General features: G+C 66.5%; 51 protein-coding genes and 1 tRNA gene (2 of these 52 running past the window's edge). 24 read left to right on the top strand and 28 right to left on the bottom strand.

Annotated elements, in window-relative coordinates:
* Positions 1-794: the 5' portion of an extracellular solute-binding protein gene (locus QX048_RS17910; RefSeq protein WP_316200570.1), read on the bottom strand. It extends 241 nt beyond the left edge of the window; the window shows 794 of its 1,035 coding nt (coding positions 1-794); it begins with the start codon at positions 792-794; the stop codon falls past the left edge of the window.
* Between the two features lie 198 nt (positions 795-992).
* Between QX048_RS17910 and QX048_RS17905 the strand changes: the two genes are divergently transcribed.
* A complete protein-coding gene (locus QX048_RS17905; RefSeq protein WP_316200569.1) occupies positions 993-1,730 on the top strand; it encodes a GntR family transcriptional regulator in 738 nt (245 codons plus the stop codon).
* Positions 1,731-1,744: 14 nt separating this feature from the next.
* Here QX048_RS17905 and QX048_RS17900 read toward each other — a convergent pair whose 3' ends face one another.
* Complete coding sequence (locus tag QX048_RS17900) at positions 1,745-3,841, bottom strand: adenylate/guanylate cyclase domain-containing protein (RefSeq protein WP_316200568.1); 2,097 nt, start codon at positions 3,839-3,841, stop codon at positions 1,745-1,747.
* 288 nt (positions 3,842-4,129) lie between these two features.
* Between QX048_RS17900 and QX048_RS17895 the strand changes: the two genes are divergently transcribed.
* From QX048_RS17895 to QX048_RS17880, 4 genes are read left to right on the top strand one after another with little or no spacing between them, the layout of a single operon-like run.
* Positions 4,130-4,435 (top strand): DUF2282 domain-containing protein, encoded by a 306-nt coding sequence (locus tag QX048_RS17895; protein WP_315715966.1) that lies wholly within the window; start codon positions 4,130-4,132, stop codon positions 4,433-4,435.
* A 39-nt stretch (positions 4,436-4,474) separates the two neighbouring features.
* Positions 4,475-5,395, top strand: coding sequence for a DUF692 domain-containing protein (locus tag QX048_RS17890; protein ID WP_315715965.1), 921 nt, complete (start codon positions 4,475-4,477; stop codon positions 5,393-5,395).
* Entirely contained in the window at positions 5,382-6,164 is a 783-nt protein-coding gene (locus QX048_RS17885; RefSeq protein WP_315715964.1) for a DNA-binding domain-containing protein, read from the top strand. The genes QX048_RS17890 and QX048_RS17885 overlap by 14 nt, the downstream gene beginning before the upstream one ends.
* Positions 6,164-6,694, top strand: coding sequence for a DoxX family protein (locus tag QX048_RS17880; RefSeq protein WP_410052171.1), 531 nt, complete (start codon positions 6,164-6,166; stop codon positions 6,692-6,694). The genes QX048_RS17885 and QX048_RS17880 overlap by 1 nt, the downstream gene beginning before the upstream one ends.
* Here the strand turns inward: QX048_RS17880 and QX048_RS17875 are convergent.
* From QX048_RS17875 to QX048_RS17865, 3 genes are all read right to left on the bottom strand, one after another.
* Positions 6,634-8,226, bottom strand: coding sequence for a hypothetical protein (locus QX048_RS17875; RefSeq protein ID WP_316200567.1), 1,593 nt, complete (start codon positions 8,224-8,226; stop codon positions 6,634-6,636). The genes QX048_RS17880 and QX048_RS17875 overlap by 61 nt on opposite strands.
* Positions 8,227-8,431: 205 nt before the next feature.
* Positions 8,432-9,940, bottom strand: a complete 1,509-nt coding sequence (locus QX048_RS17870) for a bifunctional class I SAM-dependent methyltransferase/glycosyltransferase family 2 protein (RefSeq protein ID WP_316200566.1) — start codon at positions 9,938-9,940, stop codon at positions 8,432-8,434.
* A gap of 396 nt (positions 9,941-10,336) precedes the next feature.
* Complete coding sequence (locus QX048_RS17865) at positions 10,337-10,834, bottom strand: YchJ family protein (protein WP_316200565.1); 498 nt, start codon at positions 10,832-10,834, stop codon at positions 10,337-10,339.
* A gap of 502 nt (positions 10,835-11,336) precedes the next feature.
* On the opposite strand from QX048_RS17865, the gene QX048_RS17860 reads away from it, so the two are divergent.
* Entirely contained in the window at positions 11,337-12,371 is a 1,035-nt protein-coding gene (locus QX048_RS17860) for a hypothetical protein (RefSeq protein WP_316173346.1), read from the top strand.
* Between the two features lie 41 nt (positions 12,372-12,412).
* Here QX048_RS17860 and QX048_RS17855 read toward each other — a convergent pair whose 3' ends face one another.
* Complete coding sequence (locus QX048_RS17855; RefSeq protein WP_315825789.1) at positions 12,413-12,748, bottom strand: MmcQ/YjbR family DNA-binding protein; 336 nt, start codon at positions 12,746-12,748, stop codon at positions 12,413-12,415.
* Between the two features lie 189 nt (positions 12,749-12,937).
* On the opposite strand from QX048_RS17855, the gene QX048_RS17850 reads away from it, so the two are divergent.
* Entirely contained in the window at positions 12,938-13,546 is a 609-nt protein-coding gene (locus QX048_RS17850) for a hypothetical protein (protein WP_316173650.1), read from the top strand.
* A 178-nt stretch (positions 13,547-13,724) separates the two neighbouring features.
* Here QX048_RS17850 and QX048_RS17845 read toward each other — a convergent pair whose 3' ends face one another.
* From QX048_RS17845 to QX048_RS17825, 5 genes are all read right to left on the bottom strand, one after another.
* Complete coding sequence (locus tag QX048_RS17845; RefSeq protein ID WP_316200564.1) at positions 13,725-14,627, bottom strand: HNH endonuclease; 903 nt, start codon at positions 14,625-14,627, stop codon at positions 13,725-13,727.
* 165 nt (positions 14,628-14,792) lie between these two features.
* The gene (locus QX048_RS17840) at positions 14,793-15,551 is read right to left on the bottom strand and encodes a DUF2786 domain-containing protein (protein WP_315715956.1); all 759 of its coding nucleotides are present in this window, start codon (positions 15,549-15,551) and stop codon (positions 14,793-14,795) included.
* A gap of 49 nt (positions 15,552-15,600) precedes the next feature.
* Positions 15,601-15,690 (bottom strand) — tRNA-Ser (locus QX048_RS17835).
* Between the two features lie 233 nt (positions 15,691-15,923).
* On the bottom strand, positions 15,924-16,583 hold the full coding sequence (locus tag QX048_RS17830) for an outer membrane protein (protein ID WP_409998630.1): 660 nt from the start codon (positions 16,581-16,583) through the stop codon (positions 15,924-15,926).
* A 474-nt stretch (positions 16,584-17,057) separates the two neighbouring features.
* Positions 17,058-18,197 (bottom strand): ROK family protein, encoded by a 1,140-nt coding sequence (locus QX048_RS17825; protein WP_315750655.1) that lies wholly within the window; start codon positions 18,195-18,197, stop codon positions 17,058-17,060.
* A 359-nt stretch (positions 18,198-18,556) separates the two neighbouring features.
* On the opposite strand from QX048_RS17825, the gene rplU reads away from it, so the two are divergent.
* The 3 genes from rplU (at position 18,557) to QX048_RS17810 (ending at position 20,078) form a co-directional block, all read left to right on the top strand.
* Positions 18,557-18,940, top strand: coding sequence for a 50S ribosomal protein L21 (rplU, locus tag QX048_RS17820; RefSeq protein WP_315715953.1), 384 nt, complete (start codon positions 18,557-18,559; stop codon positions 18,938-18,940).
* A gap of 138 nt (positions 18,941-19,078) precedes the next feature.
* The gene (gene rpmA, locus QX048_RS17815; RefSeq protein ID WP_315750651.1) at positions 19,079-19,348 is read left to right on the top strand and encodes a 50S ribosomal protein L27; all 270 of its coding nucleotides are present in this window, start codon (positions 19,079-19,081) and stop codon (positions 19,346-19,348) included.
* Between the two features lie 139 nt (positions 19,349-19,487).
* Positions 19,488-20,078, top strand: coding sequence for a GNAT family N-acetyltransferase (locus QX048_RS17810; protein ID WP_316173383.1), 591 nt, complete (start codon positions 19,488-19,490; stop codon positions 20,076-20,078).
* Between the two features lie 78 nt (positions 20,079-20,156).
* Here QX048_RS17810 and QX048_RS17805 read toward each other — a convergent pair whose 3' ends face one another.
* Complete coding sequence (locus QX048_RS17805; protein WP_316200563.1) at positions 20,157-21,074, bottom strand: DMT family transporter; 918 nt, start codon at positions 21,072-21,074, stop codon at positions 20,157-20,159.
* 200 nt (positions 21,075-21,274) lie between these two features.
* On the opposite strand from QX048_RS17805, the gene obgE reads away from it, so the two are divergent.
* From obgE to QX048_RS17750, 11 genes are all read left to right on the top strand, one after another.
* Positions 21,275-22,345, top strand: a complete 1,071-nt coding sequence (gene obgE, locus QX048_RS17800) for a GTPase ObgE (protein WP_316200562.1) — start codon at positions 21,275-21,277, stop codon at positions 22,343-22,345.
* A 144-nt stretch (positions 22,346-22,489) separates the two neighbouring features.
* On the top strand, positions 22,490-23,626 hold the full coding sequence (gene proB, locus QX048_RS17795; RefSeq protein ID WP_315750649.1) for a glutamate 5-kinase: 1,137 nt from the start codon (positions 22,490-22,492) through the stop codon (positions 23,624-23,626).
* A gap of 74 nt (positions 23,627-23,700) precedes the next feature.
* Positions 23,701-24,990 (top strand): glutamate-5-semialdehyde dehydrogenase, encoded by a 1,290-nt coding sequence (locus QX048_RS17790; RefSeq protein ID WP_316200561.1) that lies wholly within the window; start codon positions 23,701-23,703, stop codon positions 24,988-24,990.
* A gap of 66 nt (positions 24,991-25,056) precedes the next feature.
* The gene (locus QX048_RS17785; protein WP_315716185.1) at positions 25,057-25,680 is read left to right on the top strand and encodes a nicotinate-nucleotide adenylyltransferase; all 624 of its coding nucleotides are present in this window, start codon (positions 25,057-25,059) and stop codon (positions 25,678-25,680) included.
* Between the two features lie 311 nt (positions 25,681-25,991).
* Positions 25,992-26,348: a ribosome silencing factor gene (gene rsfS, locus QX048_RS17780; RefSeq protein WP_315715946.1), complete on the top strand. Its 357-nt coding sequence runs from the start codon at positions 25,992-25,994 to the stop codon at positions 26,346-26,348.
* 57 nt (positions 26,349-26,405) lie between these two features.
* A complete protein-coding gene (rlmH, locus tag QX048_RS17775; protein WP_315715945.1) occupies positions 26,406-26,888 on the top strand; it encodes a 23S rRNA (pseudouridine(1915)-N(3))-methyltransferase RlmH in 483 nt (160 codons plus the stop codon).
* Between the two features lie 33 nt (positions 26,889-26,921).
* Complete coding sequence (locus tag QX048_RS17770; protein ID WP_315715944.1) at positions 26,922-28,292, top strand: murein hydrolase activator EnvC family protein; 1,371 nt, start codon at positions 26,922-26,924, stop codon at positions 28,290-28,292.
* Positions 28,289-29,641, top strand: coding sequence for a S41 family peptidase (locus QX048_RS17765; protein ID WP_315715943.1), 1,353 nt, complete (start codon positions 28,289-28,291; stop codon positions 29,639-29,641). Before QX048_RS17770 ends, QX048_RS17765 begins: the two co-directional genes overlap by 4 nt.
* Before the next feature lie 182 nt (positions 29,642-29,823).
* Positions 29,824-31,041 carry a divergent polysaccharide deacetylase family protein gene (locus QX048_RS17760; RefSeq protein WP_316200560.1) on the top strand — a complete coding sequence of 406 codons (1,218 nt, stop codon included), beginning with the start codon at positions 29,824-29,826 and terminating at the stop codon, positions 31,039-31,041.
* Positions 31,042-31,130: 89 nt separating this feature from the next.
* Positions 31,131-31,637 (top strand): RNA pyrophosphohydrolase, encoded by a 507-nt coding sequence (locus tag QX048_RS17755; protein ID WP_315715941.1) that lies wholly within the window; start codon positions 31,131-31,133, stop codon positions 31,635-31,637.
* Positions 31,638-31,778: 141 nt separating this feature from the next.
* Positions 31,779-32,285 carry an RNA pyrophosphohydrolase gene (locus QX048_RS17750; protein ID WP_315715940.1) on the top strand — a complete coding sequence of 169 codons (507 nt, stop codon included), beginning with the start codon at positions 31,779-31,781 and terminating at the stop codon, positions 32,283-32,285.
* Between the two features lie 86 nt (positions 32,286-32,371).
* On the opposite strand, the gene QX048_RS17745 is transcribed toward QX048_RS17750, so the two are convergent.
* The 6 genes from QX048_RS17745 to QX048_RS17720 form a co-directional block, all read right to left on the bottom strand.
* Entirely contained in the window at positions 32,372-34,060 is a 1,689-nt protein-coding gene (locus QX048_RS17745; protein WP_316200559.1) for an adenylate/guanylate cyclase domain-containing protein, read from the bottom strand.
* A gap of 166 nt (positions 34,061-34,226) precedes the next feature.
* Positions 34,227-34,634 (bottom strand): F0F1 ATP synthase subunit epsilon, encoded by a 408-nt coding sequence (locus tag QX048_RS17740; protein ID WP_315715938.1) that lies wholly within the window; start codon positions 34,632-34,634, stop codon positions 34,227-34,229.
* Between the two features lie 97 nt (positions 34,635-34,731).
* The gene (gene atpD / locus QX048_RS17735; RefSeq protein WP_315715937.1) at positions 34,732-36,174 is read right to left on the bottom strand and encodes a F0F1 ATP synthase subunit beta; all 1,443 of its coding nucleotides are present in this window, start codon (positions 36,172-36,174) and stop codon (positions 34,732-34,734) included.
* 95 nt (positions 36,175-36,269) lie between these two features.
* A complete protein-coding gene (locus QX048_RS17730; protein ID WP_315715936.1) occupies positions 36,270-37,148 on the bottom strand; it encodes a F0F1 ATP synthase subunit gamma in 879 nt (292 codons plus the stop codon).
* A 155-nt stretch (positions 37,149-37,303) separates the two neighbouring features.
* A complete protein-coding gene (gene atpA, locus QX048_RS17725; protein WP_315715935.1) occupies positions 37,304-38,836 on the bottom strand; it encodes a F0F1 ATP synthase subunit alpha in 1,533 nt (510 codons plus the stop codon).
* Entirely contained in the window at positions 38,836-39,396 is a 561-nt protein-coding gene (locus QX048_RS17720) for a F0F1 ATP synthase subunit delta (RefSeq protein WP_315715934.1), read from the bottom strand. Before QX048_RS17720 ends, atpA begins: the two co-directional genes overlap by 1 nt.
* 649 nt (positions 39,397-40,045) lie before the next feature.
* Between QX048_RS17720 and QX048_RS17715 the strand changes: the two genes are divergently transcribed.
* Positions 40,046-40,594, top strand: coding sequence for a septal ring lytic transglycosylase RlpA family protein (locus QX048_RS17715; RefSeq protein WP_315715933.1), 549 nt, complete (start codon positions 40,046-40,048; stop codon positions 40,592-40,594).
* A 112-nt stretch (positions 40,595-40,706) separates the two neighbouring features.
* Here QX048_RS17715 and QX048_RS17710 read toward each other — a convergent pair whose 3' ends face one another.
* Complete coding sequence (locus QX048_RS17710; protein ID WP_316200558.1) at positions 40,707-42,917, bottom strand: primosomal protein N'; 2,211 nt, start codon at positions 42,915-42,917, stop codon at positions 40,707-40,709.
* 430 nt (positions 42,918-43,347) lie between these two features.
* Here QX048_RS17710 and QX048_RS17705 point away from each other — a divergent pair, with 430 nt between their 5' ends.
* Positions 43,348-44,250, top strand: coding sequence for a tyrosine recombinase XerC (locus QX048_RS17705; protein ID WP_316200626.1), 903 nt, complete (start codon positions 43,348-43,350; stop codon positions 44,248-44,250).
* Positions 44,251-44,331: 81 nt separating this feature from the next.
* Positions 44,332-44,922 (top strand): DUF4337 domain-containing protein, encoded by a 591-nt coding sequence (locus QX048_RS17700; protein WP_315715931.1) that lies wholly within the window; start codon positions 44,332-44,334, stop codon positions 44,920-44,922.
* Between the two features lie 201 nt (positions 44,923-45,123).
* Here the strand turns inward: QX048_RS17700 and QX048_RS17695 are convergent, their stop codons facing one another.
* The 9 genes from QX048_RS17695 to zapE all read right to left on the bottom strand — a co-directional run.
* Entirely contained in the window at positions 45,124-45,654 is a 531-nt protein-coding gene (locus QX048_RS17695) for a hypothetical protein (protein WP_316200557.1), read from the bottom strand.
* A gap of 129 nt (positions 45,655-45,783) precedes the next feature.
* Entirely contained in the window at positions 45,784-47,187 is a 1,404-nt protein-coding gene (gene lpdA, locus QX048_RS17690) for a dihydrolipoyl dehydrogenase (protein ID WP_316200556.1), read from the bottom strand.
* A 45-nt stretch (positions 47,188-47,232) separates the two neighbouring features.
* Positions 47,233-47,979 carry an SDR family oxidoreductase gene (locus QX048_RS17685; protein ID WP_315715928.1) on the bottom strand — a complete coding sequence of 249 codons (747 nt, stop codon included), beginning with the start codon at positions 47,977-47,979 and terminating at the stop codon, positions 47,233-47,235.
* 68 nt (positions 47,980-48,047) lie between these two features.
* Complete coding sequence (gene odhB, locus QX048_RS17680) at positions 48,048-49,283, bottom strand: 2-oxoglutarate dehydrogenase complex dihydrolipoyllysine-residue succinyltransferase (RefSeq protein ID WP_316167764.1); 1,236 nt, start codon at positions 49,281-49,283, stop codon at positions 48,048-48,050.
* Between the two features lie 137 nt (positions 49,284-49,420).
* On the bottom strand, positions 49,421-52,378 hold the full coding sequence (locus tag QX048_RS17675; RefSeq protein WP_316200555.1) for a 2-oxoglutarate dehydrogenase E1 component: 2,958 nt from the start codon (positions 52,376-52,378) through the stop codon (positions 49,421-49,423).
* A 139-nt stretch (positions 52,379-52,517) separates the two neighbouring features.
* The gene (sucD, locus tag QX048_RS17670) at positions 52,518-53,402 is read right to left on the bottom strand and encodes a succinate--CoA ligase subunit alpha (protein WP_316200554.1); all 885 of its coding nucleotides are present in this window, start codon (positions 53,400-53,402) and stop codon (positions 52,518-52,520) included.
* 55 nt (positions 53,403-53,457) lie between these two features.
* Complete coding sequence (sucC, locus tag QX048_RS17665) at positions 53,458-54,654, bottom strand: ADP-forming succinate--CoA ligase subunit beta (protein ID WP_315715925.1); 1,197 nt, start codon at positions 54,652-54,654, stop codon at positions 53,458-53,460.
* Positions 54,655-54,781: 127 nt separating this feature from the next.
* Positions 54,782-55,750, bottom strand: coding sequence for a malate dehydrogenase (gene mdh, locus QX048_RS17660; protein ID WP_009031546.1), 969 nt, complete (start codon positions 55,748-55,750; stop codon positions 54,782-54,784).
* Between the two features lie 226 nt (positions 55,751-55,976).
* Positions 55,977-56,846, bottom strand: the 3' portion of a protein-coding gene (gene zapE / locus QX048_RS17655; RefSeq protein WP_315715924.1) for a cell division protein ZapE. The gene runs 312 nt beyond the window's last position; only the last 870 of its 1,182 coding nucleotides appear in the window; the start codon falls outside the window, past its right edge; its stop codon occupies positions 55,977-55,979.

Here is a 56,846-nt window from a genome sequence, read left to right as displayed (position 1 = left end):
GACGGCATCGAGAAGCCGCCATCCCTCGGGATTGCGAGATCGACCGGCGAGCCGTCCGCTTTCCGGATCAGCGTGTAGGCCGAGAACTGGCCGCCGATCATCCAGGCCTCGCCCTGCTCCAGCAGATTGATGGCCTGCGGTGCGTTGGTATAGACGTTCAGCAGATTGGCCTTCAGGCTCTTGATCTTCTTGAAGCCGGCGTCGATTTCGTACTGCGCCTCCTTGTAGGGCTTGCCGGTCTCGAGATGCGCGGCGGCGAGCAGCGTCCAGAACCCTTCGGTGTTGGACAGCGACGGCACGACGATCTTGGAGTCGTATTTCGCGTCCCACAGCTCGGCCCAACTGACGGGCGGCGTCTTGATGCGCCTGGTGGAATAGGCGATGCCCACCCACGGCTTCTGGTAATTGGCCCACATGCCGTCCTGGTGCACGGCGTCGTCGACCAGCTTGCCGAGATTGGGAATCGCCGACGCCGACATCTTGGTGATCAGCCCTTCGGCCGCGGCCGGCAGCATCACCGGGTCGTCCATGATCACCACCGAGATCTTCGGGCTCGCCTTGTCGGCCTGCATCTTCTGCAGATTGGTCAGCGAGTTGGTGCCCTCATAGAGCACCTTGCAGTCGAGCTTCTTCTCCAGCACCGGAAACAGGTCGGAGTTGAAATATTTGGCGGCGCCGGCCGGGCCGCCGATCACGATCTCTTTCGGGGCGGCGCGCACCAGGGCTGGCGCGGCGAGCGTGGCGGCGAAGGCCGCACTGGTCTTCAGAAGGCTGCGGCGGGAGAAGGGGTGCATGACGAGGATCCCGTGTGAGCTGTCGCGTGGCGTGTCACCCGCGATCAGCAAGCGCCGTGCCAAATGTGCACATTCTTGATTCATCAATGAGATCAGCGTTCCGGGCTATGTCTCGATCCGCAGCGCGCCCGGCCGCGGACAGAATGTGCACATTTTTTGGAGGTGACGTGCCGCGGCTTTGGGCCTAGCTAAAACCTCATGGCGATGCGAGCGCAGCGAATCGGGAAGGCCAATCCCGCCGAGGACGAGGCGGTGTACCAGGCCATCCTGCGCGCGCTGCTGGAGGGCAAGCTCAAGGCCGGCACCAAGCTCGCCGAGACGCCGCTCGCCGCGATCTTCGGCGTCTCGCGCGAGCGCATCCGGAAAGTTCTGCACCGGCTCGGCGCCGAGCGGCGGCTGGAGATGATCCCGAACCGCGGCGCCCGGGTGCCGCGGCCGACGCTCGATGATATCAGACGGGTCTACGAGGCGCATCGCGTGCTCGAGGCCGGTGTGCTCAGCCAGCTGGTGCTGCGGATCGACGACGTGCTGCTCGCACGGCTCGATGCGCATCTGGCCGAGGAGCGCGCCGCCGCGCAGCGCGGCGATCGCGCGACGTCGGTGCGGCTCTCGGGCGCGTTCCACGTCCATCTCGTCGACTCCATCGGCAATCCCGAATTGTCGCGCATGCTCGGCGACCTGCTCAGCCGCTCCTCGGTGATGGTGTCGGTGTACGAGCCGGCGGCACACTCGATCTGCGCCGTCGACGAGCACGGCGCGATCGTCGCCGCGCTGCGCGACCGCGACCTGATGCGCGCGATCGCGGTGTCGCGCGAGCACTTCCTGCATGTCGAGGGCCGGCTGCGGCTCGACGACGATGCCTCGACGCCGTCTCAGGATCTCGCCGCCGTGTTTGCCGGACGGCGGCCGCTGCGCGGCAAGCTGCGGTCGGCTTAGCCGGACCGGCCACGTTACTTGGTCGTCAGCGCCGTCACCGGATGCCAATGATGATCCGCCCGCGTGCCTGCCAGGGGCCTGCAGCGCGCGATCATGACCTCGGCGGCGCGATCGCTGGGCTTGAGCGCGAGGACTGCTTCAAACGCCGCGATGGCTACCTCGAAGTGCTGCGCGCGATAGTCCTGAAGTCCGCGCGCGTAGTGTGCGATCCAGCGCACGTCCTGCGCGGCGACATTCTCCGCGAGCCCGACCAGCTCATGGACGCGCAGGCCCTCTTCGCGGCCATAGACGGCGATGCGGTCGATCTCGCGGGTGAGAAACGCATCGCCCGCCAGCCGCGCGGTGCCCTCGCCGATCAGGATATCGGTGCCGTAGATCTTGTTGGCGCCCTCCAGCCGGCTCGCGACGTTCACGGCATCGCCGATCACCGTATAGTTGAGACGCAGCTCGGAGCCGATGTTGCCGACCAGCATGGGGCCGGAGTTGATGCCGATGCGGATGGCGAGCGGCCGGCCGTCATCGTCGCACAGGCCGCTGGCCTCCACCGCGTCTCGGCACGCCAGCGCGGCGCGGCAGCAGAGACCCGCATGATCCGGCTGCGCGGCCGGCGCGCCCCAGAACGCCATCACCGCATCGCCGATGAACTTGTCGATGGTGCCGCCGTGATCGACGATGACGGTCGAGATCAGGTCGAGATAGCGCGACAGCAGCGGCACGACGCGGTCGCCCATGCGCTCCGACAGCCCGGTGAAGCCGGCGATGTCGATGAACATCACGCTGAGCTCCTGGACATGGCCGCCCGGCCTGGCATCGACGCCCTGCCGCAGCAATTGCCGGACGAGATCGGCGGGAATGAATTTTCCGAATGACGACAGGCCGCCGGCCATCTCGGCGATGGCGCCGGACAGGCTCGCGATCTCGCGCAGCCGCGAGGGATGACGTCGCACCTGCTCGAGCGCGAAGGCCTCGACGTGACGCAATTCGGCCACCACACGCCCGAGCGGGGCTGCGATGACGGCACGCGCCAGCGCGGCGGAGGCCAGCGCCGCGAGCACGGCGCCGATGCCGAGACCGATGATCACGCGCCGCAGCGCCGCGTCGACCGGACCGAGAAACTCCGCTTCCGGAATCACCGTGACCAGCGACCAGCCGGGAAACGGCAGCGCCGTGCGCGCGACCTCGAAGGCGCCGTCGCCCGATAGCACGCGCCCGCGCCAGGCCTCGTCGCCTTCGCGCGAGGACCGCATCGCCTGCTGCGCGATCGGCAGCAGCGGCTGGCGGCCCTGCCCGGCATTGACCTCGTCGGCGGTCTCGTCGGGCGCCGCGACCACGCCGCCATCAAGCGCCAGGATGAAGGCGCTGCCGGTGCGGCCGACCTGAAGCTGGGCGAGAAAGCGCGAGATGCGCGCGTGCTCGATGATGATGGCGAGCACGCCCTGCCGCTCCTGATAGACATCGATCGGGCCCGCCAGCGCGATCGCCGGGCGGTCTCCGCTCGGATGATGATCGACGCTGAACCAGCGCGGTTCGTCCGCAGCGAGGCTCTCCTTGAACCAGGGCTGGTCGGCGACCTTGAAACGGGTCGGCTCGAAGCGGCGTGTCGCGAACTCGATGTCGCCGGGCACGACGTCGTATTCATCGACGCGGCGCTGGCCGGGATGATCGGTCAGCGAGATCTCCATCATCTCCAGGCGCCGGTCGCCGAGCTTGTGGGCGGCGAAGAACGAGCCGTCCGGCCAGCCGAACGCCGCCGATGAGATCGTCGCCTGCGACTGCAGCTGCGACAGGAACACGAATTCGCGCTTGTCCGCCTCGCGGGTGTCGAGCACGTTCTGCAGGAACAGCGTGCGGATGGCGGTGTGCGCGGCGCGCGCCTCGCTGACGATCGCGCTCACCTCCTTGCGCACGGCGCCCGCGATCTGCGCGTTGATGGTGCTCGCGAGCTGACGGCTGATCGCCTCCGAGGTGCGCCACCACAACAGACTCGAGGCAAGGGCCGTCAGCAGGATCGCGGTCAGCACCAGGGCCGACACGGCGAAGCGGATGCTGACGGTCAGCCGCTCGTCGGCGGCGCCTCGGCGCGGCACTCGGCTCTTTGCGCTCGCCATCATCGCAGGTGGATCTCCGATCGGACCGATCGGCGCGCGGGGCGGCACGCGAGCGGGAGCCGCCAGACTGCGCTCCGATGGCGTGAACCGCCAATGCCGGCCGGCTAAGTCGATGATGCCTGCAAAGCATTGGCACTTCGAGTCGGCTTGCGCTCGACTAGGGCAGCTCCCAAGCACGCAATACCGCTCACAGGGTCGTGAGCGGAGTCGCCACGTAACATTGTCGTGGCTGCGGGCGAAGGAGAGATGCGCGTCGCCAAGCGAGCGACGCAGAACACGAGAGGAATTGTCATGTCCGCCAAGAGAACCGTCACCACGCTGGCGCTCGCCGGCGCCGTCAGCACCGCGCTCGCAAGCCTCGCAATGGCCGGGCCACTGACCAAGGCCGAAGCGGAAGCCGCAATGGCCGCCAAGAAGGAGAAATGCTTCGGCGTTGCCCTGAAGGGCCAGAACGATTGCGCCGCCGGTCCCGGCACGACCTGCCAGGGCACCTCCACGATCGACTTCCAGGGCAACGCGTGGAAATTCGTCCAGGGCGGCACCTGCACCAGCATCGACGTCCCCGGCGGCCGCAAGGGCTCGCTCAAGCCGATCTGATCGCTCTCGTTCACCCCAAGCGGAAAGCGGAGACGCAGCATGCGCACCGATGCCCCCCCTGCACCGGGCCCCACCATGCCGCTTCGCTTTCCGCCACCTCTCGGCGGCGTGGCCGGGACCAGCTTCAAGCCGTCGCACCTGGCCGCCATCCTGGCGGAAGCGCCGCAGTGCGGTTTCTTCGAGGTGCACGCCGAGAACTACATGGGCGCCGGCGGGCCGCCGCATCATCAGCTCGAGGCGATCCGCAGGGATCATCCGCTGTCGATCCACGGCGTCTGCATGTCGATCGGCGGCCCGCAGCCGCTCGATCGCGACCACCTCGCGCGCTTCCGCAAGCTCGTCGCCCGCTATCAGCCAAGCCTCGTCTCCGAGCATCTGGCATGGTCGACGCACGATGCGACGTTCTTCAACGACCTGCTGCCGTTGCCCTACACGACGGCCACGCTGGCACGGGTCTGCGACCATATCGATGAGGTGCAGAGCGCGATCCGCCGGCCGATCCTGCTGGAAAATCCGTCGACCTACGTCGCCTTTCACGACTCGACGATGAGCGAGACCGACTTCATCCGCGCCATCGTCCGCCGCACCGGCTGCGGGCTCCTGCTCGACCTCAACAACGTGTTCGTCTCCGCGATCAATCATGGCTTCTCGCCACAGGACTATCTGGCCGACGTTCCGCTCGCCGCTGTCGGCGAGATCCATCTCGCCGGTCACGCCGTGCAGGCCGACGATGAAGGCGAGCCGCTGCTGATCGACAGCCATGACGGCCCCGTCGCCTATGATGTGTGGGCCCTGTTCGCCAGCGTGGTCGCGCGCAACGGTCCGATGCCGACGCTGATCGAATGGGACAGCAACATTCCGGATTGGCCGGTGCTGAAGGCAGAGGCCGCGGCCGCGCAGGCGATTCTCGATGACCACGCACCCGACTGCTCGCAAGAGGTGCGCGATGCCGCAGCCTGAGCATATGTCCGACTATGCCGCTCAGTTCGCCGCGGCGCTGCTGACGCCGGATCGCGCGACGCCTGTCGCCGTCAGGGGTCCGCTGGCCAAGGCGGCCGGGCGCCGGTTCAACGTCTACCGCAACAACGTCACGGTCAGCCTGATCGAGTCGCTCGTCGCGATCTATCCGGCGGTGCAGCGCATCACCGGGCCCGACTTCTTCCGCGCGATGGCGCGGGCGCATGTACGCGAAACGCCGCCGACGTCGCCGCTGCTCGTCGACTATGGACGCGACTTCCCCGCTTTCATCGCAGCTTACGAGCACGCTCGGACGATGCCGTTCCTGACGGACGTCGCACAGATCGAGCGGGCCTGGCTCGACGCCTATCACGCGGCAGACGCCGCCCCGCTCGACGGTGCCACGCTGGCGACGGTGCCGCCCGAGCGGCTGCCCGAGCTGCGCTTCGCCGCTCATCCCGCCACCCGCATCGTGCGCTCGGATTTCGCGGCGGTGACGATCTTCTCGGCCAATCGCGGCGATGCCCCGGTGCCGCGCATCGACGGCTCGGTCCCGGAGGACGCGCTGATCACGCGGCCCGCGTTCGACGTCGCCGTGCGCCACCTGCCGCGGGGCGGCGCGATCTTCGCGAGCCTGCTGATCACGCGGCAGCCGCTCGGCGTGGCCGCGGAAGCCGCGTTCGAGGCAGCGCCGGAGTTCAATCTCGCCACCAACATTGCCGGCCTGATCGAGGCCGGCGCCTTCACGGACATCGGTTTCGAGGACGCATGATGACGACGGACCACTCCATGGCGCCGACCGCGACACTGTCGCTGCCTTCCCTCGTCGGCCAGACCGTGCGGCTGCTGCAGAGCGCGACCCCGCTCACCCTGGTCCAACTCGTCACCCGCATTGCGCTGGCGGTGCCGTTCTGGCGCTCGGGCATTCTCAAATGGGACGGCTTTCTCAGGCTGAGCGACACCGCCGTGACGCTGTTCAGCGACGAGTTCATGCTGCATCTGCCCGGCGGTCCCTACCACTTTCCCATGCCGACGGTGATGGCGTTCCTGTCGGGCTGCGGCGAGGTCACCTTCCCCGTCCTGCTCATTCTCGGCCTCGGCACCCGGTTCGCGGCACTCGGCCTGCTGTTCATGACGTGCATCGTCGAGCTCACGGTGCCCGACGGCTGGCCGATCCATCTGACCTGGGCCGCGATGGCGCTGGGCCTCATTGCCCATGGCGGTGGAAAGATCTCGCTCGATCACGTCCTCGGCGGGCTGTTCGGCGGCGCGCACCAGGGCAGCGCGAGCCGTGGCATGTAGTAGCCGCGCCACTCGCAGACCTCCTCGGGCCCCTTGCGCTTGAGCGCCATCTTGACCGGCTCGGCCTGGCTGATGCCGACATGGAGTGCGAGCAGCACCGCGCCGATCGGATAGGCGAAGCGGGAAAAGCGCAGGTCCGACAGACGATCGAGCAGGACCATGCCGGCGATGATGATCAGGGGATCGGTGAAGACGAAGTACTCGACCTTCAGCCCGCGGCGGACGCCGAGCGTGTCGATGCCGATGGCCGCCAGCATCAGGAGGACGGCTTGGATGGCCGCCTGCCGCTCACCGCGGCGCCAGGCCATGACGATGCCGGGGATGATCAGCCAGGTCAGGAACACGGCGGGGCGGGCCGACGATTGCAGCACGAAGGTGTAGCGCCGGATGACCCCGAGGACGCCGGACAGCAACAGGCCGATCGCACCGCCCAGGCTGCCGGCGGCCTCGGGCGCGTCGACATAGGTGATCATCTTCTCGAGCGGATTGAGCACGACCACGACATCGTTGATGTCGTAGCTCAACTTCAGTGCCAGCAGGCCGAGGCTTGCGCCGGCCACCACCGCCAGCAGCGCCGCGACGGTCTCGGCCGCGCTCACGCGCCATAACCACGCGAAGGCGGCCATGCAGACCGCGACCACGCCGAGCAGCGCGAACTGATAGAGGCCGAAGCGGCCGAGCAGCATCGGCTTGAGGCCGGCAGCCGTCGCATTGACGGGGTCGAAGCCGGCGGCGACCAGCGGCCAGGCGGCCATCGCGGCGACTATTGCCGCCACGGCAGCGACCATGACGGCCGCCCACGCGCGCGAGCTTTGCCAGAACGCCACGCTTGCGCTCGTCGCCGTCCCGAACGGCAACAGCAGCACGGGAATGGCGGCGATCAGCAGGATCGCATGCACCTTGTTCTCCAGGCCGAGCATGCAGAGCAGCGCGGCGAGTCCGGCGGCGAGCGGCCGCATCAGGCTGGCGCGGCGCGCGACCGCGATCAGGATCATCAGCGCGAGGATGCAGAACGACGCCGCGATCATCTCGCTGCGCAGGATGCGCAGATGCATCTGCACGCCGCCTGAGAAGGCGAAGGCGGTGACGGCGAGCATGGCGATGCGCCAATCCGACACCAGCCGGCGCGCGGCCCAGGCAAAGGCCAGGATGATGCCGGCGGCCGTCAGCAGCGCGGCGACGCGTCCGGCATGGACGGCGCTAGTCATTGCCGCGTCGAAGGCGGCGCGGTCGGCGGGGATCGCCGACAATGTCCAGGCGTCGAGCAGGCCGATCCGGTGCAGCAGCGCGAACCAGGTCTCGACCGAAAGGATGGTGAGATAGGCCGGGTGATCGAAGAAGGCCTGCGCGCCGCCGTCGTTCATGGCGAGCGCATTGTAGATCACCATGAAGTCCATGTCGGCGTTGCGCCAATAGACCGTGAAATAGCCGACGAGAAGGAACGAGACGAATGACAGCAGCAATGCGACGGCAACGCCGCCGCGCCAGCCGAACGGGGTCAGGCGATCGAGCGCGTCGACGCCTCTGGTCATGCGGACATCGCGAAAGTGGCGCAGTCGTCACCTCGCCCCGCTTGCGGGGAGAGGTCGGATTGCATCGAAGATGCAATCCGGGTGAGGGGGACTCTCCACGATCTCAGTGCGTGGAAGGTCCCCCTCACCCCGACCCTCTCCCCGCAAGCGGGGCGAGGGAGCGCACCGCGAGCGGCGCTCGATCCGCGGTCCCACACCCACATCCTCAGATCGCCTTGATCTTGAAGAACGCGAACACGACCATCTTCAGCAGCATCCAGCCGTGGCGGAAGCGGGAGATCTGGGTTTCGCCATAGCTGCGCGCAGCGTAGCGGATCGGCAGGTCGATCGATTTCAGGTTCAGCTTGGAGGCGCCGAAGATCAGGTCGAAATCGCCGAACGGATCGAAATCGCCGAAATAGGCCTTGCCGGCCTTGAGCCTGACATAGTCGCTGCGGCGGAGCACCTTGGTGCCGCAGAGCGTATCGGTGTAGCGCTGGTTCAGGAGCCACGAGAACAGATAGGAGAAGGTCTTGTTGGCGATGAGGTTGAGGAACCGCATCGCGCCCTCGTCCATCGGATAGACCAGGCGCGAGCCGTTGATGAACTCGCCCTTGCCGGAACGCAGCGCCTCGAAGAATTTCGGCAGTTGCTCCGGCGGCATGGTGAGGTCGGCATCGAGGATCATCAGCACGTCGCCGCGCGCGGCGTCGAACGCGGTGAACACCGCGTCGGCCTTGCCCTTGCCGGGCTGGCGCATCAGCTTGATGTCGTGATCGGGGAATGCCGCGCGCACCCGCTCCATCTCCTCATAGGTGCCGTCCTGGCTGTGGCCCTCGACGAAGATGATCTCGACGTCGTTGCAGAACGCCGCGATGCGCCGGACCGCCGGCTCGATGTTGCCGCGCTCGTTGCGCGCGGGGATGACGACGGTGGCCGAGCGGACGTCGTCGCTCACGCGGCGCAGCGAACGCGACACCAGATAGTGCCGCAGCGCCAGCGCGCGCAGGCCCGGCAGCACGCTGAGAAAGCGGTTGGCGAAACGGCCGAAGCCGTAGAGCCGCAGCGGCGAGAGCACGCGCTGCTCTGACTTGACGGGATCGAAATCGGCCAGGTGCGCCAGGCTGCGCAGGTCGGCTGGCGACAGCACGTTCTGCTCCGGCTGCGGCATCCGCAGGCCCAGTGCTTCCGCAGCCTTCAGCAGCGGATACCAGAGGTGCGAGAAGTAGCCGATGACGAGTCGCGTCTCGCGCGCGCACAGCGGGTGCAATTGCTCGATGAACTGCTGGCAGTCGTCGAGCGAACCGATGGTGTCGAGCACCAGAATGACATCGAACGGGCCGGTGGCGGCGGCGAGCGTGGCCGGATCCTCCGCGTCGCCCAGAATGAAGGTCAGCTCAGGATGCCGGCTGCGGGCGATCTTGATCTGCTTCTCGCTGAAGTCGATGCCGACGCCGTAGGACGGCGCGAGCGATGCCAGGGTATCGCCGAGGCCGCAGCCGATCTCGAGCACGCGGCTGCCCGGCGGGATCAGGAAGCGCAGATAGCACGCGTCCTCGCTGTGAAAGAACGCCGCCTTGTCGCGCCAGCTGGCGCGCGCATCGGCGAAATCGTTGGCATGGTCGAGGATGGCCGCCTTGCGCGGTGACAGCGCCTTCGTTGCCGACGACGGGGTTGCGGCAACCTGCGACCGCTCGCGTTCGTCCTGCCGGACCTGCTCGTCCAACTCCGCCACCTGATACCACCCCTGTTAGGAACTACGTCCTTCTAGGCCAGCCCGGTTGGGCGGAGTCAAGGCGGCGGCAGAGAAGTCCTCCGCTCTGTCGGCATCGTGGCGCCCCCGCTCTGACGCGCGACGGAAACGAGCAGACATCGGCCAGCCACAATGAGGCCGCCGCGATCGTTCGCGCCGCATGCTTCCGATCTTTGCATCTCATTCGCGCTCGCAACTAAGCGGGCGCGGGAAGACCGGCGACGCTGGACCGCCGTTGCCAGATTGGCGCCGGCACCAGCGGCTTGAGTGCCCGCGCGCCTGCCTTCGCGGGGCACGGAAGCACCTGACGAGCCCGCCGTCGCGGCTCCCCCTCCTATCAACCCGGCGACGCACCGCGATCGAGAAATGCCGCTGCGCTCACCGCCGGCAGCAGAACTTGTATTTCTTGCCGCTAGCGCACGGGCATGGATCATTGCGGCCGACCTTCGCGGTGGCAGCCGCCCACTTCGGCTCCGTGACGACGGCTCGCGCGTCACCCTCGACGAAGCGCCAGGCACCGTCGGCGTCGCGGCGGAACTGCGAGACCTCGTGGTGCTCGATGGTCTTGCCAGCCTCGCGATAGCTGGCGACGAAGCTGACGACGCCGTCGGCGTCGCCGGGCTGGCCGCGGACCGACGAGACGATGCGCAGGCCGAGCCATGTGGCGCGTGTCGCCCAATCCTTCGCGGCTACCGCATCGAACGCACCGCGCCGGTCGGCGGCGAGCGTCGCTTCGACATAGCCGATGTCGCCGCGCGTATAGGCCGTGTAGCGCGAGCGCATCAGCGCCTCGGCGGTCGGCGGCTGATCGTCACCATCGAGATAGGGACCGCAGCAGCGATCATGGGGAAGACCCGATCCGCAGGCACATTGCATGAGACGACGACAGAGCTCCTTTTCCGAGATCCCACCATAGCCCGTTGACCAGCGCGCGGCACCCTGCGTTCGTCCACCGAACAAAGAGCTCGTCACCTCCGGTTGTGACCGCAAAGACGCAGTTCTCCGTTGCCGGCGAGCTGACATCCCGACGACGGCCCGGCGTGGTTTCGAAACCGGCGAATCCGTGTTAACCATTGGTTAAGAACAAGGGTGTTGGGCGCACGGCTGACCGGCCCGGCCCCGCGCGGACCAGAACCTTCCGGGCGCCGCCTCATTACGTGGCGCTTGTGACCGCAAGCCCTCCGCATCATCGGCGGATCAGGGCGCGTGAGACGCCAACGATTTCTTCGCGCGACGCCAGCCCGGCCGCAAGAACGAAGGCCCGCCTCGAGGCGGGCCGCTGCCCGATTCCCGATCAGACGTGCACCCGATGCCGGCGCGAGACGCGCTGCGTGCAAACGCAGCGTCGCGCCCATCACTACCGATTGGAGCAGCCCCGATGGCTGATGAGTCCGTAGTCGCATCCATCATTCCCTGGCAGCAGCCGAAGACGGCCAAGCCGCGTCCAAAGCGGGCCAAGGTGGTCAAGCCACGCCCACGGCCCCGAGCCGACAAGGCCGAGAAGGCCAAGATGGCGGCGCTCGATGACGAGATGCTCGCGTCCGAGACACTGATCATGCCGGACTTCCTGGAGCTCGTGAACGAGCCGGCGAAGTCCTCGGCCGCAGCCGAGCAGCCGCGCACGGAAGCAGCCGCGAGCGCCGCCGCAGCGGCGATCCCGGCTCCAGCCACGCCGGCGACGATGACACCGCGGGAGACGCCAGCAGTGATCGAAGGCGAGGTCGTCGCGACAACCGCGCCGGCTGCTTTGGCCAAGGCCGCGACCGGGCGCATCACCGCCTCGTCGGTCCTGCTGCAGCTGGCCGCACTGGCGCTGGCCGCGGTCGGCATGGCCATGAACGGCTGGTTCGCGCATTCGCTCGGCTCGAACAGCACCGCGGGCTACATGTTCCTTGCGGTCGGCGTCACCGCCGACCTCGTCGCGCTGGTGATGCCGACCTGCGCCGCACGGCTGTGGCAGGCGCGGCACCGCGCCTCGGCTCTGGCCGGATGGGCGGTGTGGGTGATGACCTTCGTATTCGCGGTCACCGCCGGCATCGGCTTCGCCTCGACCAACATCAGCGACGTCACCTTGGCGCGCGCCTCGCGGGTGACGCCCGCGGTGCAGGCCGCGCAGACCGCGCTCGCCGATGCGATGACCGCGCGCGACCGCGAGTGCAAGGGCGGCGTCGGCAAGTTCTGTCGGGAGCGCGAGGCTGCGGTCGCCGAGCGTCGCCAGGCGCTGGATGCGGCGATGTCCACGGTGAGCCAGACCGCCGATCCGCAGACCGAGGCCGCGATCAAGCTGGTCGCCTGGGTGTCGCGCGGCGCAATGAAGCCGTCGGCCGACGATTTCGTCATGCTCCGCCTGATCCTGCTGGCGCTGCTGCCGCAGATCGGCGGCATCCTGCTGATGGTCGGGCGGAAGGTGTGAGGCTCCCGTTCGCAGCCGGCGATTGTTTCGCCGGGGTCGGCTCAACGCTTGCTGCGGCCGCGTGACCGCTGCGGACGATGCGCGGCGCGCCACGCGCTCTCGAGCACGGAGCGCAGGCGAGTGGCGTCGACATCGGCGAGCGACACGGTGGTCCAGCCCTGATCACCCCATTTGTTCGGCACCCGGCGAAACACGCCGGGCTGCAGGCCGGCATGGTGCTCCTGCTCGTCGGGCGTGAGCAGGACGTTGGCGGATGCGCCATCGGCGGCGAGGGTCGCGAAGGTCCGGTGCAGCTTGAACGCGGTGCGATCGAAGTGAGGCGCCGCGGTCGTTCCGGCGAACGACAGGGCGAGAGCACGAAATTCGTCACCGGTCATCTCGACGCGCCTCGTGTGATCGTATTCGAACGATAGGACTAGCACCGGCCATGGCGGTCCGCCATACGGCGGACGTCGCGCCCTGCACGCAAACGTGAAGCCCCGGCACACCAGCTCTTGATGCAGGTCAAAACTATACGACCTCGTTTCTATATGGCTTGTCGCAGGATGGATCAGAGGAGAGCAACCATGCCGGCACAGAGCACGATGCAGGTCTACCTGAACTGGGCCAGGGAGCGCCTCCACGAGATGGATGCCGCGCTGGAGTCGCTGGGGGTCAAGGCAGCCGAGGTCGAAGCAGCATCCAAGGTGAAGACCGAGGAGATCATGGCGGACTTGAAGAAGCGTCGCAGCGACCTCGAAGCCCTGCTCAAGACGCAGGCAGCGGCCGGCGAAGCCGCGTTGGCCAGCGCGAAGACCGAGCTGGACGCGCACTGGGCTGGATTCGAGGCGCAGATGAAGGCCTATTTCGACGCCGCCGGCAAGCAGGCCGCCCAGCAGCAGGCGACCTTCAAGGACATCGCCGCCGCGCAGGCGACGGCATGGCGGGAGTCGGCTGACAGGTTTCGCGAGGCGGCGACCAAGGTGACGACGGTCGGCACGACCGATCTCGACGCCGTGCTGAAGCAGCTCAAATCCGACGCGGCAGAGGCCGGTGCCCATCTCGAGAAACTGAAACAGACAGGCAGCGAATCCTGGTCGGTGCTCAGCGCCGCCCTGAGCGAATCCCGCAAGGCGTTCGATCAGGCCAATCAGGCGGCTTGGAATGCGTTGAAGGGGCCGGGCGGGAAGAGCTGAGGGCGGTACGGCCAGAACGCCGCGATCCATCATGGGGCGGCGGCGCGAAACGCGACGCGCCCCGCAGCCAACGGATGGACGAAATGTGACGGGGTCGAGCGAAGCCGCAGCACTGCCCCCCAGGACAAGGCTGCCAGCGCGAGCGGACAGCGCCGCTCGGACTCACTCCCTGATCGAGTCACTGCTTGAAGCAATGGCGGCGATGCCATTGCAGAAAGTGCGGGTGCGGTCGATCTCGGGCGCGGTCCGGAGCGAAAGCAACCCTGGACTGATTGATGAAGCCACGGATACGAGCGATGTCGTTGACGTGCCGAGAGACCAGGATGGCGAGATCATCGTCAAGGCTGATCAATCCTCGATCGAACATCCAATGGACCGTTCCCGACAAGGCCAGCCCGTTTTGCACGAGGTCGGGCCCATTGGCCTCGACAGGGCGAATATGGGCCGCATTCACTTCGGCACGTCCGCCGCCGTTGATCAGTTTCAGCCCGGTGATGGCGCAACGTTCGCCATAGGCTCGCAGTACGATCTTGCGGAACAGGCGATCTCGGGCGATACGCGACGTCAGACGTTGGATGCGATCGCGGAGCTGTTCCGACACCAATGGCGTTTGATCCTCTTCAAACCCATTAAGGGGGTGGCCGGTCTCCGGTATACGCGGCAACAAGGCGTCTCGATCATCCAGACCGCGCTCAATGATACGCTGAAAGTCCTCCGGCGAAATCGGCCGCACAGCCGCCTGCGCCCGGCCCGAGATCTTGCCCGTCTCATTGAGCAGGCCCCGCTCGACCGGACCGTTCCGCTCGCTGAAAGGAACCGGGCTGACGAATTCGAGGTATGAGCCGGGCTGAATGAGCGCGAGATACATATCGGGCGCCTTCGGATCTGGAATGATCCGCTCGACCCGAGCGATCGCGAAATAGCCGCGCGTTCCAAGCACTTTCGTCGGCTCTAAGTAGACAATCCAATCTCCGACGCTGCCCTGCGCGCGGCCGAGATATTGTTTGGGAAATTGGTACCGCGCCGCCGGACTATCGTCGTAGATCGAATCAGTCCGATGCATGAAGACGCAGTAGCTCATGCACGCAGCTTAACTGAGCGACTCGGACGGAAGCAAATATGGTAGCCAGCCGAGATCGCCGTGTCGCTGCACTTAGGAGTACGACGCTGGACGTCGATGCACGACGCCGCAACCGGCTTGGGCCGTGCTCGAAGGACCCATAGCCGACGTCGAACCAGGCGTCCGTCAGCCTCGCTTCGAACTACCTGGCGGTGGCGCGCCGCTCACGCCCGGACTGATCGCGAGCGTGGTGCCGGCGGCACCTCCCGCTTCATAGGCCGCCGTCGACACCATCCGGCTCGTGCTGCGCGCCGACCGCAGCTTCAGATCGAGCTTGTCGAACTCGGCATCGACCACCGAGGTCTTGAGCACGACCAACCCGCGGCCGCTGCTCTGGTTGACCTGATCCCGGGCCGCCTTCATCGCCACCAGGCGGTCGGCGATCGACACCACCATGCCGAGGGCGAAGGAGGCATTGGCGAGATGCCGGTCCTGGTGCCGGAACCGGCGGTACTCGGCCGAGGTCTTGTAGCGGCCGAGTTCGGCGCGCACGGCGTTGTCGATCAGCTCCGCCAGGTAGTGCGCAACCTCGACATCCGCGGGGAGACCGAAGAACACATAGCTCGCTTCGCCGGCCGGATTCTTCTCGCGCCAGACCCGGCAATCGCAGAAATGCGCGATCGCGCCGATGCAGTCATCGAGCGGAATGCGCTTCTTGCGATGGGTCTCATAGACCTTGCGCTCGCACGCCGACGCCCGCAGCTCGAGGTCGGACAGCGACAGGTCGTGGCGATCGAGCAGTTCGGCGACCTTGGCGGCCGCGGACAGCGCCTCGTCCTCGGTGCAGCCATTGGCGATGGTCTTGGCGCGCAGCGCCTGAATGCGGGATTTCAGCTTGTCGAGCGCAACAGGATCGGAAGCGGCAGGATCGAACGTCTGGCTCACCGCTCAAGGCCCATGACAAGCCCCGCCGGGAGGTGGCCGAGGGAGGAACTGGCGGAGAGGGAGGGATTCGAACCCCCGATAGGCTTGCACCTATGCCGCATTTCGAGTGCGGTGCATTCAACCACTCTGCCACCTCTCCAGGCGCAAATCAGGGGCGAGCCCCCGGGTCGGGCGTCGTTCTAGGGCACGATGCGGGGGGTGACAAGGCAGCCGGTCGAAATTTTCCCGGGGCTCGCGCATGCGCGCGCCATTGCGGTCCGCTCGGGGAAGCGGACCGCACGCGGCGGCTGAACGGCTACACCGCTCGGCCCCGCGCTCCGAAGGCCCCAGACTGACGCGGGCCTTCGAACCCGCTGGTCTGCGCCGCGCTCGTCAGCGGAACAGGTCGAAATGGTAGTTCAAGCCGAGCCGCACGGAGTGAATCTTGGCCGCTCGCCAGTCCGGCAGATCGTCGTGCTTGAGGTCGGTGTAGAGGTATTCGAGCTTGGCCGACCATTTCGGCAGGAACGCCCATTCGGCGCCGCCGCCCGCGGTCCAGCCCATCTTCATCTTGTGGGTCGGCCCGTCCTTCAACTCGCCGGCCGCAAGTCCCGCCGTACCATACAGCCACAGGCGCTGGTCGAGCACCGCGATGCCGGCGCGCGCGCGGCCGGAGGTGAGCCAGGGCATGCTGACGGCCGGATTGACGAGGTCGGCCTTGCGCGAGAGACCGGTGAATTCGAGATCGTTCTCGATGCCGACCACGAACATCGGCGAGATCTGGTAGTTGTAGCCGGCCTGCAGGCCGCCGATCACGCCGGACAGCTCACCGCCATTGGCGCCGGCGGCGTTCGTGAAGGAGTCGTTTCCGGTGAAGGCGCCGCCGACATTGGCGCCGGCATAGAAGCCGGTCCAGGAAAACGGTGCCGGTGCGGCGGCATAGGCCGGCGCCTTGTAGGTGGTCGCCGCCAGGTCGGCTGCCTCTGCCCCGCCGAGGCCCAGCGTCGCCGCCGCCACCGCAGCCATCCAGCCTCTCGCCCGTCTGATCATCATGTCCTCACACTCCACCCGGCGCGAGATTGCGCCGTCAAATCCCACCCCATTTGGGATGTCCATTTATAAACCGACTAGACGGTTTGTAAATGGACTTGATTGATACCGACGACGATTTCTCCTGCCGTTGCGGACGCGGCGGCTGGCGACGGAGGCCAGGAGACAAAGGTGGGACCGCCGTACGCTGACACATACCGGCGGTCCCGTGTCGCTACATCTTGGGGAAACCGACGGAAGAGACGGGGGTCAATCCGGCCGGCCTGAGCGACGCCGGCGACCCTGAGCCATCTGCGCGTGCATCGCAATGCGAACCGTTCCTTAACCTAACCAGTCAAGGTTACCGGGTTCCAGGCCATCCGACTGGTTGTACGGCGGTTTTCCGCACGTCCGGGAGCGCGAAGGCGCCATGCTGCAGCGCAGCATGCACCCCCCCCCTCCGGACCGCCGAGAGACATGGTGCGGCCGCGCCAATGCTCAATCCTTCTTCTTCTTGGCCGCCTTCTTGTCGTCGGCCTTGTCCTCCTTGGCCTTGTCGTCCCTGTCTCTGCGGCCGTTCTCCTTGCGGCGGTTGGTAAAGCGGGCATTGCCCAGGCCGGTGCCGATGGTCAGCACGCCCCAGCGCTCGAACTCCTGCATGAACGGCACCTCGGAGAGGCCCTGCACGACGCCGTCATTGTGCATCAGCACCGCGGTGTCGTGATCACCGATCATCGGGATCGCCTCGACCAGGCTAGCCGGCAGGTTGAACTTGCTGCTCTCCCAATTGCCCGGCAGGTTCTGTGCGCCCTTCTCGATCGAGCCGTCCTCGTTGATGACGCCGGGACAAGCGATGCCGATGAAGGGCGCCAGCCGCAGGCCCTCGGCGTCCGCCTCCTCGATCAGCTCCTTCAGCATCTTGGCGAGCCGCTTGACCGCACCTTCCCGCGTGGGTTCGTCATCGGCATGGCGCCAGAGATCGGACTTCCACACCGACGCTTTCGACAGGTCCGGGGCCTTCTTGCGCGCGGTCTCGACCACGCCGCAGCGGATGTTGGTGCCGCCGATATCGACCGCCAGGATGCTGTCATGGGCCTCGAAGATCCAAGACGGCGCCAGATGCAGTGCGCCGATCAAGCCGGCATCGTCGGGATGGTAGCGGATCGGCTCCAGCTCGACGCCAAAACCCTCGTCCTTGAGGATGATCTCGGTGCGCGCGATCGCGAGCTCGCCGAGGCGAGAGTCGCGAAAGCCGCCGCCGACCACGATGCATTCGGTCTTGGCCCAGGCCTTGGTGCGCAGGAAGCGCCGGGTGACGTGGGCGAGCTCCTGGGCGAATTCCTCGATCGCGGAGTGCACCACGGCCGAGGCCTCGGTGTCGTCGCCGACCAGGATGGCGTCCAGCGCCTTCTTGCTGATGGTCTCGCTGTCCTCGTCGCCGAACGGATCCTTGCCGGATTTGCGCAACGGCTTGCGCCAGCGCTCCAGGATCTTGCGAAAGGCGCCCTTGGAGGCGCGGTCGCCGAGGAAGCCGTCCTCGTCCTTGAGCTCGATGTTGAAGCTGTCGATCTCGACCGTCGGCAGCCGCGCGGCGCCGTGGCGGGCGATGCCCGTGGTGGTCATGACGTCGTCGGCCATGCGATCCTGCCCTGTTGTGCATTGGGTCCGGACAACGGCGGAGGGAACAGTTGGTTGCGGGTCCGGTGCGCCGGGTCGAGCGAATGGCGGCCGGGGGTCGGCGGGGCCCGGGCATCCCGTCCGAGCGGCAACCGGCCATTCACCTTGACTCGCCGGCTCACGCCGCTATAAGCGCCCGATCGACCGGCGCGGGCGTTCCTGCGCCGTTTGTCGTTGCGCCCTTTCTTGAGGCCTCAAAGCCTCGGGCGCGACTTCCGGCTCCAATCGGGCCGGACCACATGAACCATAACGACTGAACAAGAAGCCGACCCGGAGCCATCGCGCTCTGAGGCCGGGATCGAACACGAAGGATGAGAACGATGTTCGCAGTCATCAAGACCGGCGGCAAGCAATACCGCGTCGCCCCGGATGATGTGCTCGAGATTGGCAAGATCGACGGTGAGCCCGGAACGATCGTGCAGCTGAACGAGGTGCTGGTGGTCGGCGGTGATACGCCGGTGCTGGGCATCCCCGCGGTGGCCGGCGCGTCCGTGGCCGTCGAGGTGCTGGACCACAAGCGCGGCCCCAAGGTGATCGCGTTCAAGAAGCGCCGCCGCAAGAATTCGCGCCGCAAGCGCGGCTACCGGGACGAGCTGACCTTGATCCGCGTCTCGGAGATCCTGACCGACAACGCCAAGCCGACCAAGGGCCCGCGCCCGAAGAAGGTCAAGGCGGAAGCCCCGGCGGCCGACGCCGCCGAGTAAGCGTGCCGGCGCGCGTCTCGCGCGCCGCACCGGCTTGACCTCATCGCGCGTGGATTTTTCGTCCGCGCAGGTTGCAAATGTGAATGATCCCTTAGCGGAATCGCGCTAAAGGTGATCGCAAGAGATCGGAGACGAGCGATGGCTCATAAAAAGGCAGGCGGTTCATCCCGCAACGGACGCGACTCCAAGGGCAAGCGCCTCGGCATCAAGGCGTTCGGCGGCGAGCGCGTGATTCCCGGCAACATCATTGCGCGTCAGCGCGGCACCACCTGGCATCCCGGCCTCAACGTCGGCATGGGCACGGACCACACGATCTTCGCGAAAATCGAGGGCGTCGTCGAGTTCCATGACCGTGCCAACCGCACGTTCATCTCGGTACGTCCGGTACTCGCCGAGGCTGCTGAGTAGAATACGGTGGAACAATTCGCGTCCGCCGGGTCCTGACAAACCGGCGGAGCGCCAGATGGCTCCAGGGGAGGCGGGACAACCGGCCTCCCCTTTTCATTTTCGCTGATCAGTTGATCCCGAAGCGTCGATGGAGCCCGACATGCTGCAGGACATCACCACTCCCACCTTGCGCGAGGCGAGACCTTGCGTCCTCGAAACCTCCCGGCTGACGCTGCGTGCGCCGGTGCTCGCGGACGTGACAGCCATCGCCCGGCTCGCCGACGACCGTGTTATCGCCGAGAATACCCGCCGCCTGCCGCATCCCTATTCGGAGGTCGATGCCGCTCGCTTCGTTCGCGCGCTGGAACAGACGGGTGAGACCGCCTTCCTGATCGAGCATCTGGACACGCCGATCGGCATGGTCGGGATCAATCGAGCAGCAACGGGCCGTGCCGAGCTCGGCTACTGGCTGGGCGTTGCGCATTGGGGCCGCGGCTTCGGCACCGAAGCCGCGCGCGCCGCGATCGACCATTTCTTCGAGACGAGCGAGGACAATTCGCTGATCGGGCACGCCCGCGTCAGCAACCCAGCCTCGCGCAACATCCTGGAAAAGTGCGGCTTCCAATGGACCGGCGTCGAGCTGCACCGCTTCGAGGTGATCGGCTCCTCCGCCCCGGTCGACGCCTTCCGCCTGACCCGCGGCGTCTGGTCCTCGCTGAAGGCCTGGGCCAATGCGGGGCGGCGGAGTTAGGCCGGGCCACCCTCCCCGCCTCACGTGTCGCTTCGCTCCGCGTGAGGCGACCCTCCCCCTCCAGGGGAGGGTCGCATCTCAGGCCGGCGGATTCACCGCACCCTGGCCCTGCCCCAGGCTGCGCTCGCGCAGATAGATGTACAGCCCCGCGCCGATGATGATGGTGGCGCCGATGATGGTGGCGGGATGCGGCACGTCACCGAACACGACGAAGCCGAACAGCACGGCCCAGACGATCATCGTGTACTGATAGGGCACGACCACCGAGGCCGGCGCCAGCTTGAGCGAGCGGTTGACGCAGAACAGCGCGGTCACCGAGATGAGGCCGGCGGCGGCGAACAGCACCAGGCTGCCGGGCGTCGGCGTCACCCAGCCGAACGAGGACATCGCGGCGCCGAGCAGGAAGGTCCCGACGAACTGCGACGACGCCATCACGATGTCAGGCGTCGATCGCAGCGAGCGCGTGATCAGCATCAGCACAGCGAACGACAGACTGCCGCCGAGCGCGATCAAGGCCGGCAGGCTGAAGGTCTGCGCCGAGGGCCGTAGCGCGATCAGCACGCCGCAGAAGCCGATCAGGATCGCGGTCCAGCGCCGCCAGCCGACATGCTCGCGCAGCACCAGCGCCGACAGCGCCGTGACGAAGATGGGCCCGGCGAGATAGTAGGTGATGACGTCGGCGAGCGGCAGATAGACGGTGGCGAGGAAGAACGCCGCGACCTCCAACGTCGACAGGATCACCCGCACCAGCTGTAGCCAGGGACGCTCGAGCTGCAGAAAGGCGGCCCGGTTGCGCCAGATGAACGGCGCGAGCAGCAGCAGCGCCGCACAGGCGCGCAGCCACAGCAGTTGGCCGACGGCATAGGTCGACACCAGGAACTTGCCCAGGGCATCGCCGAACGAGAACATCGCAATCGACAGCAGCATCAGGCCGATGCCGGCCAGCCGCGCCGAGCGCTCGTCGTTTGCGGTGGAGATTCGGGACAGCACGCTCATGATGGGGTGCCTTATCAGTCCATCCTGACTGGCTCCAGCCCTTCCGCTGAGAGCGTAATGCAGCCCTGCCGCAACCCCTGCGCAACGCTTGTCCAAGTCGTGCGCAACGCGGGTTTACCGATCGAAATTAAGGCTCCGGGCCGAATTAGGCCCATTCCGCGGTTGCCGTAGGGGCCCGCCTCGCCTACGTAAGGCCCATCATGAAATTCCTCGATGAAGCCAAGGTCTATGTGCGCTCCGGCGACGGCGGCAACGGTTGCGTTGCGTTCCGGCGCGAGAAGTTCATCGAGTTCGGCGGCCCGAACGGCGGCAATGGCGGCCGCGGCGGCGACGTCATCATCGAGGCCGTCGACGGCCTCAACACCCTGATCGACTACCGCTACCAGCAGCATTTCAAGGCCCAGAGGGGCGGAAACGGGTCCGGCAAGGACTGTCATGGCGCCGGCGGCAAGTCCGTGGTGCTCAAGGTTCCCGTCGGCACCCAGATCTTCGACGAGGATCGCGAGACGCTGATCCACGACTTTACCGCGGTGGGCGAGCGCTTCGTGCTGGCCGAGGGCGGCAATGGCGGCTTCGGCAACGCCCATTTCAAGTCGCCGACCAACCGGGCGCCGCGCAACGCCAATCCCGGCCAGCCCGGCGAGGAGCGCTGGATCTGGCTGCGCATGAAGCTGATCGCCGATGCCGGCCTGGTCGGCCTGCCCAATGCCGGCAAGTCGACCTTCCTGTCCAAGGTCTCCGCCGCCAAGCCGAAGATCGCCGACTATCCGTTCACCACGCTGCATCCGCAGCTCGGCGTCGTGAACGCCGACGGCCGCGAGTTCGTGCTGGCCGACATTCCCGGCCTGATCGAGGGCGCGCATGAGGGCGCCGGCCTCGGCGACCGTTTCCTCGGCCATGTCGAGCGCTGCCGCGTGCTGCTGCACCTGGTCGACGCCACCTGCGAGCATGCCGGCAAGGCCTACAAGACGGTGCGGCACGAGCTCGAAGCCTATGGCGGCGAGCTGACCGACAAGGTCGAGATCGTCGCGCTGAACAAGATCGACGCGGTCGACCCGGACGAGCTGAAGAAGCAGAGGGACCGGCTGAAGCGCGCCGCCAAGAAGACGCCGCTGCTGATTTCCGGCGCCACCGGCGAGGGCGTCAAGGAAGCTTTGCGCAAGCTCGCCGACGTGGTCGGCGAACAGCCTGTATCCCTCAAGGCCAAGAGCACGACCGAGAGCGCCGCGACCGAGGAGCCGTGGGCGGCCCCAACGTCACCGCAGGGTTGAACTGAAGCCAACCTTGCCTCGCAGGCCCTCGCTTGCGACACTCGCCGCCATCCATCAACACTTGAGCCCCGTCCCGTGCGGACCGCGTGTCAGCCACGCACCTCTCATCACGATGCGAGGGCTCGAACCGACCCCGTTCACGCCATGGCACCCCGTCTCGAAAATTTTCGCCGCATCGTCGTCAAGGTCGGCTCGTCGCTGCTGGTCGATTCCGAAGCCGGCGAGGTCCGCGCCTCCTGGCTCGCCGCGCTGGCGGCCGACATCGCCCGGCTCCACAGCCGCGGCTGCGAGCTGCTGGTCGTATCCTCGGGCTCGATCGCGCTCGGCCGGAGCCGATTGAAGCTGCCGCGCGGACCGCTGAAGCTGGAGGAGAGCCAGGCGGCCGCCGCGGTCGGCCAGATCGCGCTGGCGCGGACCTGGTCGGAGGTGCTCGGCGCTCATGGCGTCAGTGCCGGCCAGATCCTGGTGACGCTGCAGGACACCGAGGAGCGCCGGCGCTATCTCAACGCCCGTTCGACCATCGCCAAGCTCCTGGAATGGCGCGCGGTGCCGGTCATCAATGAGAACGACACGGTCGCGACCGCCGAGATCCGCTATGGCGACAATGATCGCCTCGCCGCCCGTGTCGCGACCATGGCGAGCGCCGATCTGCTGGTGCTGCTGTCCGATATCGACGGCCTCTACACCGCGCCGCCCGCGCAGGATCCGAATGCGCGGCTGATCCCCGTGGTCGAGAGCGTCACCGCCGACATCGAGGCCATGGCCGGCAGCGCGGCTTCCGAGTTTTCGCGCGGCGGCATGCGCACGAAGATCGAAGCCGCCAAGATCGCCACCACTGGCGGCACCCACATGCTGATCGCCTCCGGCAAGATCGAGCACCCGCTGGCCGCGATCGCCAATGGCGGCCGTTGCACCTGGTTCCTGACGCCGGCAAACCCCGTCACCGCGCGCAAACGCTGGATCGCGGGTTCACTGGAGCCGAAGGGCACGCTGACGATCGACGCCGGCGCCGTGACCGCGCTGCGGGCGGGCAAAAGCCTCTTGCCGGCCGGCGTCATTCGTGTCGATGGCCAGTTCGCCCGCGGCGATGCCGTGGTGGTGCGCGGCCCCGACACCCATGAGATCGGCCGAGGCCTCGTCGCCTATGACGCCGACGATGCCGAGCGGATCAAGGGCCGTTCGTCGCCGGACGTCGCCGTCATCCTCGGCATCTCCGGCCGCGCCGAGATGATCCATCGCGACGATCTGGTGATCGGCCCGGCAGGTGCCGGTCCGGTCTGAGACCGCGGCACCAGCGTTCGCAAACGGCCGAATTCCGTGCTACTGGAGAGCCTTAATTCAAGGTTGAAACGCCCATGACCGCGCCTTTGAAAGCCATCGACGGCAGCGCCGATCTGCCTGCGCTGATGAACGACCTCGCCAAGCAGGCGCGCGCCGCCGCGCGCGTGCTGTCGCTGGCGCCGGCCGCGCAGAAGAACCGGGCGCTGGAGGCGATGGAGCGGCTGATCCGGGCCCGCGCGGACACGATCATCGCCGCCAATGCCGAGGACGTGGTCGAGGCCAAGGCCGCCGGCATCACTTCCTCCTTCCTCGATCGCCTGACCTTGACCCCGGCCCGCGTCGCCGCGATGGCCGACGGCATCGCCGCCGTGCGCGACGTCGCCGATCCCATCGGCATCGTCACCGAGAGCTGGCAGCGGCCGAACGGCATGACCATCGAGCGCGTGCGGGTGCCGCTCGGCGTGATCGGCGTGATCTTCGAGAGCCGCCCCAACGTGGCGGCCGATGCCGGCGTGCTGTGCCTGAAGTCCGGCAATGCCGTGATCCTGCGCGGCGGCTCGGACTCGTTCCGCTCCTGCCGCGCCATCCACGAATGCCTCGTCGAAGGCCTGCGCGAGGCGGGCCTGCCGGAGGCTGCGATCACGCTGGTGCCGACGCGCGATCGCGCCGCAGTCGGCCTGCTGCTGTCGGGCCTGAACGGCGGCGTCGACGTCATCGTGCCGCGCGGCGGCAAGAGCCTCGTCGCCCGCGTCGAGGCCGAGGCACGTGTGCCGGTGTTCGCGCATCTCGAAGGCGTCAACCACGTCTATGTCGACGGCGCCGCCGACCTGGAGATGGCCAAGTCGATCGTGCTGAACGCCAAGATGCGCCGCACCGGCGTCTGCGGCGCGGCAGAGACGCTGCTGGTCGATCGCGCGGCCGCCGACAAGATCGAGCCGCTGGTCGACATGCTAATTGGCGCCGGCTGCGAGGTGCGGGGCGATGAGGTCGTGTGCGCGGCCGATGCGCGGGTGAAGCCGGCCAGCAACGAGGACTGGGACACCGAATATCTCGACGCGATCATCGCCGCGAAGGTCGTCGACGGCGTGGAGGGCGCGATCGCCCACATCCACGCGCACGGCTCACACCATACCGACGCGATCGTCACCGATGACAATGCGGCCGCCGACAAGTTCCTCAACGAGGTCGACTCGGCGATCGTGCTGCACAACGCCTCGACCCAGTTCGCCGACGGCGGCGAGTTCGGTTTCGGCGCCGAGATCGGCATCGCCACGGGCAAGTTCCATGCGCGCGGCCCCGTCGGCGTCGAGCAGCTCACCAGCTTCAAATATCGCATCCACGGCACCGGGCAGACGCGGCCATGACGGCCGCATCCTGTGGTTGAGTTGCACGAGCAGCAGGCGGGGGCAGCCGTGACCGACGCCACAGCCATGCGCCTTGCGATCCGCCAGGCGCTGCCGCCCCACAGTGATGGCATGCGCATCGGCCTGCTCGGCGGCTCGTTCAATCCGCCGCACCAGGCGCACCGCGCGATCAGCCTGTTCGCGCTGAAGCGGCTGCAGCTGGACCGTGTCTGGTGGCTGGTGACACCGGGCAATCCGCTCAAGAACAATGGCGGGCTGCATGCGCTGGCCGAACGCGCCGAGGCGGCGCGCAAGGTGGCCGCCGATCCGCGCATCGAGATCAGCTGTCTCGAATCCGTCATCGGCACCCGCTACACTGCCGACACGATCGATTATCTGCGCCGGCGTGCATCGCGCTTGCGCTTCGTGTGGATCATGGGCGCTGACAATCTCGCGCAGTTCCATCGCTGGCAGAAGTGGCGGCACATCGCGGCCCAGGTTCCGATGGCCGTGGTCGATCGTCCGCCCCGCAGCTTCCGCGCCCTGAACGCGCCCGCCGCACGCGCCCTGGCGCGGTATCGCATTCCCGAAGCGCAAGCCAGCCGTCTGGCCGACCGCGCCGCTCCAGCCTGGGTCTACCTCACCGGCCTCAAGCTCAGCCTGTCCTCGACGGGCCTGAGGAACCCGGACGGCAGTTGGAAGTCGTTCTGAAAGGCCGCGCGTTCGCCATCGCGCGCGGCATCGGATATGCATGGAACTTGCCGTCTCCGCTACGGTCCGAAGCGGGGACGGCCTGGACGCTGTCGGGCCGGACGACCGGGGTACTGGATTGTTGAAACCCTTAACCCCACATGCCTAATATGGTCAGCAGGCCGGGTTGGATTCGGCCTGCGATACAGTGAAAGGAATGGTCCCTGACCACATCTGTATTGTCCCAGTCGGCCTTACCGAAGACGAAGGCAACGACTACCAAGTCGGCGACGGCCAAGTCAGCGCGTAAGACGTCGACCCAAGATGCGGCCTTGCAGGCGCAACCCGACGCCGACAAGACCCTGCGCACGATCCTCTCCCGCCTCGAAGACATGAAGGCGGAGGAGACGGTCACGATCGATCTTCACGGCAAATCGGCGTATTCCGACTACATGGTCATTACTACGGGCCGCTCGAACCGGCACGTCGGATCGATCGCGGAAAACGTCGCCAAGGGCCTGAAGGAAGCCGGCACCAAGAAACTCCACATCGAGGGCCTGCCCAATTGCGATTGGGTGCTGATCGATTCCGGCGACGTGATCGTGCACGTGTTTCGACCCGAGGTTCGCGAGTTCTACAATCTCGAGCGATTGTGGACTCAAGGGCCGAACCCGGCCAAGGCGGTCTAGGCGGTCCCACGCCGCGGCGGATGCGAATCGTGCGGCGCACGTGCTAGTCGGGTGCGCATGCGCCTGATCGTGGTCGCCATCGGCCGGTTGAAGCAGGGTCCCGAGCGGGAGCTCGCGGAGCGCTACCGCGAGCGTTTCGACGACATCGGCCGCAAGCTCGGCTTTCGCGGCCTCGACATCCATGAAATCCCGGAAAGCCGCGCGCGCGATGCGGCGACGCGCATGACCGAGGAGGCCTCCGCGATATCGGCGGCGATCCCCGACAAGTCCGTGCTCGTCTGTCTCGACGAGCGTGGCCGGAACGTCGACAGTACAACTTTTGCGGGTTATCTTGGGCGCTGGCGGGACGAAGGCATTCCGGCTGCCGTCTTCGCAATCGGCGGCGCCGACGGACTTTCGCCCGATTTGCGGCGCAGAGCCAAGCTTGGGGTTGCGTTTGGCGCCGCCACCTGGCCGCACCAGATCGTCCGCGTCCTGCTGCTCGAGCAGATTTACCGTACTGCTACGATCCTTGCCGGTCACCCCTATCACCGCGCTTGAACAAGGGACGATGGGAGCACAATAAGGACCTCGATGTTCGCTGCGCGGCCCCTCTCCTGCTTCCCAAGACCTGTCCGCAGCGGCCGGTCCTGCCGCGCGTCGCTCATCGCGCTCGTGGTGGTCTTTTCCGGATGTCCGGCGCTGGCACAGAGCGGACTCCGGCCATCCATCCCCGGCACCGCGTCACCGACGCCGGCCACCCCGGAGCAGTTGAAGCAGCGCGAACAGGAGCTCGAGGCCGCCCGCGCGGCCCAGAAGGCCGCCGCCGAGGCCCAGGAGCGGTTGAAGGCCGACATCGCCGCGCTCGGCGAGGATCGCGGCAAGCTCAATCAGCAGCTGATCGACGTCGCGGCGCAGGTGCGCAGCGTTGAAGTGCGGGTTGGCGAGGCCGAAACGCGGCTGCGCGGGCTCGACGGCCGCGAGCAGGATCTGCGGACGTCGCTGGAAGCGCGGCGCTCGGAGATCATCGAGGTTCTGGCCGCACTGCAGCGCGCCGGCCGCCGCACCCCGCCGGCCCTGCTGGTCCGTCCCGAGGACGCGCTGCAATCCCTGCGCACGGCGATGCTGCTGGGTTCGGTGATCCCCGAGATGCGCAGCCGAGCGGAGAAGCTCTCGACCGATCTCGGCGAGCTCGTCGCCATCCGCAAGACGATCGCCAGCGAACGCGACAAGCTCGCCGGCGACCGCGACAGGCTGCGCACCGATCAGACCCGTCTCGCCGCCCTGGTGGAGGAACGCCAGCGCAAGCAGAGCTCGGCCGAGAAGGACATGGAAGCCGAAAGCGCGCGCGCCGCCGTGCTGGCCCAGCAGATCGACTCGCTGCAGGGACTGATCACGACGATGGAGCTGGACCTCAAGAGCGCGGCCAAGGCTGCCTCGACGGCGAGCCTGCAGGGGGTGCCGGTCAACAGCAAGCCGGACGCGAATGCGCTGCGCAACCCGGGCCGCAAGGCGCCCGCGATCGCGTTCGCCTCGACCAAGGGCATGCTGACGTTTCCTGTCAACGGCACCAAGATCCGCGAATTTGGCGCATCGGACGGTGCGGGCGGCTCGGATAAAGGCATTTCTTTGGCAACCCGGCCGGGGGCTCAGGTCACAACCCCGTGTGATGGCTGGGTTGTGTATGCGGGTCCCTTCCGTAGCTACGGACAACTCTTGATCCTCAACGCCGGTGGCGGGTATCATGTCCTGATCGCCGGGATGGAGCGCATTTCCGTCAACATCGGGCAGTTTGTTCAGACGGGAGAGCCGGTCGCGATCATGGGTAACAGCTCCCAGGTTGCCTCCATTCTCGCTACCAACGCGAGTCAACCAGTGCTCTATGTCGAGTTCCGTAAGGACGGCACTCCAATCGATCCAGGCCCATGGTGGGCCGCAAATGAAGGCGAAAAGGTACGCGGATGATGCGTAAGACTTCGGTAATTCTCCTGAGCGCGGCCACCGGTGCGGCATTGACCCTGTTCGTCTCGCAACCGCGCGCGGTGTTGATGGGATCGACGGCGCGCGCCGCGACCGCCGATACCTATCGCCAGCTCAACCTGTTCGGCGACGTGTTCGAGCGGGTGCGCAGCGATTATGTCGAGAAGCCCGACGATTCGAAGCTGGTCGAGTCCGCGATCAGCGGCATGCTCTCGGGGCTCGATCCGCATTCGAGCTACATGGATGCGAAGAGCTTCCGCGACATGCAGGTGCAGACCCGCGGCGAGTTCGGCGGCCTCGGCATCGAGGTGACGATGGAAGACGGCCTGATCAAGGTGGTGTCGCCGATCGACGATACGCCGGCCTCGAAGGCGGGCATCCAGGCCAACGACATCATCACCAATCTCGACGACGAAGCCGTGCAGGGCCTGACCCTCAACCAGGCGGTCGAGAAGATGCGCGGCCCGGTCGGCACCAAGATCAAGCTGAAGGTCGTGCGCAAGGGCGCCGACAATCCGCTCGACGTGACGCTGACCCGCGACAACATCCGCGTCCGCTCGGTGCGCTCGCGCACCGAGAGCGACGACATCGCCTATATCCGCATCACCACCTTCAACGAGCAGACCACCGAGGGCCTGAAGAAGAGCATCGCCGACCTGCAGAACCAGATCGGTGACAAGCTGAAGGGCTACATCATCGACCTGCGCAACAACCCGGGCGGCCTGCTCGAGGAGGCGGTCACCGTCTCCGACGCGTTCCTGGAGCGCGGCGAGATCGTCTCGACCCGCGGCCGCAATGCCGAGGAGACGCAGCGCCGCGCGGCACATGCGGGCGACCTGACCAAGGGCAAGCCGGTCATCGTGCTGATCAATGGCGGCTCGGCGTCGGCGTCGGAGATCGTGGCCGGCGCGCTGCAGGATCACAAGCGCGCGACGCTGGTCGGCACCCGCTCGTTCGGCAAGGGCTCGGTGCAGACCATCATCCCGCTCGGCGCCGGCAACGGCGCGCTGCGGCTGACCACCGCGCGCTACTACACGCCGTCGGGCAAGTCGATCCAGGCCAAGGGCATCGTGCCCGACATCGAGGTGCTGCAGGACGTGCCGGATGAGCTGAAGTCGCGCACCGACACCAAGGGCGAGGCGTCGCTGCGCGGCCATCTGAAGAACGACGGCGACGAGAAGACCGGCTCGCAGTCTTACGTGCCGCCGGACACCAAGGACGACAAGGCGCTCAAAATGGCCGCCGACCTGCTCCACGGCATCAAGAACAGCGCCAACACCCCGGCGCCGACCGAGAAGGCCGCGGCCGACAAGCCGGCCAAGGCGGCAAACTGAGGTCGCCAACTGAGCGGCAGCCGACCGACGCGAATCAGCTTTGAAGGGCGGCCTCGGGGCCGCCCTTCCTTTTTGGACGGCTTCTTGGTTTGCCGCTCCGCCGATCTACGGGCTTTCGGACACCGACCCTGCGTCCGAATCCCCGCCGTGGTATCGTCGACCCGATTGATTCGGGAATTTCGATGACAGAGACGGCCGACGAGCTGAGCGCCCCGCTCGGGCAGACGGAAAAGCGTCGCAGGCGCCGCATTCGGCTTCCCTTCACGGCCCTGCAGGCCCTCGCGATGCTGCTGGGGCTGTTCTTGGTCGTGTTTGCCGGCTTTGCGATGTTCAACGACAATCCGCTCGGTGGCGAGCCGATCGCCCGCGTCGCGATCAACGAGGGCGCAAAACCCACCGACGACAAGGCCGCCGCCAAGCCGGATGGCAAGCCAGATGCAAAGGCCGACCACGGCGCGGCCCCCGCGGCCAAGCAGGAGGGCGGCGAGCGCAAGACGGTCACCATCATCGACGGCTCCAGCGGCGCCCGCCAGGAGGTCGCGATCGGTGCCGGCGGCGAGACGGCAGAGCCTGGATCGGCCGCGCCCGCGAGCCAGATGCCCGGCGTGGACCCGCGGCTGCTGGAGAAGTCGCGCTACGGCATGATCCCGGTGATGGCCGACGGGCTGAAGCCATTCACTGCCTATGCGGCCGAGGCCGACCGCGCCAAGGCGGCGCGCATGCCGGCCGTCGCGATCGTGATCGGCGGTCTCGGCGTCGGCGCCGCCAAGACGGCGGACGCGATCATGAAGCTGCCGCCGGCGGTCACCCTGGCCTTCACGCCCTATGGCTCCGATCCGACCAAGCTCGCCGAGCGCGCCCGGGCGCAGCGCCACGAGATCCTGCTGCAGGTCCCGATGGAGCCCTACGACTATCCCGACAACGATCCGGGTCCGCAGACGCTGCTCGCAACACTCGGACCGGACCAGAACATCGACCGGCTGTTCTGGCACATGAGCCGGCTGCAGGGTTACGTCGGCATCGGCAACTTCATGGGTGCGCGCTTCGTCGCAACGGAAGCGGCGATGCAGCCGATCGTGAACGAGGCCGCCAAGCGCGGTCTGGCCCTGTTCGACGATGGCGCAGCCCCGCGCAGCGTGGCAGCCTCACTGGCCACGGGGCTCGCGATGCCGTTCGCGAAGGGCGACGTCGCCATCGACGCGGTGCCGACCCCGGTCGAGATCGACAATGCGCTCGCCAAGCTCGAAAGCCTGGCCAAGGAACGTGGCGTCGCCGTCGGGACCGCCTCGGCGCTGCCGGCCTCGATCGACCGCATCGGCACCTGGATCAAGGGGCTCGACCGCAAGGGCATTCTGCTGGTGCCATTGACAACCGCGATGCTGAAATCAAAATCGAACTGAACGAACGTGCGCCGGCCCGACTGGCGACGTGACAGCGGGAGGCCTGCGCAGCGAGGCGCAGGGGTCCCCGCAGGAAGGCCGAGACCGGAATGACGCGCTACGAGGACCTGCCTTACCGCACCTGCGTCGGCATCATGCTGATCAATTCGGAGGGGCTGGTTTTCATCGGTCGCCGCGCCGGCGGAATCGAGCATGTCGACGACACCCATGTCTGGCAGATGCCGCAGGGCGGCGTCGATCCCGGCGAGGATGCCTGGGAGGCGGCCAAGCGGGAGCTGTATGAAGAGACCAGCGTGCGCTCCGTCGAGAAGCTGGCCGAGGTCGGCGACTGGCTGACCTACGATATTCCGCGCACGGTCGCAGGCCGTGCCTGGAAGGGGCGCTATCGTGGCCAGCGCCAGAAATGGTTCGCGCTGCGCTTCACCGGGGCCGATGCCGAGATCGATGTCGAGCGCCCCGGCGGCGGCCACCACAAGGCGGAATTCGTCAGCTGGCGCTGGGAGCCGATGAAGAACCTGCCGGGGCTGATCGTGCCGTTCAAGCGGCCGGTCTATGAGCGCGTGGTCAAGGAATTCGCTCCGCTCGCAGGCGATTGAATCGCGATCCCCGCCCTCGACGCGGTACCCGACATCCGCTAGTCCGCTTCTGCGCAGGAGCTGCAGGGAATCTCTGCAGATGCGTCGCGACGATGCCGTCATGATGCACTGCCATGCGAACGACAGCTCATGGATTCGAGGATGACCGAGACCAGACCCTATCGTCCGAATGTCGGTATCGCGCTGCTCAACGCCGAAGGGCTCGTCTTCCTTGGACGCCGCTTTCGCGACGACGGGCCGGAGATCGTGCTGCCCGGGCTCGAATGGCAGATGCCGCAGGGCGGCGTCGACCCCGGCGAGGATCTTCAGGCGGCAGCGCGGCGGGAGCTGTGGGAGGAGACCGGCATTCGCGACGCCGACATCCTCGGCGAGACCGACTGGCTGACTTACGAATTTCCGCCATTCGAGGATCCGAACCACCGGCTCGCGCGCTTTCGCGGCCAGCGCCAGAAATGGTTCGCGATGCGCTTCACCGGGCGCGACGCCGACATCGATCCGGTGACGCCGCGCAACGGCCAGCCGGCCGAGTTCGACGCCTGGCGCTGGGACCGCCTGGCGCGCGTCCCGGAGCTGGTGGTGCCGTTTCGCCGCGAGGTCTATCGCGCGGTGGCGCAGGCTTTTGCGCATCTCGCCAACGTTGGCGACTGATCTACGTCGAAGCGCGGGGCTCTTCGTCATTCAAGGGCCGACGCTCCGCGCGCCTCGGAAAGGCGATGTCGCGAGAGTTCGCCGGCCTAATTGTCCTCGACCGTGAACGGCCCGATCGCAATCACCCGGCAGTCGTTGTCGCGTGTGGCGCAGTCGGCCAGCGCGCCGCCGATCGCCGTCTCCTCACGGTCGCCATTGAGGCCGAAGCCGGGGTGGCCGGCCGTTCCGACCGCGACTGCATTCCAGCCCGACGTCGCGGCCTCGAGACGTCGCGCCACCTCCTCGCGCGCCTCCGGGGCGATCGCCTGATGGATGGCCGCGCGGAAGAAGCCGGTGGCTTTCATCACCGTCGGTATCGGCACCACGAAGGCATCGTCGAGCGCAACGATGATGCAGGCGGTGCCCGCCTGGGCACCGCAGGCTTCCAGATTGCGGCGAACCACATCGTCGACGAGGTCGCCGCCGACGCTGTAGAAGAACTGCCCGCCGGGCCCGAGCGCGATGGCCTTGGTCCGACGCGCCGTGCCGTAGTTCGCTTCGAGCCGGGCCCGGCCTGTATCGCGCACCAGCGGCATCTCTGCCGCGCTGAAGGCGCGCTCGGTCATCGGGTCGTGGCGCACCCAGGGCTGCGGCGGCAACGGCGGCTTGCTGTGCACGTAGACGACATTGTCGCCGACGGCATAGAGCTCGCATTGGCGCGGTCCGTTCGCATTTTCAGCGCGCTTCTGGCACTGCTCCAGCGCAGCCGATTTCGCCGCGTCGTCGCTCGCCTGTCCGGTGACATAGGCGCTGACGCCGTTGATCGTGGTCGCGAACGCCTTGTGATCCGGTGCCGGCACGTAGTCGCGCGCCAGCGCAATGCGGGTCCGCTCGCTCACGAACGGCACGGCTTCAGGTGCAAACTTCTCGGCGGCGACGGAGGATGAAGGCGAGGGCGACTGTTGCGGCTGCGGCGAGTCGGCCGTCTGCCTGGCGACGGATGACTGCGTCGGCGCGGGGGATGGAGATGAAGACGGGACCGAGGACGGCGAAGCCGGCGTGGCCGACAGCCGGGCCAGCGCTTCCGCCGCCGCCTTGGCGGCATCGCGCTGCGCGGGGTGCGGATCGCGATAATCCAGATAGAGTTCGGTCCCGATCCCGACGGCTCCGAGCGCAACCACGGCGGCCGCAATTCGCCAGATCAGGCGGAGCCCGCCGCCGCGGGCGACCTTCTTTTCTTCCGGCGGCGCGTAGGTGCCGTCCTCGCGGCGCATCGCCACGCGATAGGCGTGCACCGGGGTCGGGATGTTCTTGACCTCCCGCGCGCCCATGTCGGCGAACTGCACCGACAGCTTGTTGGCGACCTGCTCATGGACGGCGCGCGAGATGCAGATGCCGCCGACGTCGGCGAGGCCCTCGAGGCGTGCTGCGATGTTGACGCCGTCGCCGAGCAGATCGCCGTCGCGCTCGACGACGTCGCCGATGGTGATGCCGATGCGGTAGCTCATCTGCCGGCTTGGCGGATAGGCCATGTTGCGCGTGCGCAGGCTCTCCTGGATGTCGATCGCGCAGCGCACCGCTTCGACCGCGCTGGGAAACTCGGCGAGCACCGCATCGCCAGCCGTGTTGAAGATGCGGCCGCCGGCGCGCGCGATGAAATCGTCAACGACCTCGCGATAGGCGGCCAGTCGCCGTAGCGTCTCTTCTTCATCCTCCGCGACGAGGCGCGAATAGCCGGCGATATCGGCGGCGAAAATCGCCGCGATCTTGCGTTTCAAGACGATCTGTCCTGCCATGTCACCGCGCCCGCTGGATTGGCCGGGAGCATGCCGTCAGATCGGTGAGCATGCAACCGGCCTCCCTTGAAGTAGTCATCGACCGGCGCACGACGTTCGAGCCCCAAACGAAAATGGCCGGGCAGAGCCCGGCCATGAACGTTCATTCATACGTCGTGCGGTGGGATCAATGCAGCGCAGTCGTATTGAGCTGCTGCTGGATCGTCTTGAAGTGATCGAGCCGCTCGATCGCGCGATCGAGCTCGTTGCCCTGCTTCTCGTTCAGCTTGGATTCCATGCCGGCGATCTCGGCCGCGAAAGCGGTCTGGTCGAGCTCCTTCAGCGACGTGGCGACGTCGGCGAGAACCGTCAGACCCTTGTCCGAGATCTCGGCAAGGCCGCCGAGCACGATGATCTTCTGCTGCGATCCGCCTGATGTCACCGTCAGGATACCCGGCCGCAGCGTCGCCACGAACGGCGCATGCCCGGCGAGCACGCCGAAATCACCCTCCTGGCCGGGAACGTCGACCTGGTCGACCTCGCCCGAGAAGGCGATCTTTTCCGGCGAGACGAGATCGAAATGGAAAGTAGCCATTGGGAAACCTGCGAATAGCGAATAGCGAATGGCGAGTAGTGAAGGAGGAAGCAGCGAACAGCTCGTCTATTCGCTACTCCTTATCCGCTAATCGCCCTTAGGCCGCCTCGGCGGCCAGCTTCTTGCCCTTCTCGACCGCCTCGTCGATGTTGCCGACCATGTAGAAGGCGGCCTCCGGCAGGTGGTCGTACTTGCCTTCACACAGGCCCTTGAAGCCCTTGATGGTGTCGGCGAGGTCGACGAACTTGCCCGGCGATCCCGTGAAGATTTCGGCGACGTGGAACGGCTGCGACAGGAAGCGCTCGATCTTGCGGGCGCGGGCCACGGTCAGCTTGTCCTCTTCCGACAGCTCGTCCATGCCCAGGATGGCGATGATATCCTGCAGCGACTTGTAGCGCTGCAGAATCTGCTGGACCTGACGCGCGGTCTGATAGTGCTCCTCGCCGACGACCAGCGGGGAGAGCATGCGCGAGGTCGAGTCGAGCGGGTCCACCGCCGGGTAGATGCCCTTTTCCGAGATCGCGCGGTTGAGCACGGTGGTGGCGTCCAAATGCGCGAACGAGGTCGCCGGCGCCGGGTCGGTCAAGTCGTCGGCCGGCACGTAGATGGCCTGCACCGAGGTGATCGAGCCCTTGTTGGTGGTGGTGATGCGCTCCTGCAGCGCGCCCATGTCGGTGGCGAGCGTCGGCTGATAACCCACCGCCGAGGGGATGCGGCCGAGCAGCGCCGACACTTCCGAGCCGGCCTGGGTGAACCGGAAGATGTTGTCGACGAAGAACAGCACGTCCTGGCCCTGGTCGCGGAAGTGCTCGGCGACGGTGAGGCCGGTCAGGCCGACGCGGGCGCGGGCGCCGGGCGGCTCGTTCATCTGGCCGAACACCAGCGCGCACTTCGACTTGACGCTCGGATCGGGATTGTGCGGATCGGCGTTGACCTTGGATTCGATGAACTCGTGATAGAGGTCGTTGCCTTCACGGGTACGCTCGCCGACGCCGGCGAACACCGAATAACCACCGTGCGCCTTGGCGACGTTGTTGATGAGCTCCTGGATCAGCACGGTCTTGCCGACGCCGGCGCCGCCGAACAGACCGATCTTGCCGCCCTTGGCGTAGGGAGCCAAGAGGTCGACGACCTTGATGCCGGTGACGAGAATCTCGGCTTCGGTCGACTGGTCGGTGTAGCTCGGCGCGTCCGCGTGGATCGGACGCAGGCCCTCGGCCTCGACCGGACCGGCCTCGTCGATCGGCTCGCCGATCACGTTCATGATGCGGCCGAGCGTGCCGACGCCCACCGGCACCTGGATCGGCGAACCGGTGTCGGTCACCTCCTGGCCGCGGACCAGACCTTCGGTGGTGTCCATCGCGATGGTGCGCACGGTGGATTCGCCGAGATGCTGGGCCACTTCGAGCACCAGGCGGTTGCCGGCGTTCTTGGTTTCGAGCGAATTGAGAATGGCCGGCAGGTGACCTTCGAACTGCACGTCGACGACGGCGCCGATGACCTGGGTGATGCGACCGATCTGGTTGGCTGCGGTAGCCATTGAGTGTCTCTCCTTACGATCCGTATACGAAACCACGGTCGGCTCGACCGGGATATGTTCCTGGGTTGCGCTTCAACGGGCGCTGCGCGATCCGGCTAGACCGCCTCGGCGCCCGAAATGATTTCGATCAGTTCCTTGGTGATCATCGCCTGACGCGTGCGGTTGTAGATCAGCGTCTGCTTGCGGATCATCTCGCCGGCGTTGCGCGTGGCGTTGTCCATGGCCGACATCTGCGCACCGTAGAACGAGGCGTTGTTTTCGAGCAGTGCGCGGAAGATCTGCACCGCGAGATTGCGCGGCAGCAATCCAGCCAGGATCTCGTCCTCTTCCGGCTCGTATTCGTAAGGCGCCAGCGGCGCCGCATTGGCCGGGCGCGCTTCGACCACCAGCGGAATGATCTGCTGAGCGGTCGGGATCTGCGCGATCACCGAGCGGAAGCGCGAGTAGAACAGGGTGCAGACGTCGAATTCGCCGGCCTCGAAGCGGGCAATCACCTTCTTGGCGATCTCGTCGGCATTGGCGAAGCCGATCTGGCGCACGGAGCGCAGGTCCATGTGCTCGACGATCTGCTTGTCGAACTGGCGGCGAAGCTGCTCATAACCCTTGCGGCCAACGCAGAAGAACTTCACCTCCTTGCCCTGGTTCATCAGGGCGAGCGCACGCTCGCGCGCCAGGCGGACGATCGAGGAGTTGAACGCGCCAGACAGGCCGCGCTCGCCGGTGCAGACCAGCAGCAGGTGCACCTGATCGCGACCGGTGCCCGCCAACAGCTTCGGGCCGCCGGCGGAGGCGATGGTGGCGCTCGCGATGTTGGAGATCACGGCGTCCATCTTCTCGGCATAGGGACGCGCCGCTTCGGCCGCCTGCTGCGCGCGGCGCAGCTTGGAGGCGGCGACCATCTGCATGGCCTTGGTGATCTTCTGCGTCGCCTTGGTCGAGGCGATGCGGACCCGCATGTCTTTCAGTGACGCCATTGTTCGTCTAGCTCACCCCGGCGGCCGATCCGTTGAAGACCCGACCGCTCAACCCTGAGATTGGTCATGCCCGGCCTGGCGCCGGGCATGAGATGTCACGTTGTCCCACCCCGAAGGGCGTGGATCGCCGGCCGGAGCCGGCCACGACCTCGCGATCAGGCGAAGGTCTTGGCGAAGCCCTCGACAACCGCCTTCAGCTTGGCGGCGCTGTCGTCGGACAGATCCTTGCTGTCGCGGATCGCGTTGAGCAGGTCGGCATTCTTGCCGCGCAGCAGCGACAGCAGGCCGTCCTCGAAGGCGCGCACCTTGTTGAGCGGCAGCGGATCGAGATAGCCGTTGGTGCCGGCCCAGATCACGCAGACCTGCTCTTCCATCTTCAGCGGCGAGAACTGCGGCTGCTTCAGGAGCTCGGTCAGGCGCGCGCCGCGATTGAGCAGGCGCTGGGTCGAGGCGTCCAAGTCGGAGCCGAACTGCGCGAAGGCCGCCATCTCGCGGTACTGCGCCAGCTCGCCCTTGATCTTGCCGGCGACCTTCTTCATCGCCTTGGTCTGGGCCGAGGAGCCGACGCGCGACACCGACAGACCGACGTTCACGGCGGGACGGATGCCCTGGAAGAACAGATCGGTCTCCAGGAAGATCTGGCCGTCGGTGATCGAAATGACGTTGGTCGGAATGTAGGCCGACACGTCGTTGGCCTGGGTCTCGATGACGGGCAACGCGGTCAGCGACCCCAGACCATGGTCCTTGCTGAGCTTGGCGGCGCGCTCGAGCAGGCGGGAGTGCAGATAGAACACGTCGCCCGGATAGGCCTCGCGGCCCGGCGGACGGCGCAGCAGCAGCGACATCTGGCGATAGGCGACGGCCTGCTTCGACAGATCGTCATAGATGATGACGGCGTGCATGCCGTTGTCGCGGAAGTACTCGCCCATGGTGCAGCCGGTGAACGGGGCCAGATATTGCATCGGGGCCGGATCGGACGCGGTGGCGGCGATGACGATCGAATACTCCAGCGCGCCCTGCTCTTCGAGCACCTTCACGAACTGAGCGACGGTGGAGCGCTTCTGGCCGATCGCGACATAGACGCAGTACAGCTTCTGGCTCTCGGGAGCGCCAGCGACGTTCAGCGGCTTCTGGTTCAAGATGGTGTCGAGCGCGATCGCGGTCTTGCCGGTCTGACGGTCACCGATGATCAGCTCGCGCTGACCACGGCCGACCGGGATCAGGGCGTCGATCGCCTTGAGGCCGGTCGACATCGGCTCGTTCACCGACTTGCGCGGAATGATGCCGGGGGCCTTGACGTCGACGCGCTTGCGCTCGGTGGCCTGGATCGGGCCCTTGCCGTCGATCGGATTGCCGAGCGCGTCAACGACGCGGCCGAGCAGACCCTTGCCGACCGGAGCGTCGACGATGGCGCGGGTGCGCTTGACGGTCTGGCCTTCCTTGATCTCGCGGTCGGCGCCGAAGATGACGACGCCGACATTGTCGGTCTCGAGGTTCAGCGCCATGCCGCGGGTGCCGTTCTCGAACTCGACCATCTCGCCGGCCTGGACGTTGTCGAGACCGTAGACGCGGGCGATACCGTCACCGACGGACAGCACCTGTCCGACTTCGGTGACTTCGGCTTCCTGCCCGAAATTCTTGATCTGGTCCTTGAGGATCGCGGAAATTTCCGCGGCGCGGATGTCCATCAGCCTGCCTCTTTCATCGCGTGCTTGATCGAGTTGAGTTTGGTGCGAAGCGAACTATCGATCATGCGGCTGCCGAGCTTGACGACGAGCCCGCCGATAATCGCTGGATCGACTTTCACGTTGAGCGCGACGTCCTTGCCGGTCACCGTCTTCAGTGAGGCCTTCAAGGCGTCGAGATTCTTGTCGGAGAGCGGCTCGGCGACGACGACGTCGGCCGTGGCCTCTCCCTTGTATTTGGCGACCAGCGCGTTGAAGGCGCGGATCACGTCGGTCACCGCGAACAGGCGGCGGTTGGCGGTCAGCACGCGCAGCACGTTGGCGGCGACACCGGCGATGCCGGCCTTGTCCAGCACGGCATTCAGCGCCTTGAGCTGCACGTCCGCACCGAACACCGGACTGCGGACGAGGCGCTTGAGATCGGCGCTCTCATCGAGGAGGGCATTGAACCTGTCGAGATCGGCCTTGACCGCATCGACGGACTTTTCGTCACGGGCCAGTTCAAACAGGGCCGTCGCGTAACGACCGGACACACCGGATACGGAGGGATCTTCAGCAGCCACAGACGTGCTCTTTTTATATGCGCCCAACCCACAAGAGGGACACCGGCGCGCCGCTGCGGCGCAAACCAGCTAAGCCCTTGGAATTCAAGCAGGACTTTGATTTTCGATCGCCGCGAGAGCAGCTTGATCACGAAAAGCGGCGCTTTGCTAACATAGCGTACGCGCAGCCGCAACAAGCGGCGGCCCGCTATTCGGCACCTTGTTGCCGCGCCGCGGTCGGAGCCTACGCGCGGTCCAACGGACTCGCTTGATGGCCGCCCGCGCGCGCCCGCCCCCGATACCAGTCACTCAGCGCAAGGTTCCAGCTGTTGCTGCATGGCCGCCATGCTGGTTTGGCCTTGACTCCCGTCGGCGGTGCCCGGCGGCCGCCGACCAGCCCGCACCGACATTACTTGCTGACATCTTGGCATCCTAAGTGAGAACTTAACTCAACAGTATTTTGAAGTATTTGATCGTTAATAAACCGTTAACGCGGTGGATTACGGAATTTTCCGTGATGAGTAGACCGCGATGCAAGATGTTTCGATCAGAGCGGAACAATTTCTACTGCCCCATTCACGCCTCATTGCCCCACCAAACGGCGCGCGCCTCAACACCTGACGGGGGTCCACTGGCCGCAGAACGCGGCAATACTGTTCGAGGGACATAGATGCTGAAACTGAAGAACCTCTCGGCTGGCAAGATCGCCGGCTCGCGCACCGCGCTCGCCGTTGCCGTGACGCTGATCGTCGGCGGCAGCGCCACCGAAGCCTCGGCCCGGTCCAGGCACCACCATCACCACGCTCGCCACCACCATCATCACATGGCGCGCCATGCTGCTCAGCCCGCGGCCGACTCGTTTTCGAACGGATGGTCGTCCAACGGCTCCTCGTGGATGAACTCCAACGCAGCGGTCACGCCGTCGTCCGGCACCGGCCGCACTTTCTCCGGCATGGCGTCGTACTACGGCAACGAGTCCGGCAGCCGCACCGCCTCCGGCCAGCGCATGAACGCCAACGCGATGACCTGCGCTCACCGCTCGCTGCCGTTCGGCACCAAGCTGCGCGTGACCCATGGCGGCAACAGCGTCATCGTCACCGTCAACGACCGCGGCCCGTTCATCCGCGGCCGGGTGCTCGACCTGTCGACCGGCGCAGCCCGCGCCATCGGCCTGACCCGCGCCGGCGTCGGCCGCGTCACCGCCGAAGTCGTGTCGTAAGATACCCGATCTTTCCGCGCGTCATTGCGAGGAGCGAAGCGACGAAGCAATCCAGAGTCCCAACCCGGCCCTGGATTGCTTCGCTGCGCTCGCAATGACGGTGGAGAGAGCGCTACAAGAAGCTCTGCGGGTCGACGTCGACCTCGAGCTTGAGATTGCCCTTGGGCTTCTCGGCATGCGCCAGCCAGTGGCGCAGATAATCCGACAGATCGAAATTGCGGGCCGACTTGAGCAGCAGCCGGAAGCGGTAGCGGCCCTTGATCACCGCGAGCGGCGCCTCGGCCGGGCCGAGCAGCAACACGCCCTCCTCCCGCGGCGCTGACGCGACCAGCCGGCGGGCGAAGCCTTCGGCAGTAGGCCGATCCCCCGCCGAGATGATCAGGCTCGCCAGCCGGCCGAACGGCGGATAGCCGGTGCGCTCGCGCGCGTCGATTTCGCTGGTGTAGAACGCCTCGCGGTCGCAGGCGACCAGCGCCTTCATGACGGGGTGCTCGGGCTGGTGGGTCTGCAAATAGCCGCGACCCCGCCCCTGCTCGCGGCCGGCGCGGCCGATCACCTGGTTCAAGAGCTGCCAGGTGCGCTCGGCGGCGCGCGGATCGCCATTGCCGAGGCCGAGATCGGCATCGACCACCCCGACCAGATTGAGCCGCGGAAAGTTGTGGCCCTTGGCGACGAGCTGGGTGCCGATGATCAGGTCGACGCGGCCTTCGGCGATCTCGGTCAGCTCGGCGCGCATGGTTTCGATCGAGGTGATCAGGTCGCTCGACAGCACCATGCTGCGCGCCTCAGGAAACAGCGCCGCCGCCTCCTCCTGCAGCCGCTCCACGCCGGGCCCCACCGCGACCAGCGATTCCTCGGCCGCGCAATGCGGGCAGGTCGGCGGCCGCGGCATCGAGAACCCGCAATGGTGACAGACCAGCCGCTGACGGAAACGATGATCGACCAGCCACGCGTCGCAGATGGTGCAGGCGAAGCGATGGCCGCAGGCGCGGCACAGGGTCAGCGGCGCATAGCCGCGGCGGTTCAGGAACAGCAGCGCCTGCTCGCCGCGCTCGATCGCGGCGCGGATCTCACCCGCCAGCCGCGGCGAGATGTAGCGGCCGCGCGGCGGCGGCTCGCGCCGGAGATCGATGGCCTCGATATGCGGCATGTGCTGGCCGCCGAACCGCGACGGCAGCGCGACGCGCTGATAGCGGCCCTTGCGGGCATTGACCTCGGTCTCGACCGAGGGGGTGGCCGAGGCCAGCACCACCGGAAATTTGGCGATGTGGCCGCGCACCACCGCCATGTCGCGGGCGTGGTAATGCGCGCCCTCGTCCTGCTTGTAGGCCTGATCGTGCTCCTCATCGACGACGATCAGGCCGAGATCGGCATAGGGCAGGAACAGCGCCGAGCGGGCGCCGACCACGACCGGCGCCTCGCCGGCGGCGATCGCCGCCCAGTTGCGCTGGCGCGTGCGCGGGGTCAGCTCGGAATGCCATTCCAGCGGCCGCACGCCGAAGCGGCGCGAGAAGCGGTCGAGGAACTGGCCGGTGAGCGAAATCTCGGGCATCAGGATCAGCGACTGCCGGCCGCGGCGGACGGTCTCGGCCACCGCCTCGAAATAGACTTCGGTCTTGCCGGAGCCGGTGACGCCGTCGAGCAGCGCGACCTGGAAGCCGCCATCGGCGGCCAGCGCCCGCATCGCCGCGACGCCGGCCAGCTGCGCGTCGAAGAACTCGGGCTGCGCGAACGACGGATCGGGCGCCGGCGGCGGCAGCGCACGCGGCATCGCCTCGACCGTGAGGGTCCCCTCGTCGACCAGGCCGTCGATCACGCTGCTGGAGACGCCGATCTCGCGGACGAGGTCGGACTTTCCATGCAGCAGACCGTCGGACACCGCCTCGATGACCCGCCGCCGCGCCGGCGTCAGCCGCTTGGGCGGCTCGCCGACCAGGCGGACGCCGAGCCGGACACGCTCCGGGCCAAGATGCTCGCCCATGCGCAGGCACATCCGCAGCACCATGCCGCGCGGCGACAGCGTGTAATTGGCGACCCAGTCGACCAGCGAGCGCAGCTCCGGCTTGAGGGGCGGCACCTCGAGCTTCTCGCTGACATCCTTGAGCCGGTTGTGCAGCCGCGGATCCGGATTGGCATTCTCCGCCCACACCACCGCCAGTACCTCGCGCGGCCCGAGCGGCACGCCGACGATATCGCCCGGCTTCAGATCCATGCCGCGCGGCACGCGGTAGGAATAGGTGTGGTCGAGCGCGACCGGAACCAGCACGTCGACCACGCCGGTCGTGCTGGCTGCACCTGGAAAGAGGTCGGTCGCGCGGTCCATGAGGGCGGAGATAGCCTTGCTCTGGCTGAAGCGAAAGCCGCCCGGCAAAGTTAGCGAACGGTAAAGGACGACAGTGCGATATACATGACTCGACGAGATGAGATCGAGCTGTTCCCGCGAGCGCCATTGCACTCCCTCTCCCCGCTCTTGCGGGGAAGAGGGTCGGGGTGAGGGGCAGCCGCGCGGGTGGTCAACACCATCCGCGCGGAGAGTCCCCCTCACCCGGATTGCATCTGACGATGCAATCCGACCTCCCCCCGCAAGCGGGGAGAGGCGCAAACCGAGTTCGCGGCGATCGACAACGCTTCACAGCGACCCATCCGTGGGCACGGACGCCATGGCAAAGCAAACAGAGCCGACTTACGCGGACACGGACGAAGAGTCTGAGGCCACCGCCCTCCTCGGCGCCGACGAGGGCGTCGTCCAGGCCATGATGCAGTGGCTGGCGCATCTGCGCAGCGAGCGCCGGCTGTCCCCGAAGACGGTCGAGGCCTACGCCCGTGACCTCCGGCAGTGCCTGCAATTCCTCTGCATCCATTGGGGCGAGCCGGTGACGCTGGTGCGCTTCGCCGGGCTGGAGGCCGCCGACATCCGGGCTTTCATGGCGATGCGCCGCGCCGACGACATCGCCGGACGTTCCCTGATGCGAACCTTGGCGGGCCTGCGCTCGTTCGGGCGCTTTCTGGAGCGCGAGGGCAAGGGCAAGGTCGGCGCCCTCTCAGGAATCCGCGCGCCAAAGATCGCCAAGAGCCTGCCGAAGCCGCTGCCGATGGACGCCGCCAAGCGCCTCGCCGATGCCGACGAGCGCGCCGGCGAGACCCGCGAGACCTGGGTGCTGGCACGCGACGCCGCGGTGATGGCGCTGCTGTATGGCTCCGGCCTGCGCATCTCCGAGGCGCTCGGCCTGAAACGCCGCGAGGTGCCGCGTCCCGGCGAAGGCGACGTGCTGGTGGTGACCGGCAAGGGCAACAAGACCCGGATGGTGCCGGTGCTGCAGAACGTGCTGCAGCTGATCGACGAGTATGCCAGGCTTTGCCCGTACCCGCTGCCTGCGGAGGGGCCGATGTTTCTCGGCGCCAAGGGCGGTCCGTTGAGCCCGCGCATCATCCAGCTCGCGATGGAGCGGCTGCGCGGCGCGCTGGGCCTGCCGGACAGCGCCACGCCGCACGCGCTGCGCCATTCCTTCGCGACGCACCTGTTGTCGCGCGGCGGCGACCTGCGCGCGATCCAAGAGCTGCTCGGCCACGCCTCGCTGTCGACGACGCAGATCTATACCGGCATCGATTCGGAGCGCCTGCTGCAGGTCTACGCGTCAGCGCATCCGCGACGGTGACATTTTTCGTTCATATCGTTTCGCTTGCGCTGTCCCCCCGGTTCCGGCAATCGTCTTGGCTGCTTGATCCGGAGGGGACAGATGAGCGCACATGAGAGCATGGAGCATGCGGAGCATGCCGAGCACGCGTCCGGCGAAAACAAGAAGATCGCGCTGCTGATCGCCGTCATAGCCCTGTTCCTGGCGCTGTCCGAAACGCTCGGCAAGGGCGCGCAGACCGAATCGATCAGCAAGAACGTCGAGGCCTCGAATCTCTGGGCCTTCTTCCAGGCCAAGACCGTTCGCCGCACCGTGGTGCAGACTGCCGCCGAGCAGGGCAAGCTGAGCTTGCCGGCGCTGCCAGACGAGGCGGCCAAGGCGGCGTTGCAGAAGCAGATCGACGATTGGCAGAAGAATGCCGCGCGCTATCGCTCCGAGCCCGAGACCGGCGAAGGCAGCGAGCAACTCGCCGAGCGCGCCAAGCATGCCGAGCACGAACGCGACGAGGCGACGGCAAAGTACCACCACTATGAGCTCGCGTCGGCCGCCTTCCAGATCGGCATCGTGCTGGCGTCGGCGACGATCATCACGGGAATGATCGTTCTGGCCTGGGCCTCCGGAGGACTCGCGCTGATCGGCATTGCCATGACGTTGCTCGGCCTGTTCCAGCCGCATCTCTTGCATCTGCATTAGTCACGAGGGCCGTCATTCCGGGGCAAGGCCGCATGCCTTGAACCCGGAATCTCGAGCTTGGCTTGCGTTCGTTCTCTTTCACCTCGAGATTCCGGGCTCAATCGTCAGCGCGCAGCCGCGTTGCGGCTGCACGCAGCCGATTGCCCCGGAATGACGAAGAATGTGGCCCGGTCGAACGAAGCCGCGTGATGACGTCCGAGGTCAGCGCGCCTGCTGCACGCTCCTGCGGAAGCGCATGATCACGCGCAGCACGCGCGATGACCAGCCATCGGCATTGCCGTGGATGATCTCGCGGATGCGCTGCTTGATCGGATCGACCAGCGCCGCGGCTTTCCTGCGCAGCGCGAGCACGGCCTCGTAGAGCCACGCGAACCAGGACATCTGCAGCAGCTTGCTGCGCGTCACATCGAAGATGAAGGCGGTGACGCCGACACCGACGATCTTGCCGAACACGATCGTGGCCAGCGCGAGCTTCCACTGCTGGTGCATCAACAGCCACATGCCGATCAGCTTGAGCGGAAACAGCAGCACGACCGGCACGACGAAGACGATCAGGGTCAGCGCCGGCGACAGGGTCTCGATGCGCGCGGCCAGCCAGTGCTTGAAGCTACGCAGTGGGATCGCGGCGACGATGCGCGCCACGATCGGCTCGAGATGGTCCCACAGCCAGGCTTCGATCAGGAAGATGATCGCAAGCAGAACCCAGAACGGCTGAAGCAGGCGGCGCAGCATCGGACTCCATCTCCGCCAGGCCCCGGGGGTTGAGGCCGCTATGACGATACGACCTCGCGCCTTGCCGTTCGGTTCAGCGTCATAAGTGGGCGTTTTGTCGCACCCACCGAAGGCGCCTCCGGGCGTCCATCACATATGGATGGCCCGCTTACCCACCGCAAGCGCGGCTTCCTTCACGGCCTCCGACCGTGTCGGATGCGCGTGGCAGGTGCGCGCGAGATCCTCGGCAGAGCCACCGAACTCCATCAATACGGCGGCCTCGTGAATGATTTCCCCGGCCTCGCGGCCAATGATATGGGCGCCGAGCACGCGATCCGTCTTCGCATCGGCTAGGATCTTCACGAAACCGTCAGTGGTCTGATTGACCTTGGAACGGCCATTCGCGGTAAACGGAAACTTGCCGACTGTATAGGCGACGCCGGCCTGCTTCAGCTCGTCCTCGGTCTTGCCGACGGAGGCCACTTCGGGCGTCGTGTAGACCACGCCCGGAATGACGTCGTAGTTCACGTGTCCGGCCTGGCCCGCGAGGATCTCGGCCACCGCAACGCCCTCGTCCTCAGCCTTGTGCGCGAGCATCGGCCCTGCAACGACGTCACCGATGGCGTAGACACCGGGCACGCTGGTCGCGAAATGGTGATCGATCTGGACACGACCGCGGTTGTCGAGCGCGACGCCGGCCTCCTGCAGACCGAGCCCCTCGGTGTAGGGCACGCGACCGATCGCGACCAGCACGACATCGGCTTCGATCTTTTCAGCCGCTCCGCCCGCGGCGGGCTCGATGGTCGCCGAGAGCGTAGCCCCGGACGTATCGACACCGGTCACCTTGGCGCCGAGCTTGAACGCAAAACCCTGCTTCTCGAGGATGCGCTGAAACTGTTTTGCGATCTCGCCATCCATGCCGGGCAGGATGCGGTCGAGGAATTCGACCACGGTGACCTTGGCGCCGAGGCGGCGCCACACCGAGCCGAGTTCGAGCCCGATCACGCCGGCGCCGACCACCAAGAGCGTCGAAGGCACCTTGTCCAGCGACAGCGCTCCGGTCGAGGACACGATGCGCTTCTCATCGATCTCGATGCCCTTGAGCCGCGCGATGTCCGAGCCCGTTGCGATCACGATGTTCTTGGTCTCGACGGTCTGCACGGCGCCGTCATTGCCGGTGACCTGCAGCTTGCCGGTGCCGAGGATCCTGCCCTTGCCCACGAGCACGTCGATCTTGTTCTTCTTCATCAGGAACTCGACGCCCTTGACGTTGCCGTCGATGCCCTGCTGCTTGAAGTTCATCATCGCCGGCAGATCGATCTCGGGCTGGGGCACCTTGATGCCCATCTTGGCGAAGGAGTGCCCGGCTTCCTCGAACAGCTCCGAGGCGTGCAGCAGCGCCTTCGACGGCATGCAGCCGACATTGAGACAGGTGCCGCCGAGGGTGGCGTTCTTCTCGACCACGGCCACCTTCATGCCGAGCTGTGCTGCGCGGATGGCGCAGACATAACCACCGGGTCCGGTGCCGATGACGACGAGATCGTAGGATGCCATGATCGAATGTTCCGTAAGCTTGCAAGTCAGAGATAGCGACGGTCGTCAGCGTCCGCCCGACACGTCGAGAATGGCCGAAGTGACATAGGAAGCCTCGTCCGACAGCAGCCAGACGATGGCATTGGCGATTTCCTCCGCGGTGCCGACGCGCTTCATCGGCACCAGCGGGGCGAGACGATGGGCGCGATCGGGCTCGCCGCCGGAGGCGTGAATATCAGTGTCGATCAGCCCTGGGCGAATGGCGGCGACGCGGATGCCTTCATTGGCGACCTCATGACCGAGGCCGACGGTGAAGGAATCGATCGCGCCCTTCGACGCCGCATAATCGACGTAGGTATTCGGCGAGCCGAGCTTGGCGGCGACCGAGGACAGGTTGATGATCACGCCGCCCTGTCCGCCATGCCGCGTCGACATGCGCTTCACCGCCTCACGTGCGCACAGGATGCTGCCGGTGACGTTGACCGCCATCAAACGCTCGATGCGCTCCGCGCTCATCTCGTCGACGCGCGTGGTCGGACCGACGATGCCGGCATTGTTGATGAGCGCGCCGAGCGTGCCGAACTTGTCCGCCGCCTTGAACAGAGCGAGGATGTCGTGCTCGCGGCCGACGTCGCATTTGACTGCGATGGCCTTGCCGTTCTTGGCCTCGATCGCGGCCACCGTGCTCTGTGCCGCGGCCTCGTTGGAGGCGTAGCCGACCACGATCTTGAAGCCGCGCGATGCGGCGGCGATGGCGGTGGCGCGGCCGATGCCGCGGCTGCCGCCGGTGATCACTGCAACCCTGTCGGTCATGATGGCCCCCGTTAGGTCTGAGGCGCGCTCATGAAGCGCGCCTCATGTCTTCAAGTCGTCGCGTGCCCTCAGAGATCCAGCACGAGCCGTGCCGGATCCTCCAGGCTTTCCTTGACGCGCACCAGGAACGTCACGGCTTCCTTGCCGTCGATGACGCGGTGATCGTAGGACAGCGCCAGATACATCATCGGGCGGACTTCGATCTTGCCGCCGACCACCACCGGGCGCTCCTGGATCTTGTGCATACCGAGGATGCCGGACTGCGGCGCGTTCAGGATCGGGGTCGACATCAGGGAGCCGTAGATGCCGCCATTGGTGATGGTGAAGGTGCCGCCCTGCATCTCGTCGATCTTGAGCTGGCCGTCACGGGCGCGGCGGCCGAAATCGGCGATGCCCTTCTCGATGTCGGCGATCGACTTGTGGTCGCAGTCGCGCACGACGGGCACGACCAGGCCCTTGTCGGTGCCGACGGCGACGCCGATGTGATAGTAGTTCTTGTAGATCAGGTCGGTGCCGTCGATCTCGGCGTTGACCGCCGGGATGTCCTTGAGCGCCTGCACCACGGCCTTGGTGAAGAAGCCCATGAAGCCGAGCTTGGAGCCGTGCTTCTTCTCGAACACGTCCTTGTACTGGCTGCGCAGCGCCATGACGTTGGTCATGTCGACCTCGTTGAAGGTCGTCAGCATCGCCGCGGTGTTCTGCACGTCCTTGAGGCGGCGCGCGATGGTCTGGCGCAGCCGCGTCATCTTCACGCGCTCCTCGCGCGCGGCGTCGTCGGCCGGCGACGGCGCACGCACCTGCACCGAGGCGGCGGGCTGATTGACCGGGGTCGGCGCGGACGCTGCGCGCTCGATGGCGGCCAGCATGTCGCCCTTGGTGACGCGGCCGTCCTTGCCGGAGCCCGGCACGGTGGTGGCATCGACGCCGCTCTCGGCCGAGAGCTTGCGAACCGACGGCGCCTGCGGGGTATCGGCGGGCAACGCCTTGGCCGGAGCGGGAGCCGCAGCCGGCGGCGGCGCGGCGGGCTTCGCGGGAGCGGGCGCAGCAGCGGCAGGCTTCGCAGCAGCCGCGCCATCATTGATCTGGCCGAGCAGCGCGCCAACGGCGACCGTCTCGCCGTCCTTGGCGATGATCTCGCCCAGGGTGCCGGCTGACGGCGCGGGCACCTCGATCGTCACCTTGTCGGTCTCGAGCTCGACGAGGGGCTCGTCGACCGCCACGGCGTCGCCTGCCTTCTTGAACCAGCGGCCGATGGTGGCTTCGGTGACGGATTCACCCAGCGTCGGAACGCGAATTTCAGTCATGGTCTTTATCCTCAATAACCCGTGCGGTCATAAAGCCGGTCCGCCATCGCCTTGCGGCGAGCAAGCGATGCGGGACGGACGATCAACGCGATGTACTTGCGCCCCGCCGATTGCGGGGCGCGTCAAAAAAGGCAGGTTCAGTTCAGGGCTTCGTCGAGCAGCGCCTTCAGCTGGGCGAGGTGCTTGGACATCAGGCCCGTGGCGGTCGCGGCCGACGCAGCACGGCCGGCATAGCGCGGACGCTTGCTCTTGCCGCCGGTCTGGTTCAGCACCCACTCGATATACGGCTCGATGAAGTGCCAGGCGCCCATGTTGCGCGGCTCTTCCTGACACCACACGACTTCGGCGTTCTTGAAGCGGCCGAGCTCGGCGACCAGCGCCTTGAGTGGCACCGGATAGAGCTGCTCGACGCGCATCAGGTAGACGTCGTTGAGCCCGCGCTTCTCGCGCTCGTCGTAGAGGTCGTAATACACCTTGCCCGAGCACAGCACGATGCGGCGGATCTGCTCGTCCGGCACCAGCTTGGTCTTGTCGTCCGCCTGCATCTGGGCGTCATCGTACAGGATGCGGTGGAACGTGGTGCCCTTGGCGAGCTCCTCGAGCCGCGACACCGCGCGCTTGTGGCGCAGCAGCGATTTCGGCGTCATCACGATCAGCGGCTTGCGGATCTCGCGATGCAGCTGCCGGCGCAGCACGTGGAAGTAGTTTGCCGGCGTGGTCGGATAGACCACCTGCATGTTGTCCTCGGCGCACATCTGCAGATAGCGCTCGAGGCGCGCCGAGGAATGCTCGGGGCCCTGGCCCTCATAGCCGTGCGGCAGCAGGCAGACCAGGCCGGACATGCGCAACCATTTACGCTCGCCCGACGAGATGAACTGGTCGAACAACACCTGAGCGCCGTTGGCGAAGTCGCCGAACTGCGCCTCCCACAGGGTCAGCGCGGTCGGCTCTGCGAGCGAATAGCCGTATTCGAAGCCGAGCACGGCTTCTTCGGACAGCAGCGAGTTGATGACCTCGAAATGGCCCTGCTCCGGCGCCAGATGGTTGAACGGCGTGTAGCGGCTCTCGTCCTCCTGATCGATCAGGACCGAATGGCGCTGCGAGAAGGTGCCGCGCTCGCTGTCCTGGCCGGAGAGGCGAACCTTGTGGCCTTCGAGCAGCAGCGAGCAGTACGCCAGCGCCTCGCCGGTCGCCCAGTCGAGCCCGATGCCGCTCTCGATCGCCTTGGCGCGGTTCTCGAGGAAACGCTGGATCGTCCGATGCACGCGGAAGCCGTCCGGCACCTTGGTGATCTTGCGGCCGATCTCCTTGAGGCGGTCGATCTCGACGCCGGTGACGCCGCGGCGCGCCTCCTCCTCCTGGTCGGCGGACTTGAAACCCGCCCACTTGCCGTCGAGCCAGTCGGCCTTGTTCGGACGATAGCTCGTGCCGGCCTCGAACTCGGCGTCGAGACGGGCGCGCCAGTCGGCCTTGGCCTTGTCGACCTCGCCCTCGGTCATCACGCCTTCGGCGACCAGCCGCTTGGAGTAGATCTCCAAGGTCGACGGATGGCCGGCGATCTTCTTGTACATCACCGGCTGGGTGAAAGCCGGCTCGTCACCTTCGTTGTGGCCATGCCTGCGGTAGCAGAACATGTCGATGACGACCGGCTTGTGGAACTTCTGCCGGAACTCGGTCGCGACCTTGGCCGCGAACACGACGGCTTCCGGATCGTCACCGTTCACGTGGAAGATCGGCGCGTCGATCATCTTGGCGACGTCGGACGGGTAGGGCGACGAGCGCGAATAGCGCGGATAGGTCGTGAAGCCGATCTGGTTGTTGACGATGAAATGAATCGAGCCACCGGTCCGGTAGCCTTTCAGATCCGACAGCGCGAAGCACTCCGCCACCACGCCCTGGCCGGCGAATGCAGCGTCGCCATGCATCAAGAGCGGCAGCACCGAGATGCGCATGTCGGGCGGATCGCCGTGCTGGTCCTGCTTGGCGCGGACCTTGCCGAGCACCACGGGGTCGACGATCTCGAGATGCGAGGGGTTGGCGGTCAGCGACAGGTGGATGCGATTGCCGTCGAACTCGCGGTCCGAGGAGGCGCCGAGGTGGTACTTGACGTCGCCGGAGCCTTCGACCGCGTCGGGATTGGCCGAGCCGCCCTTGAACTCGTGGAACAGCGCGCGATGCGGCTTGCCCATGACCTGGGTCAGCACGTTGAGGCGGCCGCGATGCGGCATGCCCAGCACGATCTCCTTCACGCCGAGATTGCCGCCGCGCTTGATGATCTGCTCCAGCGCCGGGATCAGCGACTCGCCGCCGTCGAGACCGAAGCGCTTGGTGCCGGTGAACTTGACGTCGCAGAACTTCTCGAAGCCTTCGGATTCGATCAGCTTCTGCAGAATCGCGCGACGGCCCTCACGGGTGAACGAGATCTCCTTGTCCGGCCCCTCGATGCGCTCCTGGATCCAGGCCTTCTGCGCTGCGTTGGTGATGTGCATGAACTCGACGCCAAGCGTCTGGCAATAGGTGCGCTCGCAGATCGCGACGATCTCGCGCAAGCTGCCGTATTCGAGGCCGAGCACGTGATCGAGGAAGATCTTGCGGTCGTAGTCGGCCTCGGTGAAACCGTAGGAACGCGGGTCCAGCTCCTCGCGGTTGCGCGGCGCCTCGATGCCGAGCGGATCGAGCTTGGCGTGGAAGTGGCCGCGCATGCGGTAGGCGCGGATCAGCATCAACGCGCGGACGGAGTCGCGGGTGGCCTGGTTGACGTCGGCCGCCGACAATTCGACGCCCTTGGCCTGAGCCTTCTGCGCAATCTTCTCGCCGACCTTCTTCTCGACGACGGCCCAGTTGCCGTCCAGCGCCGAGGTCAATTCGTCCCGGGGGGAGACCGGCCAGTTGCTGCGCGCCCAGGAGGGGCCCGACGCATTCTTCTGCACGTCGGCCGGCGCATCCTTCAGGCTCTTGAAGAACTCCTGCCATTCCGGGTCGACCGAAGCGGGATCCTTCTCGTAGCGGGCGTAGATCTCATCGATGTAGGTGGCATTGGTGCCCTGCAGAAAAGACGACAGGGCGAAGGCGGCGTTCGCATCTTGGCGAGACATGGTGGCGTCCTGGTAATTTCGATGCGCCCAATCAAAACGGCGCAATGCCTGACCCGCGGGGGACGCGGATCAGGCTCGGGTTAGGACCGTTTACCTTATTTATTGTAAATATTCGCGCCGAAAAGCACTAAGTCCTGAATCAGGATTTCAACTTTTCGACAAGCGTCTTTCCGAGCCGCGCAGGCGACGGCGACACGGTAATACCAGCCGCTTCCATCGCGGCCGTCTTCGAGCCGGCATCGCCCTTGCCGCCGGAGATGATCGCGCCGGCATGACCCATGCGACGGCCGGGAGGCGCGGTGACGCCAGCGATGAATCCCACCATCGGTTTCTTGCGACCGCGCTTGGCTTCGTCCTTGATGAACTGCGCCGCGTCCTCCTCGGCCGAGCCGCCGATCTCACCGATCATGATGATCGAGGTGGTCCTGGGGTCAGCCAGGAACATCTCGAGCATGTCGATGAACTCGGTGCCCTTGACCGGATCACCGCCGATGCCGACCGCCGTGGTCTGGCCGAGACCTTCCGAGGTGGTCTGGAACACCGCCTCGTAGGTCAGCGTGCCGGAGCGCGACACGATGCCGACCGAACCGGGCTTGAAGATGTTGGCCGGCATGATGCCGATCTTGCACTCGCCGGCGGTCATCACGCCCGGGCAGTTCGGCCCGATCAGGCGCGACTTGGAGCCCTGCAGCGAGCGCTTGACGCGGACCATGTCCAGCACCGGGATGCCCTCGGTGATGCAGACGATCAGCGGGACCTCGGCGTCGATCGCCTCGCAGATCGCGTCGGCGGCGCCCGGCGGCGGGACGTAGATCACCGAGGCGTCGGCCCCGGTGGCCTCGCGGGCCTCCTTGACGGTGTCGAACACGGGCAGGCCGAGGTGGGTCGAGCCGCCTTTGCCCGGCGACGTGCCGCCGACCATCTTGGTGCCGTAGGCGATCGCCGCCTCGGAGTGGAAGGTGCCGTTCTTGCCAGTGAAGCCCTGGCAGATGACCTTGGTGTTCTTGTCGATGAGGATGGACATCGTGCTTTCTCTAAAAGCGTTGCGGTGAGGAATGAGCGAGCGCCTGGACCGGCGCTCAGCCTCCCTTGACGGCCTTGACGATCTTCTGCGCGGCGTCGTCGAGATTGTCGGCGGGCAGCACGTTCAGACCGGACTCGCTGATGATCTTCTTGCCGAGATCGACATTGGTGCCTTCGAGGCGCACCACGAGCGGCACCTTCAGGCCGACTTCCTTGACCGCGGCGACGACGCCCTCGGCGATGACATCGCACTTCATGATGCCGCCGAAGATGTTGACCAGGATGCCCTTCACGTTCGGGTCGGCGGTGATGATCTTGAACGCCGCCGCGACCTTCTCCTTGCTGGCGCCGCCGCCGACGTCGAGGAAGTTGGCGGGCTCCATGCCGTAGAGCTTGATGATGTCCATCGTCGCCATGGCGAGGCCGGCGCCGTTGACCATGCAGCCGATGGTGCCGTCGAGCGCGACGTAGTTGAGGTCGTATTTGGAGGCCTCGATCTCCTTGGCGTCTTCCTCGGTCTCGTCACGCAGCGCGACGACTTCCGGGTGCTTGAACAGCGCGTTGGAGTCGAACGACACCTTGGCGTCGAGCACGCGCAGCTGGCCCTGCTTGGTGACGACCAGCGGGTTGATCTCGAGCATCGCCATGTCCTTGGCGACGAACGCATTGTAGAGTTGGGTGGTGAGCTTCTCGGCCTGCTTGGCGAGGTCGCCGGAGAGCTTCAGCGCCTTGGCGACGGCGCGGCCGTGATGGCCCATGACGCCGGTGGCTGGGTCGACCGAGAAGGTCACGATCTTCTCGGGGGTCTCGTGGGCGACGTCCTCGATGTTGACGCCACCTTCGGTCGACACCACGAAGGCGACCCTCGAGGTCTCGCGGTCGACCAGCAGCGACAGATAGAACTCCTTGTCGATATCCGAGCCGTCCTCGATGTAGAGGCGGTTGACCTGCTTGCCGTCGGGGCCGGTCTGCACGGTCACCAGCGTCGCGCCCAGCATCTGCTTGGCGAAAGTGTTGACCTCGTCGATCGACTTGGCGAGGCGGACGCCGCCCTTGTCGCCGGCCGAGGCCTCCTTGAACTTGCCCTTGCCACGGCCACCGGCGTGGATCTGGCTCTTCACGACCCAGACCGGGCCACCGAGCGTCTTCGCCGCCGCATCCGCGTCCTCCGGACGGAGAACCGGCACGCCCTTGGAAATCGGCACGCCGAACTCGTGCAGCAGTGCCTTGGCCTGATATTCGTGAATGTTCATAAGCGCTTGCTCCCCGAACCCGCGATGGGGTGACGACCAGAATTGTTGTTAGGATGTCTGGTATACCATATACCAAACATCCTGCAACTCGATGTGGGCGAGATTACGCCCCGTGAATGACCCCTGATCAGCGGCCGAGCAGGTCGGGCGCGATCTTCTTGCAGGCGTCGACCAGGCCCTGCACGGCGGCGACCGACTTGTCGAACGCCTCGCGGTCCTTGCCGGCGAGCTCGATCTCGACGATGCGCTCGACACCCTTGGAGCCGATCACGACGGGCACGCCGACATACATGTCCTTGACGCCGAACTCGCCGTTGAGATGCGCCGCGCAGGGCAGCACGCGCTTCTTGTCGCGCAGATAGCTCTCGGCCATTGCGATCGCCGACGCCGCCGGAGCGTAGTAGGCGGAGCCGGTCTTCAGCAGGTTGACGATCTCGGCGCCGCCGTTGCGGGTGCGGTCGACGATCTCGTCGATGCGGGCCTGCGACGTCCACCCCATCTTGACGAGGTCGGGCAGCGGAATGCCGGCAACGGTCGAGTACTTGGTCAGCGGAACCATGGTGTCGCCATGACCGCCGAGCACGAAGGCGGTGACGTCCTCGACCGAGACGTTGAACTCATCAGCCAGGAAGTAGCGGAAACGCGCCGAGTCGAGCACGCCGGCCATGCCGACGACCTTCTTGGCCGGAAGCCCCGAGGCCTTCTGCAGCGCCCAGACCATCGCGTCGAGCGGGTTGGTGATGCAGATGACGAAGGCGTCGGGCGCGTACTTCTTGATGCCGGCGCCGACCTGCTCCATCACCTTGAGGTTGATCGACAAGAGGTCGTCGCGGCTCATGCCCGGCTTGCGCGGCACGCCCGCGGTGACGATGCACACCTTGGCGTTGTCGAGCGCCTCATAGGAGTTGGCGCCGGTGTAGTGCGCGTCGAAGCCGTCGACCGGCGATGACTGGGCGATGTCGAGCGCCTTGCCCTGCGGAACGCCTTCGGCAATGTCGAACATCACGACGTCGCCGAGCTCCTTGAGGCCGACGAGGTGAGCCAGCGTTCCGCCGATCTGACCGGAGCCAATCAAAGCAATCTTGTCGCGCGCCATGGCAAATTTTCCTTTGAACCCGAAGGAGTGAGGGAGGTTGAAAAGTCGACTGGTGGTTATCCCTTTCGCCCCGGCCGTTCAAGTCAAGCTATGGCCAATTGACGGGCCTGCCTTGATTTCGATCAGGACCGGGCGACGGCTGCTGATGATCCTTTCAGCATGATTGGCGTGGCCTTTTCGCGGCTGTGTGCCCGGCGGCTGGCGTTCGCCAAAACTCCAGTATTTGTCAGGTTTCGACCAACCCCGTGGAAGTCCCAGATGCCGCCGAGTCCTTCCGCCCGTGCGGCAGGGCCAGATAGGAGTCCGAACCCATTTCGATCAGGCGCGAGGTGGTCCGCTTGAACTCCATGGCCTCGATGCCCTCGGTCGCGACGTAGAGCGAAATCGGGTCGGCTTCGGCGGAGGCGATCAGCTTCACGGCGTTGTCGTAGAGCGTATCGATCAGGGTGATGAACCGCTTGGCGGCATTGCGCTCGGCCAGATCCATGACCGGAACGTGATCGATCAGGATCGTATGATAGTCGTGCGCGAGCCGCAGATAGTCCGAGGCTGCCAGCGGCTTCTCGCAGAGATCGGCAAAATCGAAGCGGGCGACGCCGTTGGCGGAGCACGGGACGTGCAGGATGCGCCCCTTGATCGTCATGTCGCGCGGCTTGCACTTGGCATGGCCCGTGAGCCGCGCCCAGGCCTTGTCGAGCGCCGCTCGCGCGTCGACATCGGCCGGCACCAGCCACATCTTCACGCCGGCCAGCTTCTCCAGCCGGAAATCGGTGCGCGCGTCCAGCCGCATCACGTCCATGTGGTCGGCAATCTGCTTGATGAAGGGCAGGAACAGCGCGCGGTTGAGGCCGCCTTTGTAGAGGTCTTCAGGCGCGACGTTGGAGGTCGCCACCACCACCGTGCCAAGCTCGAACAGCCTGGCGAACAGACGTCCCAAGATCATCGCGTCGGCGATGTCGGTGACATGGAATTCGTCGAAACAGAGCAGCCAGGCCTGATCGAAGATCGCCTGCGCCGTGAGACCGATCACATCGGCATCGGCGAGCTCGCCGCGCGCGATGTTCTGGCGGTAGCCGTAGATGCGCTCATGCACCTC

It is taken from the genome of Bradyrhizobium sp. SZCCHNS30572 (assembly GCF_032484415.1).
GTDB lineage: Bacteria > Pseudomonadota > Alphaproteobacteria > Rhizobiales > Xanthobacteraceae > Bradyrhizobium.
Note: the sequence above shows the minus strand (reverse complement) of the source record. Positions and strands in the feature narration are given on the sequence as shown.

Coding starts and splice junctions, on each gene's coding strand:
- QX048_RS17705 (WP_316200626.1), top strand. CDS start 43,348: ATGATGCAGTGGCTGGCGCATCTGCGCAGCGAGCGCCGGCTGTCCCCG.
- QX048_RS17830 (WP_409998630.1), bottom strand. CDS start 16,583: ATGATGATCAGACGGGCGAGAGGCTGGATGGCTGCGGTGGCGGCGGCG.
- QX048_RS17765 (WP_315715943.1), top strand. CDS start 28,289: ATGATGCGTAAGACTTCGGTAATTCTCCTGAGCGCGGCCACCGGTGCG.
- QX048_RS17790 (WP_316200561.1), top strand. CDS start 23,701: ATGACCGCGCCTTTGAAAGCCATCGACGGCAGCGCCGATCTGCCTGCG.
- QX048_RS17760 (WP_316200560.1), top strand. CDS start 29,824: ATGACAGAGACGGCCGACGAGCTGAGCGCCCCGCTCGGGCAGACGGAA.
- rpmA (WP_315750651.1), top strand. CDS start 19,079: ATGGCTCATAAAAAGGCAGGCGGTTCATCCCGCAACGGACGCGACTCC.
- QX048_RS17710 (WP_316200558.1), bottom strand. CDS start 42,917: ATGGACCGCGCGACCGACCTCTTTCCAGGTGCAGCCAGCACGACCGGC.
- QX048_RS17885 (WP_315715964.1), top strand. CDS start 5,382: ATGCCGCAGCCTGAGCATATGTCCGACTATGCCGCTCAGTTCGCCGCG.
- QX048_RS17750 (WP_315715940.1), top strand. CDS start 31,779: ATGACCGAGACCAGACCCTATCGTCCGAATGTCGGTATCGCGCTGCTC.
- QX048_RS17675 (WP_316200555.1), bottom strand. CDS start 52,378: ATGTCTCGCCAAGATGCGAACGCCGCCTTCGCCCTGTCGTCTTTTCTG.
- QX048_RS17895 (WP_315715966.1), top strand. CDS start 4,130: ATGTCCGCCAAGAGAACCGTCACCACGCTGGCGCTCGCCGGCGCCGTC.
- QX048_RS17810 (WP_316173383.1), top strand. CDS start 19,488: ATGCTGCAGGACATCACCACTCCCACCTTGCGCGAGGCGAGACCTTGC.
- QX048_RS17845 (WP_316200564.1), bottom strand. CDS start 14,627: ATGAGCTACTGCGTCTTCATGCATCGGACTGATTCGATCTACGACGAT.
- QX048_RS17785 (WP_315716185.1), top strand. CDS start 25,057: ATGCGCCTTGCGATCCGCCAGGCGCTGCCGCCCCACAGTGATGGCATG.
- lpdA (WP_316200556.1), bottom strand. CDS start 47,187: ATGGCATCCTACGATCTCGTCGTCATCGGCACCGGACCCGGTGGTTAT.
- QX048_RS17865 (WP_316200565.1), bottom strand. CDS start 10,834: ATGCAATGTGCCTGCGGATCGGGTCTTCCCCATGATCGCTGCTGCGGT.
- mdh (WP_009031546.1), bottom strand. CDS start 55,750: ATGGCGCGCGACAAGATTGCTTTGATTGGCTCCGGTCAGATCGGCGGA.
- QX048_RS17700 (WP_315715931.1), top strand. CDS start 44,332: ATGAGCGCACATGAGAGCATGGAGCATGCGGAGCATGCCGAGCACGCG.
- QX048_RS17890 (WP_315715965.1), top strand. CDS start 4,475: ATGCGCACCGATGCCCCCCCTGCACCGGGCCCCACCATGCCGCTTCGC.
- rlmH (WP_315715945.1), top strand. CDS start 26,406: ATGCGCCTGATCGTGGTCGCCATCGGCCGGTTGAAGCAGGGTCCCGAG.
- QX048_RS17695 (WP_316200557.1), bottom strand. CDS start 45,654: ATGCTGCGCCGCCTGCTTCAGCCGTTCTGGGTTCTGCTTGCGATCATC.
- sucD (WP_316200554.1), bottom strand. CDS start 53,402: ATGTCCATCCTCATCGACAAGAACACCAAGGTCATCTGCCAGGGCTTC.
- QX048_RS17730 (WP_315715936.1), bottom strand. CDS start 37,148: ATGGCGTCACTGAAAGACATGCGGGTCCGCATCGCCTCGACCAAGGCG.
- QX048_RS17770 (WP_315715944.1), top strand. CDS start 26,922: ATGTTCGCTGCGCGGCCCCTCTCCTGCTTCCCAAGACCTGTCCGCAGC.
- QX048_RS17900 (WP_316200568.1), bottom strand. CDS start 3,841: ATGATGGCGAGCGCAAAGAGCCGAGTGCCGCGCCGAGGCGCCGCCGAC.
- QX048_RS17745 (WP_316200559.1), bottom strand. CDS start 34,060: ATGGCAGGACAGATCGTCTTGAAACGCAAGATCGCGGCGATTTTCGCC.
- rplU (WP_315715953.1), top strand. CDS start 18,557: ATGTTCGCAGTCATCAAGACCGGCGGCAAGCAATACCGCGTCGCCCCG.
- proB (WP_315750649.1), top strand. CDS start 22,490: ATGGCACCCCGTCTCGAAAATTTTCGCCGCATCGTCGTCAAGGTCGGC.
- QX048_RS17740 (WP_315715938.1), bottom strand. CDS start 34,634: ATGGCTACTTTCCATTTCGATCTCGTCTCGCCGGAAAAGATCGCCTTC.
- QX048_RS17875 (WP_316200567.1), bottom strand. CDS start 8,226: ATGACCAGAGGCGTCGACGCGCTCGATCGCCTGACCCCGTTCGGCTGG.
- odhB (WP_316167764.1), bottom strand. CDS start 49,283: ATGACTGAAATTCGCGTTCCGACGCTGGGTGAATCCGTCACCGAAGCC.
- QX048_RS17880 (WP_410052171.1), top strand. CDS start 6,164: ATGACGACGGACCACTCCATGGCGCCGACCGCGACACTGTCGCTGCCT.
- QX048_RS17850 (WP_316173650.1), top strand. CDS start 12,938: ATGCCGGCACAGAGCACGATGCAGGTCTACCTGAACTGGGCCAGGGAG.
- QX048_RS17905 (WP_316200569.1), top strand. CDS start 993: ATGGCGATGCGAGCGCAGCGAATCGGGAAGGCCAATCCCGCCGAGGAC.
- atpA (WP_315715935.1), bottom strand. CDS start 38,836: ATGGACATCCGCGCCGCGGAAATTTCCGCGATCCTCAAGGACCAGATC.
- QX048_RS17715 (WP_315715933.1), top strand. CDS start 40,046: ATGCTGAAACTGAAGAACCTCTCGGCTGGCAAGATCGCCGGCTCGCGC.
- QX048_RS17755 (WP_315715941.1), top strand. CDS start 31,131: ATGACGCGCTACGAGGACCTGCCTTACCGCACCTGCGTCGGCATCATG.
- QX048_RS17855 (WP_315825789.1), bottom strand. CDS start 12,748: ATGACCGGTGACGAATTTCGTGCTCTCGCCCTGTCGTTCGCCGGAACG.
- QX048_RS17805 (WP_316200563.1), bottom strand. CDS start 21,074: ATGAGCGTGCTGTCCCGAATCTCCACCGCAAACGACGAGCGCTCGGCG.
- obgE (WP_316200562.1), top strand. CDS start 21,275: ATGAAATTCCTCGATGAAGCCAAGGTCTATGTGCGCTCCGGCGACGGC.
- atpD (WP_315715937.1), bottom strand. CDS start 36,174: ATGGCTACCGCAGCCAACCAGATCGGTCGCATCACCCAGGTCATCGGC.
- sucC (WP_315715925.1), bottom strand. CDS start 54,654: ATGAACATTCACGAATATCAGGCCAAGGCACTGCTGCACGAGTTCGGC.
- QX048_RS17825 (WP_315750655.1), bottom strand. CDS start 18,197: ATGGCCGACGACGTCATGACCACCACGGGCATCGCCCGCCACGGCGCC.
- QX048_RS17685 (WP_315715928.1), bottom strand. CDS start 47,979: ATGACCGACAGGGTTGCAGTGATCACCGGCGGCAGCCGCGGCATCGGC.
- QX048_RS17860 (WP_316173346.1), top strand. CDS start 11,337: ATGGCTGATGAGTCCGTAGTCGCATCCATCATTCCCTGGCAGCAGCCG.